Genomic DNA, 57,671 nt, shown 5'->3' on the forward strand with positions numbered 1-57,671 from the left:
TGGTTGGTTAAGTGTGCTGACTAAATTTATAGGCTAGGTTTGTGGAAGAAGCGCGAAGGTGGTGTTGAATAAATGGAGTAGGACAAAAAAGTTAAATAGACGCTATTTTGCATAGCGCCTATTATTGAGCTTATAGACATTAGTTAAATAGATTAATTAATACTGGGATGGAAATGACGGAGAAAATAGTCGTCAATAATACGGCGGTTGAGGCTTGATGTGGTATGGCTTTGTGCTCTTCCGCAATGACACCTAACACCGCTGCACAGGGCATCGATGCACCTAATGTGGCCGCTACTACCCAAGTGGAGTCGACATTCAACATGCTCATAAATACAAACACTACAAATGGCATAATAAGTAGTTTTATCGCTGAAATATATAATGCCGCCATTGGCTTTTGACTGACTTTTCTACCGAACAGTGCCGTACCAACAATAAACATAGCACACGGACCCGCTGCACTGCCTAGCCATCCAAGTCCGCTCAATAGATCATTAGGTAATTGAACCTCCAAGACAGACAACAGCAAACCTAACGCTATAGATAAAATAAGAGGGTTTAACAAAGAGCGTTTTAGGGCTTTAAGTGGAGTGGATTGGCTGTTTTCTGATGTATTGGTAAGTTGCAATAAAAAGGTCGCGAGAGGCAGCAGAATTAATAAGTCCAATGTCAGCATTAGGGCGAGAGGCACAGAAACCCATTCACCTACCGTGGTGGTGAGTACTGGAATAGCAAGGAACCCGATATTGCCATAAACACCGCCTAATCCCAGCATAATACTGTTTTTCTTATTTTTCTCAAAAACAAGATACCCTATTGCGCCAGCTATTAAAATCACGCTTGCAAGAGATAAAAGGTAAGCAATTAAAAAAGGAATGTCGATGAGTGTTGCAAAATCGGTTGTGGACAACTTCCCTAGAAGCACGGCGGGTAACGACAAATACATCACAAAATGCGTTAAGTATTTTAGCCCCTGTGCATTGATAATGGTTTTACTTTTACAAAAGTAGCCGATCGCTACCAAGGCAAACAATGGCATGATTTTTAACAGAATATCTAGCATAGAAGGTCTTATTTGTTGTTATGAGTGATCGATGATGTTCCTTGCATTAAATAAAGAATACATTATCTAATTTTTTATTTGAAGAGAAATTTTATTTTATGATCCCATGCTCTTTTAATTTCATGGCAATTTTATTGTGAGATACGTTTAAGCGGTGAGCCAATTTTCTTGTACTAGGAAAAAGTGGATAAAGCGTCTGCAGTAATTCTTTTTCAAAAGTAGCCTGTGCACTTTGCCAATCTTGAACACCTTCGCTCGAAGTTTCTCTTATTTTTTGTGCTTCTCCAGATGAATTGAGAGCGGGTGTTTCTTCCTGATTTATAAGAGGTACGGTATTCACTGTGGGAGTGCTTTCCTGTGATCGCTGTAAATTCTGCTTGATATGGGAGTCGTTTATGACCTCTCCCGTATTTAATGCAACCACTCTAAATAAGGTATTTTGCAATTGTCTAATGTTGCCAGGCCACCTGTGATCTTGTAGTAAATTTAATGCAGCTTCAGTTATTAATGGCGTTTTTTGATTTACTTGATAAGCCGCGGTTTGAATAAAATGCTGAGTTAATAAAGGTATGTCATCCTGCCGCTCCCTCAAAGGAGGTAATGCAAGGCTTAAGACGTTGAGCCGATAATATAAATCCTCCCGAAAGCGTTTTTGCTCAATTAATGATGGCAAATCTTGATGTGTGGCACTGATGATACGAACTTTTACCGTCACCTCACGATTACCGCCCACTCGACGGAAAGTAAAATCTTGTAAGAAACGTAAAAGCTTCGCTTGTAAATACACTGACATCTCTGCGACTTCATCTAGAAATAATGTCCCTCCGTCAGCTAATTCAAATAATCCAGGTTTACCGCCTTTTTGGGCTCCAGTGAATGCGCCTGCGGCATAACCGAACAGTTCACTTTCTAACAAGTGCTCCGGAAGGGTTGCGCAGTTAATGGCTAGAAAAGCGGCTTTATTGTGTTGGCTTGATTGATGTAAAGCACGGGCAATTAATTCTTTTCCTGTTCCTGTTTCGCCATTAATAAAAACAGGCAAATCCAGCTCAGCAAAGCGGAGGGTTTGTTGTTTTAATAATTGAATTTTTTCACATTGACCAATGATGTTGTCGATACCTTGGTTTTTTTTAGATTGCAGGATTGACAGCTCTCTTCCTAAGCTCCCCATGCTTCTTAGGGTAATCACTACACCTTTAGTGAGCCCATTCGCCACGACCGGATGGATTTCGGCTAGATGAGCTTGATGGTGGAACAGTAAACTGCAGCTTGTGACTTTATCCGTTAACAGTGTTTTTACGTCTTGATCAATGAAGCGATTAATGGATTGCCCTTCAATTTTATCTGTAACATCGGCTAATAGACGTTTGGTGGCGTTATTTATGGCTAAGATAGAGCCAGATTCATCAATATCAATAATGGGGTTAGGAATGCGATCCAATAAGGTTTGGAGATGGTTTTCTCGGCTTTCAGAAGGCATCAAGTCAATTTCGTGACATCGAATAATACCCTCGATAGCTTGTAGACTTTGCTTTATATCATCAAACTTTAAAGATTCATCTTCTATATGAACGTAAGTAAAGCCGATGGTGACTTCTGTCGAACGAATGTTCCAAGCTCGTTGAGAAAAAATATGTAGAATTTCTTGGCTAATGCCAATACGGTCGTTTGATTCGATGATAATACGCATAATAAAGGCTTATTTTTATTGGGTTATACGATATTGTAATAAATTAATGACATGTAACTAAAATATTACATTTAGTTGTAGATAGCGAATTTTTACTCAATTAGGATAAATTTGTTGATATTAGCGGTTAAAATCCTACTTTCATGTTTACTATCCGATCTTTATAAAAAATAAATATTGAATACGATTGAGTCTTTTGTAATAAAAATATGACGGTTTTGTTTGTGTTTTTATCTACTTTCCCTTTTTTTATCATAACTCTATGATTTAAAAGAAAAATAAAAAATTGGCTAGTAAATTGCTCTCCTAATAATCGTTAATCATCAAATAATAATAACTCAGGCATAAGTATCATTCCTCAATAGCTCCTATTGTTTCTGAGCTAAGTGGCTAAAGCCTATGTCTAATTTGAATTAAGGATTACTACCATGGAACACAGCAAGCATATTGAGACACAAGCGATTCACGCTGGTCGTATTAACGATGAGCAATTTGGTTCTCTTGCAACACCACTTTATCAAACATCTACTTTTATGTTTGATAATGCTCAACAAGGTGCAGATCGTTTTGCTGGAGACGCTGAAGGCTACATTTACAGTCGTTTGGGTAACCCAACAACACGACAATTAGAAATGAGAGTAGCGGCATTGGAGCAAATGGAAGATGCTGCCGCCACCGCTACGGGTATGGGAGCGGTATCGGGCGCGTTATTGAGTAATTTACAATGCGGTGATCATATGATTGCTTCTAAAGCCATATATGGCTGTTCTTACGCTTTAATTAGTCATATGTTGACCCGTTTTGGTATTGAGGTGAGCTTTGTTGATATGACAGAGCCGAGTAATATTGAATCTTGTATTCAAGAGAATACCAAGCTGATTTTTTTAGAGACACCGGTTAATCCAAATTTAGTGGTTTTAGATTTAGAAGCGATTGGGACAGTTGCTAAGAAACATCACTTAATATCTGTTGTGGATAACACATTTTTAACACCGGTACTGCAACAGCCAGGGAAGTACGGTATTGATATTGTGGTTCATAGTGCAACAAAATACCTAAATGGCCATGGAGATGTTGTAGCTGGTATTATTTGCGGTACTTCAGAAATGATCAACAAGATTAAAATGACGGTGTTAAAAGACATTGGTGCAACGATGAGCCCACATGATGCTTGGTTGATTATTCGTGGTATCAAAACACTGCCTGTACGTATGGAAAGGCATTGTAAAAATGCTCAAGCGATTGCCGAATTTTTAGAGCAAAGCCCTCAAGTCGCTAAAGTGTATTACCCCGGTCTAAAAAGCCATGAAGGAAATCGCTTTATTGGTACACAAATGCAAGCGGCTGGTGGTGTGATTGCGTTTGAATTAAATACCGACCTAGCGGGTGGCGCTGAGTTTATTAACCGTATGCAACTGTTTTCAATTGCGGTAAGCCTAGGTGATGCGGAATCATTAATACAGCACCCGGCGAGTATGACTCATTCTCCATATACTCAAGAAGAACGACTGGATGCCGGTATCAGTGATAGTCTAATTCGTATTTCAGTAGGGCTTGAAAATTTTGAAGATTTGATTGCTGATTTAGAACAGTCATTAACACAAATACAGGCTTCAGATAGCGCATTATTGACCACTAAACCTCAGCAAGTGGCCTAATTTTTTTCTTTATGGGCGTTTTCTGCCAAGAAAATATGACAGTAAAATGCCCGTAACGAATCCCCAAAAATGGGCAGACCAAGAAATGTATGGTAAAAAGCTTACCAGCGAGAAGAGTGCACCACCATAAGCAAAGAAAGAGAGAATAGCGAATAACCAACTGCGTAAACTGGGATTAAATAACGCATCCGCAAAAAGATAGCCTAAAAACGCAAATACCATTCCTGATGCACCAACCACTAGGCCGTTTGCCGCGAATAACCAAACTCCCACACCTGAGCCAATCGCTCCGAGAATCATAACAAGTCGTAATTTACTGGGACCAATAGAGGTTTTCAGTAAGCTTCCTAATATCAAAATAGCAATTGAGTTTGATAACAAATGATAAAGACCAGCGTGTAAAAAGGGAGATAATAGAATGCCGACTAAACCATCGACATTTCTAGGTCGAATACCAAGGTAATTAAAATTAATACCAATAAGAAGGGTGTCTATTAGGAAAACTGCCCATATGGTAATAACAAACCAAAGTATTTCTGTAGGGACAAATCGCTTAAACATTATGGGTCTGCTTTAAAATATCTCTCAAAGCGTCTTCTTCAAGTGAAAGGACATCAATAATTGCGGCAAATAGATCCGCTGAAAACATGCCTTTGTGGGTTTTACTCCGAAGATTCTCTGGTGTCATTATTATGCCTCTTTTATTGAGTGCATCACTTAGGTCGTCATATTTAAGGCCTTTTAAGGCTAATGAAGACCGGATATAACGAGTGATAGCCAATTTATAAGGGGAAAGTGCTTGGCGGTTTTTTATACTTTGATCTTGGTTCATACTTCTGTCCATACGATGCTACTATTTGATAAGAATTTGGTTGAAATCGTATTCTTTTAAAACGTGCTGTTCATATTACCTATCCATATCAAATATGGCAACGTATATGAATTATGTTTGACATAGTTGCTTATAGTGCTATATTTGTGACTTATGTTACACGCTCATATGTTATTTTAAATAAGGAAAACAATATGTCTTGGAACAAAGATACTTTATTAACGCTGATTGAAGCTCAATCTAACTGGGTTGTAGAGTCAGAAGGTGAATGCCTAACTATTTCCAATGATGAAGGTGTTGACGTCTTTGTATATGTGGGTAATCAACAAATGATCGTTGAGACGGCGTTGTTCTCAGCCGCGAGTGTAAAAGATAAGAATACCTTAAATGAGTTGATTCTTCGTAGTCATCAACTTGTTCCTCTAACCACTATCGGTATCAATAAGATAGGTGATGATGAGTATTATGTGGCTTTCGGTGCGTTATCAACCGACAGTAAAGACAGTGTTGTATTAGAAGAAATAGAAACTCTTTTTGATAATGTGCCTGAGTTTCTGGATCTATACAGTGATTATTTGAATGTGGAGATGGCAGTATGAGTCTAAAAAAATTATGGACAGCACTTCGTGGTGCTGCAAATGAGGGTGTAGAAGCCGTCGCTGATACCCAAGCTATTCGTATCTTGGATCAAGAGATGCGCGAAGCTAAAAAAGAATTACAAGCCTGTGACGAAAGTCTGACAAGAATAATGGCTAAGCGGAAGCTGGCTCAAGGTAAAGTCGATTCTCTTAATGCGGATATCGAAACCTATACTAATCATGCCATTGCCGCCAGTGAAAAAGGTGATGATGCTCTAGCATTAGAGTGTGCAGACAAAGTAGGCGAGTTGGAAGCGACGTTAGAAACAGAGCAAAGTATTCTTGAAAGTTTTCAATCGTCTGAGAAAACACTGAAATCCAATATCTCGAAAGCGAAAACAAATGTTCGTCGTATGGAACAGCAAATTGAGCAGGTAAAGGCGACAGAGTCGGTGCAGAAAGCCCAAGTAGCGGTTTCAACTCGTCATATGGGTGCAAACAGTAAAGTGAAAACGGCGTTAAGCAGTCTTGACCGTATCAAAGAGAAACAACAACAGCGCAGTGCTGAGCTGGAAGTGGCGGAAGAGTTAGCTAATGAAGAGAACGGTTCTGATCTTGATGCTAAGTTGAAAGCGGCAGGAATTAAGCCTGGTAGCAGTCAAAAAAGTGGTAGCGATAAGTTGGCACAAATTCTGGCGGCGAAAAAAGCCAAGTAATCGGCTTTTAAAGTGTTATTAAGATGAGATAGGTTAAGATGGCTGCTTTAATAAAGTGGCCATTTTTATTTCGCTCTTAGCTGACTATCGTATATCTATTGCTGAAAGCGTTACTAACGAATTGAATCCACTCATAATATCGATAAATTAAGAACCAAAAGTAGGGATAATATGTTTTCTTCATTTTTTAATAAAAAAAAGCCGAAAGATTTAAAAGCCTCAGCGCCTACTATTATGGGACTTCGCTTGGGCGGTAGCTTCGAAATAGATTCCCTGTTGATGCGTATGATAGAAGATCAGTTGACGACGAAAGGTGCCGCATCAACCTATATTATTAAAGCCGTTGGTATCGCTGAACTGGATGGTACCTGGATGTTCCGTTTCTATACGGATGACGACGCTTTTTTACAAGTGATCTCCGAAGGTGGAAAAGCGGATGAAAATGTTGTGGATGTGAAATTATTCCACTTCTACGATACTCAAGACGTACCGAATCAATTTGTGTGGGATAATTTACTGAATAAAAAAATGGGCACGGCTCTTTACGATCTAGACGGGCAGACTTACCGCCGGGTGTGGACATCGGCCAGTGATTATCACAACCCTGTATACATACAAGAAAAAACCTACGATGATGAAGGAGAAACATCGACAACAGACCAATTTACTATGTTGTTTGAACGAGATATTGCGGATGAGAGAACGGAGTCTCTATTCTTATCGGCGGAGGAAAGTGAAGACGAAAGTGGTTTAAGTCGTTGTTTTGTTCTGAGTACAGGTATTACACTAACCCCATCTCAACTGACTATTCACGGTTAGTGTTGTTTTTTGGCATGACATTGGTAAAACAGGCGACTTAATGAGTTTGCTCGAATAAGTTGGCTACTCATGGTTTGATACATTTCTAATTTAAATAAGGATTTCCTATGGATCAGCAAGATCTTTTTTCCAGCGTAATTAATTTCAGTGTTTACTTCGGTTTGGCGTTGTTGTTTGTCATTATTTTCAAAGTGATTTATAGCTTTTTAACGCCTCATGATGAATGGAAACTGATAAAAGAAGATAAGAATACCGCGGCCGCCATTGGTTTTGGTGGTGCCATTATTGGTTTCTCTATTGCCTTGGCTGGCGCGGCCAGTAACTCGGTTTCTTTATTAGATTTTGCTATTTGGGGCGTAGTGGCATTGATTGCTCAATCTCTCGCTTTCTTTGTTGTACGCTTTATCTTTATGCCAAAAATTGTTTCTCGTATTATTGCTAATGAAGTCAGTGCCGGCATTATGCTCGCCGCAACCAGTATTTCTGTTGGTTTGCTTAACGCGGCTTGTATGGCTTATTAAGGAGTATACTGTGAAAAGAAGTAAATCCATTAATCTCGACAGTATGCGGAAGGTTAAATCAGCCTCCCCATTAATGCGTCCGCTTACCTTAGCTATTGCGTCCGTCACCTTGGCCGCGTGTGGTTCATCTGAAGAAGAAGTGCAAGTCGTTTCTTCCATTGAAGACTGTAAAGTGAGTACCACTTTGACTCAAGCTCAGTGTGAAGTCGCCTATCAGCAAGCCTTGCAAGAAGCGGAACGTACCGGGCCAAAATACAGTTCTCAAGCGGCTTGTGAAGCGGAGTTTGGCTATGATCAGTGTAATCGATCTAGTCAAGGCAGCTTCTTCACGCCGTTTATGGCGGGTTTCTTAGTAAGTAACTTATTAGACAGTGGTCGGAGCAATCGCTATAACCCAGTCTATCGCTACCCTAAAAGCGGATCATCTGATCGTATTATGACAGCCGATGGGCGCGTTATCGGTAATGCGGGCCAACGATCCTATAAAGTCGATAAATCTAATTTACAGTCTAAGCCTACCGTAACTCGTACCGTTTCTCGTGGTGGTTTTGGATCGGTAGCGTCTGCCAAATCAAGCTGGGGTGGTGGAAAAAAATCAAGTTGGGGCGGCTAACATGTTGCGTATCCCGATTGCAGAAAGGCCTGGTTGGCAAAAACGAGCACAAGAGTTCGGTTTTGAATTTCATACCATGTATGGTGAAAAGTACTGGGATGAAAGTGCCTATTATCAATTCTCTTTAGAGCAAATTGAAAGAGACATTGAATCGCCCACAGAAGAAATCCATCAGATGTGCCTGGGGGTTGTTGATAAGGTCATCAATGACGATGTATTGATGCGACGTTTTTGTTTACCAGAAGCTCAATGGGATTTTATACGTCAGTCGTGGCTCAATGGTGATCCAAGTTTGTATTCTCGCTTAGACTTTGCTTATTCTGGAAAAGGCCATGCTAAGTTATATGAGAATAATGCTGATACGCCAACCAGCATCTATGAAACCGGTTTTTGGCAATGGTTATGGTTACAGGATAATGTGGATGCGGGAGTATTATTACCGCATTCTGATCAATTTAATATTCTGCAAGAAAAGTTAGTTAATCGCTTTAAGGACATTCGATATTTAACGCCAGATAGAGTGCTGCATTTTGCTTGTTGTAAAGGCACACCAGAAGACAGAGGAACCGTACAATATTTAGAAGATTGCGCCAACGAAGCGGGTCTAAGTACGGAATTTGTGTATATAGAAGACATTGGGCGTGATGCGAAAGGTAATTTTACTGATACCAAAGATCAGATTATTCGCTTTATGTTTAAGCTTTATCCATGGGAGTTTATGTTTCAAGAGGAATTTTCCGCCCAGCTCGGGCACAATAATATCCGTTGGATTGAACCTCCTTGGAAAAGCATTCTATCGAATAAAGCCTTATTACCAATGTTGTGGAAAATGTTTCCAGACCATCCAAATTTATTGCCTGCTTTCTTTGAAGATGAGCTTCATCTTGCCTCTGGAATCGATTCTCTTGTTAAAAAGCCTATTTTCTCCCGCGAAGGGTCAAACATCTCTTTTATCGGTGATGAAAAAGGGGTTGAAGCGTCATCTGGTCCGTATGGCGAAGAAGGCTTTATTTATCAAGCGACTCATATGCTGCCTAAGTTCGGTGACAGTTATACTTTAATTGGTAGCTGGTTAGTGGACGATCAAGCGGCGGGCATCTCTATTCGAGAAGATCGAAATCCCATCACCCAAGATATGAGCCGGTTTTTGCCTCATATAATAGTTTAATATTGTTGTACTTACCCTCTCTTTAGCCTTTGCCTAATTCGGCTTAATGCAACGGGGGTAATACTGAGGTAAGAGGCGATCTGCTGTTGTGGCAGTTTATCTTTTAACTCAGGGTAATCTGTACAAAAATCAAGATAGCGCTTTTCCGCCGAGTCTTTTGCAAAGGCGCTTTCTTTTTCTTCTTTGATAATAAATATATGTTCAAGAAAGTGACAGTAGCACTCTAAGAAAGCCTTATCTTGACGCATTTGTTGGAAAAAATCGGCCCAAGAATACGATAAAACAATACTATCTTCCAAGGCTTGGATGCTGAACAGAACAGGCGTTTGACTGACCATAGCTCGTGTGGAACCGACAATTCTCGGACCTTTGGCAAAAGTTTGTGTATATTCTTTACCTTCTTTAGAAACGCTAACATAGCGAACTAATCCTGTATGTAAAAAGAAAAATCGATCAACCTTATCTCCTTGCTGGAAAAGGTAGTTACCTTTTAAAACGGAGTGAATTTCCATAGGAGTGGAGAGTCTGTCCCATTGAACCCCATCCCCCATATTATCGAAATAGTTCTGAAAACTGAGTTGTAATTGTTCCTTATCCATTGCGTTCTACCTATAGGGTGTTATCCAGCAGTATGACGGTTCAATACCTCGCATTTTAAGTGGCTAGATCCCCCTTTTCTGTAGAGGACCTATTGAGCGTGGTACTTTGTCGATCAATTAGGTACAGGGAGGTTACTAAGCAGGCTAAGCCTAGAATAAAACCAGTATTCAGTAAACTAGAAAGTTGTGATTGTGAAAATGCTGTATAGCAGGCAACCCAAACCGGTATTGTATAAGAAAACGCCAATAAACGGTTCGCTCCAACCGTATGTACTAAGCGCTGCTGTAATACAAAGGTGAAAATGGTGGTGAAAATGGTGAGATAAAGCGCATTAATCCAAAACCCTGTGGCCTCCCATCGAACATCCCCCAGCTCACCCCAAATTAAGGTAATTGGGAGCAACCAAAGAGTACCAAATAACATAATCATAAATGCCCCCGAGAATGGCTTATTACCACGTCCCCACTTTTGAACAGAAACCACATGAAATGCTAATAGAACACAGGCACCGACATACAATGCATCACCTTGATTCCATTGGAAGGATTGGATCTCCTCTAGGCTGTGCATTTGAGTACTAAAAAGCACGCCTGTTGCTCCCATTGAGCCAATGATAAAACCACTTACCTTGAGCCAAGGCGTCGAAATGTTCAGCCAAAGCTTACTAATAATGACCCCCATTAATGGTATTAAGGTGTATAAAACCGAAGTATTTAATGGTGTTGTGGTTTCCAAGGAGACAAACAGTCCAATGAAGAAACCAACAAGAGAACCGCTAATCAATAAATAGTGAAAGGCTTGTCTTGGAGAGTGGAACAAGGCTTGCAATTGTTGTCGAATATTGAGTTTCTCTCGATACCAAGTAACCATCAGAACTAAGAACATAATGATCAGTGCTAAAAAAAGCGGAATCCAGACGTCGCGATTGGGCTTGCGTAGGTCACCATATGGCCGGAAATAATGAAAGACGATGCCATTAACCAAGCCCATATTAATAAGGTCATAAATCCATTCATAATAAGGCCTTTTGAGCATTCGAATGTTCTGATAGCTTTGGGGCTAGGAAACGTTCAAATAAATGTTCAGCGATGGCGAAATCAATATTTAATAGAAAATCCCGGGTGAGTCTATTATGTAAATCATTAGGAGTAGTGACGAGTCGTGTTTCCTCTTTTCCATCAATACGTACCATAAAGGTATGGTTTTTTAAGGCGATGACACAATCGTTATTTTTGAGGCTAACGACCAAGTTGTTAACAAAGCCTGCCGCGGGAAATTTATGAGAGTAAAAGTGTCCTAATTGGCAGTCTGCGTCAGAATAATCCGCTAAATCAAAGCGATACAAGGTAAAGAAGCTCCCATCCTTCCAGATTTGTAGATCGTACTCCATGGTTGCGATTTGCATTTCTGTTGATAGAGAAACGATGCGATAAGTTTCTCCTCCTATTTTTTGTTCTTTATTGATCTCAAGCAATAATGGCGTATTTGGCCCATAACCGCCAAAGCCTGTATCGATCAAATAGGTGTTATTCTGATGATGCAATAAGGTGATTCTATGGGTTCTGGGGGCTTTTTTGTTTTGGTCTTCTTTTTGGGAAATATACAGTACCCGGGCCAGTTTTAACTCTACTTCGTAACCAAGGGCATAAAGCAACTCAAATGTGAGTTTATTGTGCTCAAAGCAATAACCTCCTAGTCCACGAGTGACAATTTTGTGGCTTAGGTCATCTGTTTCCAGAGACATGGTTTCTCCCAATACGACTGACAGACTGTTGAAGCTGTATTTTGCTATGTGTTTATTTTGTAGCTCAGACACAAAACGCAGTGATAATTCATTGGGTGTCTCGAGTTTCAGGTCGGCTAAGTAGTTTTGTAAACTAGCGGATAAGGTCATTTTGTGTACTCCTGTCACTTTTTTATAGTAAGCGTTATAAGGCAATGGTGAATAAGATAACGAGTTAATGTCGCTAGAGTAGAAGAGAAGACAAAGGAAGGAATTAACCTAGGTTAACTTTCTTAAATAAAAAATACTCGTTCAGTTTTCGGTTGAGCATATTTTGTGAATACGAGTATGATCAATGGATATTTCAATAGGTATTTTCAATATGCGAATCACAGACATAAAAACCATGGAATCCTATTATAAAGCCTTAGTGAACCGGGAAGCGGATCACGTTGGTATCTTTTATGTGGGAGTAAAAACCACCTCAGTGTTTTGCATTGCGACTTGTCGAGCCAGAAAACCTAAATTTGAAAATGTGGAGTTTTATACTGAGTTTAAAGACGCTTTGGCGGCAGGCTACCGACCTTGTAAAGTGTGCAAGCCAACAGAAAATGCGAATGAAGCACCGGAGCAAGTCCTTAAGGCCATGGAAATGGTACGAGACAATCCCAAGCAAAGAATTGCAGACTGGAAACTTCGTGAATTGGGTATTGGCCCTGAACTCGTCCGGCGCTGGTTTAACAAGCATTATGGGATGACATTTCAGGCTTACCAACGTATGTACCGCATTAATAATGCGTTTAAAGAGCTTAAGGACGGTAAAAAAACCACCGATGCTGCGTTTGATACCGGTTATGATTCATTAAGCGGCTTTGGCTATACTTATAAAAAACTTATCGGGAAGTCTCCAACAAAAAGTATGGATAATCAGATTATTTTAATCAGTCGTTTTACTACCCCTCTAGGTCCCATGTTCGTTTGTGCTACCGATGACGGGGTGTGTTTACTCGAATTCGTAGAACGAAAAATGCTGGAAACAGAGTTTAAAGATCTACAAAAGCGCCTTAATGCTACTATTGTTACCGGTGAAAATGATTTTATAAAACAAGCGAAAGAGCAAGTAGCAGAGTATTTTGATGGGACTCGAATGGAATTTGATTTGCCCTTGATTACCCCAGGGACAGAATTCCAAAACGAAGTTTGGCTATGTTTACAAGGGATACCTTATGGCGAAACTCGCTCCTATCAGCAGCAGGCTGAAAACATTGAACGACCCAAAGCGGTTCGGGCGGTGGCCTCGGCAAATGGTAATAATCGCATTGCCATTGTCATTCCTTGTCATCGAGTCATAGGTAAAGATGGATCATTGACGGGATACGCTGGCGGCTTGGAACGTAAGCGCTGGTTACTGGAGCATGAGAAAAAGCACAGTCATGCTTGACGCGAGCTATTGTTGAACTGTAGCTGAACTGTAGATGTCCTCCAAGCCATTGAATTATAAAAATAGCTCAATTGTCAGACGCGCATATTGGTCGTTCATATTGCTAAAGTGGTGTAGAATCGCTGTTTATTCTCGATTGTTTTTCTTTAGCTCCTTACCTTTGGAAACAGTATGAACGCGATACCTCCAGCTATTCAGCAACGACTAAGAACGTTAAATGAACGCCAGTTAGATGCGGTAAAACGCATTGAAGGGCCTTTGTTAGTATTAGCCGGAGCGGGCAGTGGTAAAACCAGTGTAATTACCACTAAAATCGCCTATCTCATACAAGCCTGTCATTTTAAAGCCAATTCCATCATTGCTGTTACCTTTACCAATAAGGCCGCGCGTGAAATGAAAGAACGTGTGCAAAGTATGCTAAGTAAAGCCGAAAGCCGAGGCTTGCAGATCTCTACGTTTCACACCTTAGGTTTAAATATATTACGCAAGGAATACCATAAAGCGGGACTGAAACCTGGCTTTACCTTATTTGATTCGCAAGATTCTTTGGCATTAGTGAAAGAGATTTTAGATAAGGAATTTAATCAACAAACTGACGAAGCCGCCTATTGTCAACATACGATTTCTTCTTGGAAAAATGACATGACAGCACCGAATCAAGCGGTGACGAATGCGGATACAGAAGAGCTGTTGTTAGCCGCACAAGTGTATACTCAATATCAGCGTTATCTTAAAGCTTACAACGCGGTGGATTTTGATGACCTTATCTTGATGCCAGTGCAGTTATTACAAGAACAAGCGGAACTAAAAGAGAAGTGGCAGAAAAAGGTACGTTATCTCTTAGTGGACGAGTGCCAAGACACTAATACCAGTCAATATGAGCTAATCCGTATCTTGGCTGGCTATCGAAAAAACTTCACCTTAGTAGGGGATGACGATCAATCCATTTACGCTTGGCGTGGTGCTCGTCCTGAGAATTTAGAACAGCTGCAACGGGATTATCCCAATTTAAAACTGGTTAAGCTGGAGCAAAATTATCGTTCGACAAAAACCATTCTTAAAGCCGCCAACACATTGATTGCTAATAATCCCCATGTGTATGAAAAAGCATTATGGAGCGATCTAGGGGTCGGTGATCCGATTCGAGTCATGGTCACCCGTAATGAAGAAGCGGAATCGGAACGGGTTGCGGCCGAAATTCAATCTCGGCACCTAAGGCATGACATCCCCTATAAGGACTTTGCGGTTTTGTATCGAGGAAACCATCAAGCCAGACTTCTGGAAATCAAGCTTCAAGCCTATCGTATCCCTTATAAGATTAATGGCGGCACTTCGTTTTTTGCCCGCGCTGAAATTAAAGATTTGATGAGTTATTTACGCTTATTGGTTAATACGGATGACGACAATGCATTTCTAAGAATCATCAACTTACCTCGTCGTGATATTGGTCCAGCCACTTTAGAGAAAGTGGGTAATTTAGCCACTGAGCATAACTTGAGCTTATTTGAAGCCAGTGGTCTTGCTGAATTAGAAGAGAGAGTAACCGGCAAATCCTTGCGCAGCTTACAAGAGTTTGAGCGCTGGTTACGGCATTTAAGAGAGCGGTTAAAAGGCGCTTCTCCAGTCCCTGTTATCGAACAAATGATTCATGATATTGATTACTTTGGTTGGTTACAGGAACAAGCGAGCACACCCACTGCGGCTGAGAGACGTATTGAAAATGTTCGTTTTTTACTGGATTCCATTCAGCGCATGATGGAAAGCGCTTGGGAAGAAGATCCAAATGCGGAATTGGACCAAGCAATCAGTAAGTTATTGCTGATTGATATGTTGGAACGTCAAGAGGAAGAAGAAGACGAAGACAAGGTTCAACTATTAACCTTGCATGCATCGAAGGGATTGGAATACCCGCATGTCTTCTTACTCGGCTGTGAAGAAGAGTTACTGCCTCACCGAAATAGTATAGAGAATGACGACATAGAAGAAGAACGTCGGTTAGCGTATGTTGGAATTACCCGCGCAAAACGTACCCTATGTATCACCTTAGCTTCAAAGCGTCGTCAGTATGGTCAAGAAATCGATTGCTTACCCAGTCGCTTCCTAGATGAGCTCCCTCAAGAAGACCTGCAATGGGAAGGTCGAGGGGATGAATCTGAAGCGGTTAAAAAAGAGCAAGGCAAAGCGTCTTTGTCCGCATTAAAAGCCATGCTAAATTCCTAAAAAGGGTTATGGAACTAAAAGTGAGCGCTTGCAACGTGCTTGTATTCATTCAGATCACTCTGATGACGGTTTGAATCAGGTGATCTGAATAAAGCGTGTAGTATAAGGTAAGACTATTGTTTACAGAAAACACGAGCTTGTCTTGGTGTATAAATACCAAAGGTAATTATACCTAATAGGCCATTTACAAATGTTTGCTCTGTCTGTACTTTGACGACGTTATCCGCTCCGTGACAAATTTCAGCGGCATTGATTTGTTTTTCTTGGCCAATACCGCTAATAAAAAAGGATTGTTGGTTGTCGGCACCAGTATGTGGCGCATTGCTGTTTTCAAGGTTAAATGTCTGAGTGGCACAACCAAATAATAAACTGGATGTCATGGTAATTAGTAATAACTGCTTTTTCATATTATTTCTCCAAAAAACACAATAATTGAGCAAGGTTCGATTTTTACGAAAAGATATTAGCATTAAAAAACATCACTTTTCTAATAATACTCTCACTAATGCTGTTACATTTTGAAATAGATTAATGTTCAAAAATCAGGTAGGTTTTTAGGTGGTTATATTTAAATTTAATAAAATCAATTGCTTAAATTTAAGGCTATCGACGCTAAATTCTGTTCTGCTTTATTAACTAAGATTGATTTGTTTTCAATAAGATGTTTTTTTCATAAACAAAAAAACACGTCTTTTTAAAATGAGTTAAAGGGTTATAATAATGCCCGATTATTCCCCCTTTAAAAATACTCACTAGTTAGGCCTATCGATGAACGCTTGGTATCTCATTTGTTTTCTCTCGGCATTAGCGGTGTTAATCGCTTTTACCAATCAATTTATCCTTAAAATGCAAACGACGATTGCGATAACAACGGGCTCAGTGGTGATCTCATTACTATTGATTATTGCCGTTAAAATGCTGGGCGATGAAACGGCGTTATTTATTACTCAGGTCGTATCTGATATCGACTTTAATCAGTTGTTGTTGGAAGGTATGTTGGGTTTTTTATTGTTTGCTGGCGCGTTAGAGATTGATTTAAATGCCTTAAAAAAACAAAAGTGGGAAATCACCATACTGGTGTTGTTTTCTACCTTAACATCGACCTTTATTGTTGGATTATTAAGTTATTACACCTTTCAATTATTTGGATTCCCCGTCGACTTTATTTATTGCCTCCTCTTCGGAGCGTTGATCAGCCCAACAGACCCGATTGCGGTACTCGCTATCATTAAACAGATGAATGCCCCACAAGGCATATCGATTCAAGTTGAAGGTGAATCTCTATTCAATGATGGGGTCGGTTTGGTTATTTTTACGACTATTTTTTCCGTGGCCTTTTATGGTACAGAGGCTAATTTTGAAGGTATTGCAGAGCTTTTCTTAGTTGATGCGATCGGTGGGATCCTCTTTGGTCTTGGTATTGCTGTCTTTGGGCATTTCGTAATTATTAATTGCCGAGACATGAATATTCGTTTATTGGTAACACTGACGATCCCTTCGGCTGGTTTTGCTCTAGCCAATATTTGGGGGATTTCTGGTGCTTTGGCTATGGTTACTTGTGGCATCTTAATGGGCAATATAACGCGTCCAAAAGCATCAAAAAGGAGAGGTCCAGATGGCACACGCTATGTAAAAGATTTCTGGCATGCAACTGACAGTTTCTTAAATGCACTGTTATTTTTGATCATAGGGATGCTCATTGTTACCATTCCACTGACCTGGGAAATACTTGGGTTAGGCTTACTGATGATACCGATTGTATTGATTGCTCGTTTTATCAGCGTTGGTAGCCCTTATTTAGTTTTTAAGCGTTATCGTGACTATGATAAGCATTCAGTGAAAATATTAACCTGGGGCGGTCTTCGAGGAGGATTAGCCTTAGCTATGGCGGCGGCAATCCCATCAGGCCAAATCCATATTCTGACCTATGATTTGCATGATTTAATGGTCGTCATTACTTATACCGTAGTAATTTTCTCTATTATTGTTCAAGGTCTCACTATCTCTCCTTTAATAGAAAAAAGCATCCAAGCGGCCGAGGAAAAAGCAAAACGCTAATAACGATCCTAATACTAATTCAAACACTTATAACCGCTCTTAACTTTATACGTTAGCGAAAGTTAACCGCCACAACAAGTTATAAAGATAAGGCTCATCTTCGGGTGAACCTTATCTTCTCAAAAACCTTTATCTCGTTGAAACACAATTTTTAGTCAATCGGTGTTTAAAAAACAGAGTAAAGAAATAAACACTCCCGCCCCGCTTTATTCAATTAAGATAGATAATAGGTTGGTAAGGATTTTTCTTATTATTAGAAGGCGCTTATATTATGTTATCTAAATTGTTTTCGCCCTTAAAAGCACGTTCATCTAAAAAACTTCCTGAAACTTTGCCTGAAAAAGAGTTCATTGCATTGTTTGCTCTTATGATCTCGTTAAGTGCTTTAAGTGTGGATTCAATGCTGCCAGCTTTTCCTCATATTGCTGAGTCTCTTGCGGTTGATGACTATCAAAAGACGCAATGGATAGTGTCCGTAATGATCTTTGGAATGGCGTTTGGAGAAATCTTGTTTGGGCCATTATCGGATGCGATTGGGCGCAAAAAGAGCATTCTTATCGGTGTTGGTATCTATATTGTAGGGACGTTAATTGCTGTGTTTGCTACCTCTTTGAGTGTCTTTCTGGTTGGTCGTTTTATCCAAGGCCTGGGTGTGTCTGGGCCGAAAATTGCCTCTAGAGCATTAATTAGAGACCTTTATACTGGGTCGGCAATGGCTCGAATTATGTCTTTTATCACCATGTTCTTCATTTTAGTCCCTTTGCTTGCACCTTCAATAGGACAGCTTGTCATTGAGGTGGCCAATTGGCGCTGGATTTTTACCTTGTTGATTGTTCAGGCTCTCATTGCCGCTTTATGGTTAATCATTAGACAGCCGGAAACGTTATCGATATCGAACCGTACTCCTTTAAATCGAAAGCGCCTTTTGATCGCTGCAAAAACCATTGTTATGCGTCGTGACGTCATGGCTTTAACTCTGTTGTTAGGCAGTATTTTTGCGGGGATGATGCTTTATATCAGTACCGCACAATCTATTTTTCAGGACGTCTACCAAACAGGAGATAAGTTTCCATTGTATTTTGCTATGTTGGCAGCTGGCATTGCGATAGTGAGTTTTTCTAACGGAAAAATGGTTCAGCGAGTAGGGATGTTTCGTTGTGTGTTAACGGTATTGACTGTCTTGTTTATCGCCTCTTCTAGCTTGCTTATCTGTGCGCTTTTTTATAATGGTGTTCCGCCGTTCCCTCTTTTTATGGCGCTGGGTATGGTTATGATTTCCTGTGTTGGTATGGTGTTCGGTAATGTCAACGCAATGGCTATGGAACCTTTAGGGAAAACCGCAGGTCTCGGCGCCTCTATTATTTCTTCTCTATCCAGCTTGTTCGCGATCATACTGTCGGTAGTTGTAGGGCAACTTTATCACTTCACCATCACCCCTTTTGCGGGTGGTTTTATGGTATTTTCAATGATGGCTTTAGGAATGTTATTTATTTCAAGGAAAAGTAAGAAAATACGGTGATAGGCTCTGTTTGTGCCTTCTTCGATAAATAATAAATATGATAAAAGAAGATTACGATTAATCAGAGGTATTGAGAAATGATCCAGTAATACGGTCACTTTACACGAGAGGGCTGGTGATGCTAGTTTTAATCAAAAAAATATAAACGTTCTGTTTAATTTGTAGTATGGATAATAGGAATAATTTCAGTACTCTAAAAAGAGTAGAAGGAGCATGGAATAAATGGAGCTAGCATCGTATTTTCTTTACTGGGGTAAAGCTCAAAAAAATGAGCTTGAATCTAAAGGTGATCCATACCATTTATTACCCTACCATAGCTTGGATGTAGCAGCGGTGGGAGCTAGGTTATTAGGGCCAGAAACCGAACTTGCTAAAAATATTGCCGAGTTTCTTGGTTTAGAACCGCAAGATCTCACTACATTGTTTGCTTTCTTTCTGGCATTGCATGACCTAGGGAAGTTTTCTTCCGCCTTTCAGGCTCTTTTTAAAGACGAGCTAGGCTATTTATTCGCAGCAAACCCGAACCGACAGTATGATGGTCGAGAATTTCGTCACGACCGCTTAGGGCTATATTTTTGGAATACAATAAGGGATTGTGACGAACTTTACTCTAGGGCGCTAAACATTGATGAAGAAGTAGAGTGTTCGCAAACCTTAATGGTCTTTATGAACTGCGTGCTAGGTCATCATGGTAAGCCTATAAATACAGATAACCTTAGAGCACTGACTCCTTATATAGAGCGGAAACAAAATATTTTCGCAGCAGAGCAGTTTGCTCTTGATGCGTTTCATCTTATCCAGCCTCGCCTTCCCATTGAAAAATTAGTTGATCGTGGATGGCGTCAACGACTCAAACAAGTCAGTTGGACATTAGCGGGTGTCGCGGTTTTAGCTGATTGGGTCGGATCAGATCAAACTTACTTCCATTATTGCTCTACTCCTATGGGATTAGATCAATATTGGCCTATCGCCCAACAACGCGCAAAACAAGCGTTAAACGCGACAGATTTAAGTGAACACTACGAAAAATCCCCTTTTGAATCCATTGAAAAGCACTTTGGCTTTACACCAACCCCATTACAGCAATGGGCGCAAGACGTTGAAATAGACGATAGCCCACAGCTTTTCATACTCGAAGATGTGACTGGAGCAGGAAAAACCGAAGCCGCCTTAGCCTTAACCCATAGGCTATTAGCAGCCAATGCTGCGGATGGCTTTTATTTTGGCTTACCTACCATGGCAACCTCGAACGCCATGTATAAACGCGTGTTTGACAGCTATCAAATGATGTTTAAGGCGGATGAAGTCAAGCCAAGTATTGTGCTAGCACATGGCGCAAGAGAAATGAACGAGTTGTTTCAGTCGAGTCTTTTATCTTCATCAAAAGATGATAGCGATTATTCATCAAGTGACCAAACCGCAACAGCACAGTGTAATCAATGGTTAAGTGACTCTCGTAAAAAAGCGCTGCTGGCGCCTGTTGGCGTGGGCACCATTGACCAAGCGTTACTTGCTGTTTTGCCTCGTCGTCATCAGTCATTGCGTTTATTAGGTTTGCATCGAAAAGTGCTGGTTTTTGATGAAGTTCACGCCGCCGATGAATATATGTTCGAGCTGCTAGAAAGTTTATTGTCATTGCACCTTCATCAGGGTGGCAGTGCGATATTGCTAACGGCGACGTTATCTATGGAGCAAAGGCAACGTTTGGCGCATATTTATTTGAAAGAGAGTGGTTTAAAAGAAAGCCAGTACTCCCATTTGATACCAACAAATTATCATTTCCCTCTTGCGACAAAGGTGTCCCTTACATCCGAAATACCATTAATGGAACATGAGCTTGAAAGTCGTGCCGATGTGAGCCGCTTTGTTGAAGTAGCTTATTTAGAAAGTGAAGAAGCTGTTTTTAGCAAAGTGTTAGAATCGGTCGAAAAAGGCGAGATTGTCGTGTGGATACGTAACTCAGTAGACGATGCCCTAAAAGCTTACCAAGCCATCCATTCACGTATGGCGAACCCAGAGAATGCTTTGTTATTCCATAGTCGCTTTATGCTGGATGACCGTCAGTTGATTGAGAAACAAGTTTTAGCTTGCTTTGGTAAAGACAGCAATGCAAAAGACCGCGTAGGCAAGGTGCTTATCGCTACACAAGTTTTTCAAGAAAGCTTAGACGCCGATGCCGATGTGATGATTTCAGATATTTGCCCAATTGATGATTTGATACAACGGGCTGGTCGTCTTCATCGTCATACACGCAACGAACACAGAACCTACCAATCCGGTATTACCGATACTCGTCCTAGTCCTGTTTTGTATCTGCATGCACCAGTTTGGTCAGATGAGCCAGCTGTTGACTGGTTATCGCAAGATTTTATTAATACGCAATACGTTTATCGTTCCCCGGGCCGCTTATGGTTGGGAATGAAAAAGTTGAAAGAATTAGGCGGCATCAAAATGCCAGAACAGGTAAGGGATCTTATTGAAGCGGTTTATTCAAGCGCGGCATTTGATCAAATACCGAAGACGCTATTGAAGCTTGAACAAGACACCCAAGGCGATGAACTGGCAAAAGCCAATAAAGCTAAATCAAACCGACTGAAATGGCAGGACTATGGTTACAGTGATCACAGTAATCAATATTGGTTTGATGATGACTCGGACATTAGCACTCGTCATAGCGATATAGAAACCGTTAATGTGTTGTTACTAAAAAGAAATGGGGATGGTCAATTAGAGCCAAGAGTCAGCCACCCTAAATTTGCTGTTCAGCTTAGTACACTCAAAATATCAAAAAATAAATACGCCGCGAAACTCACTCAACTATCAGAAGATGAAGGTGATGATCTGGCGCAACGCTATCCCAGCAGCAAATATTTACAATCTTGGCTACCGGAAGGCGATACAGAATTTGAATATAACAACAGGTTTGGGTTTAAAGAAACGAACAATAAGGACATGTTATGAATCTAGTAAAAGATCCTTGGTTGCCGATGCGGTTAGAAGATGGCTCGGAGCAGGTGTTGCCGATGAGCCAGATCAGCCGATCTGACGTGGTGGATTTCGCGTTGCCACGGGCCGATTTTCAAGGCGCAGCTTATCAGTTTGTTATTGGTTTATTGCAAACCGTGCTCGCGCCGAAAGACCAAAGTGAATGGGTTAGTCTGTTTGAAACACCACCTTCACAAGAAACCTTAGAAAACGCTTTTCAAAAGGTTGAGCATGCTTTTCATGGTGAAGGAGATGGCTCTTTGTTTATGCAGGATTTCGATCTATTGGAAAAGCAAAAGCCAACGACGGTTTCCGGTTTGCTTATAGAAGCGCCCGGTGAAAATGGCGTAAAGAACAACACTGACCACTTTATTAAGCGTGGGATTGGCGAACAGATGACGTTAGAAATGGCTCTGTTAGCGCTTTTTACTCTGCAAATTAATGCACCGGCTGGTGGTGCCGGGCATCGGGTCGGACTTCGTGGTGGTGGGCCGTTAACTACCTTGATACAACCGTCCACAGAAGGAGCAACACTGTGGCAAAAGCTTTGGTTCAACGTGATTAATCGTGAAAACTGGGTTTATGATGACCCTGATTTTACCGATGGTTCAGTGTTTCCTTGGTTAGCTCCAACTAGGTTGAGTGATAAAAAAGGCACTGAGATCTATGAAAGTAGCGTTCATCCTTTGCACATGTTTTGGGCCATGCCACGCCGTATTCGCCTTGAAGTGCAAGACAAAAGCGGCACGTGCCAGATTTCAGGCAAAACCACCTCAAAATTGGTTACTGAGTACCGTACACAAAACTACGGTCACAACTATTCTGGTAATTGGTCGCATCCGTTTACACCTTATAAAGGTGACCCTAAAAAGCCAGAAGCCGAATGGCTATCTATTAAAGGTCAACCAGGCGGTATTCATTACAAAATTTGGGATGTTTTAACTTTTTCGAGTAGTGAGTCGGCGCAAAAGTGTGCGAAAGCTATTTCTCATTTTGAAAGCATCGCCTTTAATACTAAAACCTTCAAGCAGGTCAGACCTCGTGTTTGGGCATTTGGTTACGATATGGACAACATGAAAGCCCGTTGTTGGTATAGCTCCAGTATGCCTCTGTTTCAGTTTGGTCCAGAGCAGCAAGATGAATTATTGGTTGAGGTAAAATGCCTACAAAAGCTTTCGTCTGATGCCTTATGGCACTTACGGTCTGAGGTCAAAGCGGCTTGGTTTGAGAGCCCAAGTGACGCCAAGGGAGATATGTCTTTTATTGATCTTGAATTCTGGCAACGTACAGAGAATCTATTCTTTGATGCCATTGCCAAGTTAATGAAAGAAGTAGAAAACGATAGACAACAGCTTTCTTCCGAGGCTGCTAAAAAATGGCTGACGAAACTGCAATCTGTTGTGCTGGATTTGTTTGATGAATACGCCTTGTCTGAACTGGGTTCCGAGCGAACCATGATAAAGCGTATTGAAGCAAGGCGGTCGTTATCGGGCTGGTTATATGGCGGTAAAGACATTAAAGCGTTTAAAACCAATCATAAAATTGAAACGAAGCAGGAGGTGAGTTAATGGATGATCAAGAGTTCAAAGTGATAAGTCGCTGGTGGCAAAGTATGTTTCTAGATGTCTCAGCATTGAAAGAAAAGCATATCCAACCAGCACCAACGGCGCATAAAGCCGAATTGAAACGTTGCGACACGGCGGACGATGTTATGTTGCTAGAAGGCTTTCGAGCTTTATGGATGGCATTGTTGGATAACGGGCTTGAGGAAACTTTGCTGCAGATGACTAAAGAACGACAAACCCAAAAGCTTGAATCCTGGGCAACCGTCGCGGCTGTTTTGGTTCATATCAAGCAAGATAATGGCGAAAAATTGGCAGTTCAAGCGGGGAAGAAACTGGATAAACAGAATAAACCAACGGATAAATCCATTGTCAGTGAGTTGCGCTTTGCCAAGTTGCAAAATACGCCAACGCCAGATGATTTTTTAAAACGCTTGCGTCGTATTATTCAACAACTAGATGGCAAAGTGTCTCCAACCAAAGTGGCTGCCGACATATTGCAATGGTTTGACGAGCATTACGACAGACAACCGCGCAAAGCGGATAAGCGAATTACCGTGCAATGGGCGATGGATTATTACCTATCTGCCAATCAAAAAGCGTCTAAATCTACTACAACCAATTAATCTAAAAGGGAATTCACATGAGCCAATTTATTCAACTTCATATCCTAACGTCTTACGCACCGTCTAATTTAAACCGTGATGATCTTGGTCGTCCGAAAACCGCGAAAATGGGGGGCTTTGATCGCTTGCGCGTCAGCTCACAAAGTTTAAAGCGTAACTGGCGCTGTTCTGAGGTTTTTGAATCGTCACTAGCGGACAATATAGGCAAACGCACTAAGCGTTTTGGTCAGCAAGTGTTTGATTTGATGATTACGAAAGGTGCTTCTGAAAAGAACGCCAAAGCATGGGCTGCGGATATAGCAGGTTTATTTGGTAAAATCAAAAAAGACTCTTTAGAAATTGAACAACTAGCACACATCAGTCCAGAAGAACAAACAGCGGCGTTTGAGTTAGCAGCAGTTTTAGTAGAAGAAAATCGATCGCCAAAAGACGAAGAAAAAAGTTTATTACGTCAAAATCAAAGCGCTGTTGATATTGCTTTATTTGGTCGTATGTTAGCCTCTAGTCCTCGTTTTAATGTGGAAGCAGCTTGCCAAGTGGCCCACGCACTGAGTGTTCACAGCGTAGTTGTGGAAGACGATTACTTTACCGCAGTAGATGACCTGAACGACGGCAAAGAAGACTCTGGCTCTTCCCATATTGGCGAATCGGGCTTTGCAGCGGCGTTATTCTATAACTACATTTGTATCAATAAATCCCAGTTAATTGACAACCTAAATGGCGATGAAGCCTTAGCTAATAAAGCCATTCAAGCGCTGACGGAAGCCGCTGTAAAAGTATCGCCAAAAGGCAAGCAAAACAGCTTCGCTTCTCGTGCTTACGCCAGCTATGTGTTAGCCGAAAAAGGTGAATATCAGCCACGTTCCTTGTCGGCGGCTTTTTTAAAACCGATTGCGGGTGGCGACCAAGCGGGTGATGCAATTAAAGCGCTTAATAAACAGGCCGAGAATTTCGATAAAGTCTATGGTGAATGCGCGGAAGTGCGTTATGCCATTGATGCAGTAAATGGCGAAGGCTCATTTGAAGAATTAAAAGCCTTTGTTGCTCAGTAGGGAGCCCGAATCATGAAGGATTATTTAGTATTTCGGCTCTATGGCCCCATGGCAAGTTGGGGACAACCCGCTGTCGGTGGAGACCGAGCGACAGCGATTGCGCCAACTCGTTCCGCCATTCTCGGTTTGCTGGGAGCAGCCCTAGGTATTAAGCGTGATGATGCGCAGCAACTAGACGCCTTGCACACTAGCGTTCAAGTGGCGACTAAACAGGTAACGTCAACCAGTTTATTGCGGGATTTTCATACAGCTGAAGTTCCTAGTCAAAGTTCAAAAAATCGGTATAAAAAGGAGATTGTTACTCGAAAAGATGAGCTTGAAGCAATTACTCCAAAAGATAACCCGGTTCTTTCTAAACGAGACTATCGGTGTGATGGTATTTGGATTGTGGCTATTTCATTAACGCAAGACAGCCATTTTGGGCTAGAACAACTAAAGCAAGCGCTTATTAAGCCTGTTTATGTGCTGTCGTTAGGCAGAAAGTCTTGTCCTCTGGCTGCACCTTTAATGCCCGTGTTGTTGGCATCTGTCAGCTTAAGAGAGGCACTAGATCACTCGTTCCCAAGCATTATAGACAGTGATAAGCCGCGTTTAGATGATATTTGGTTACCGCCTAATACGTTATCAACTTACACATGGGAAGGAAACGTTGACGAGTTCCCCGGTGAAACTGCACTGACCACTCACCCTTGGGATGATCCAATTAACCGCGACCGTTGGCAGTTTAAGCAGCGCACTATGCATCAAATAATGGTGCAGCAAATAACCCAGCATCAAGCCAAAATAGAGGAGGCCTAAATGTATTTGTCTAAAGTATCGTTTCAAGCCTCGCAGCAAGCTCGGCAGCTACTGCTTGGTTTTGGAGGCAAAGGTGTTTATTCCACCCATCAAATGTTATGGCAGCTATTTACGGAAGAAGACAAGCGGTCTTTTTTGTTTCGTGAAGAACAAAGTGCAGATGGGTCTAAAGCATTTTTTGTTTTGTCATCAGTAAAACCAGAATCAGACGAAAGTGCTTTTAGTGTTCAAACAAAAGTATTAACGCCAAAACTGCAAAGTGGTCAGCGATTGAGCTTTACCTTACGGGCGAACCCTACTGTTTGCACTACGGATGAAAAGGGGAAGTCAAAGCGCCATGATGTCATGATGCATGCGAAAAAAGCGGCGAAAGAGAGTGGCGTTTCAGACAATGAAGAAATTCGTTTACTCATGGAGCGGGCGGCTCAAGAATGGATTGCCAATCCAAAACGCCTAGATAATTGGGGGGTCACTCTCGATTTTTTACCAGAGGTGCAAACTTATGTGCAGCACCGTAGTGATAAAAATAGAGAAGATAAAATTCGCTTTTCCAGTGTGGATTATCAAGGCGTGCTGACTGTGCAAGATCCTGAGAAATTTCTTGCGCAGTTAGAGAAAGGCTTCGGAAGAGCTAAATCACTGGGCTGTGGTTTGATGTTAATAAAGTCTATTTAGCTTCGTTGAAAGAGCCAAGTAATTTGGTTCTTTCTGTTTGACTTAAGGAGAAGAAAAATGAAGCCAAAGCTACAGGTGCTTGAACAAGATATTTCGACTATGACTAAGGATGGTATTGAATATATTTGCATAACCGACATAGCGCGATTTAAGAATAAAGATCAAACCGATGATCTAATACGAAATTGGCTGCGTAACCGCAATACGATTGAGTTTTTAGGGATTTGGGAGCAACTGAACAACTCGGATTTTAAACCCGTCGAATTCGACGGGTTTAAAAAGGAAGCAGGATTAAACAGCTTCGCATTAACGCCAAAACAGTGGATTAGTAAGACATCGGCTATTGGTATTATTTCTAAGCCGGGTCGCTATGGCGGAACTTATGCACAAAAAGACATTGCCTTTGAGTTCGCAAGTTGGATATCGGTCGAGTTTAAGCTTTATCTTATTAAAGAGTTCCAACGTCTTAAAGAACAGGAATTTCAGCATATTGGTTGGGATATACGACGCAATTTAGCAAAAGTTAACTACCTTATTCATACCGACGCCATTAAAGAAAACCTTATTCCAGATACGCTAACACCACAACAAATCCAGTTTGTCTATGCCAGTGAAGCAGACGTATTAAATGTGGCTCTGTTTGGCGTCACTGCAAAGCAATGGAAAGAGATCAATCCATCATTAAACGGTAATCTTCGTGATCACGCCAATGTCCACCAATTAGTCTGTCTTGCGAACCTCGAATCACTTAACGCGCATTTTATAGCACAGGGCATTCATCAATCAGAGCGAGTTGTTAAATTAAATGAGTTAGCCATTCGTCAAATGGGTATATTAACCAAAAACGAATTGTCGATGCGACTTCAGCAAGAGGGAAAATAATGGCAGGCTTTATTCCTTTAAAGCCCATTCCAATAAAAGACCGAAATTCCATGATCTTTGTTGGTATGGGGAGAATTGATGTACGAGATGGTGCTTTTGTTGTTATTGATGATGTTAATGGCGAGAGAATGCATATCCCCGTTGGATCAATCGCATGCTTAATGCTAGAACCTGGAACCCGCATTAGTCACGCCGCAATAAAACTTGCTTCAACCACAGGAACCTTAGTGATTTGGGTTGGGGAAGCGGGTGTTCGTCTTTATTCAGCGGGTCAGCCTGGTGGGGCTAGATCAGACAAGCTTCTCTACCAAGCACAACTTGCCTTAGATGAATCATTACGGCTTAAAGTCGTCCGAAAAATGTTTGAAATTCGCTTTGGTGAAGCACCACAGCGCAGAAGTGTCGATCAACTTCGTGGTATTGAAGGCGCAAGGGTTCGACAAATTTATCAAATGCTAGCCAAGCAATATAGCGTCCAGTGGAATGGTCGTCGTTACGACCCAAAAGACTGGGAGGCAGGCGACAAAGTAAACCAATGCCTTAGTGCTGCAACCTCATGCTTATACGGTGTGACTGAAGCGGCCATACTTGCCGCAGGTTATGCGCCAGCCATTGGTTTTCTGCATACTGGAAAACCACTTTCTTTTGTGTATGACATCGCAGATTTAATCAAATTTGAAACCGTTGTGCCTATAGCATTCAGAATCGCTGCCAAATCCCCTTATCAACCCGATAAAGAAGTCCGTATAGCCTGTCGAGAAGTTTTTCGTTCTGAAAAAGTGCTAAAAAGATTGATACCACTGATTGAAGAAGTTCTCTCTGCCGGGGAAATAGAACCACCAAAAGCACCGGAAGATTCTCAGCCACCTGCGATACCTGAGCCTGAATCCATTGGCGATACTGGGCATAGGAATAAGTAGCCATGGCAATGATTACCGTTGTGACGGAAACCGTTCCGCCTCGTTTAAGAGGACGATTAGCTGTTTGGTTATTAGAAGTTCGAGCTGGCGTTTATGTCGGTGATGTAACAAGACGTGTCAGAGAAATGATTTGGGAGCAAGTAGAAGAGTTAGCGGAAGAGGGCAATGTGGTAATGGTGTGGGCAACAAATACAGAATCCGGTTTTGATTTTATTACCTACGGCAAAAATCGAAGAATGCCCATTGATTTAGATGGGTTAAGGCTTGTTACATTTACGCCAGATAACGAATAAATATAGAAAGATTGCTCTTTAAAAAGTTGGTAGAAATTTAAAGAGATTATTTCTCTTTATAGAACAATAGTATACATTTAGAGAGTTCCCCGAGCACACGGGGATAAACCGTCTCCACAGATATAAAATTCGGATCGATTTTCGAGTTCCCCGAGCACACGGGGATAAACCGCTTAAACAACTATGTTTGTTAATGCAACAACCGAGTTCCCCGAGCACACGGGGATAAACCGCGCCTAACTGTGTAGAGTCCATTTGATTTACTGAGTTCCCCGAGCACACGGGGATAAACCGAGGTTAAGGGCTTAAAGCGCAATCAGCAGAAAGAGTTCCCCGAGCACACGGGGATAAACCGTAATTAAAACGCTAAGCGAGAAATATCCTCGAGAGTTCCCCGAGCACACGGGGATAAACCGCAAAAGAAATAGCGGACAATCTGCTATCACTCGAGTTCCCCGAGCACACGGGGATAAACCGTCACAAACATAGAAAAATCAGACGCAACATATGAGTTCCCCGAGCACACGGGGATAAACCGATAATTAATTCAACTTTTGGCGCAAAGTCACCGAGTTCCCCGAGCACACGGGGATAAACCGTCTCCACAGATATTAAATTTGGTTCAATCTTTGAGTTCCCCGAGCACACGGGGATAAACCGCACGTTTACCCGCGTCCGTGTCACTGCGACGCGAGTTCCCCGAGCACACGGGGATAAACCGGTTTTTCTTTAGGTTTCCTTGACTTAATTTAAGAGTTCCCCGAGCACACGGGGATAAACCGATGATACGATTTATCTAACGGAAGATGACGGAGAGTTCCCCGAGCACACGGGGATAAACCGCAAAGCGCGACCACGGCGGTGTTGGTGCTATCGAGTTCCCCGAGCACACGGGGATAAACCGAGTCGATTGTTCGTGGCGTATATCCCCAGGGCGAGTTCCCCGAGCACACGGGGATAAACCGTGCATTAACTAGCTCATTGGGTGCAGCAACAGGAGTTCCCCGAGCACACGGGGATAAACCGGATAATTAATGACAACAAACAGATTTGAGCCGGAGTTCCCCGAGCACACGGGGATAAACCGTTTTCCAGAGTCGAATTGACCCATTCGGTGCTGAGTTCCCCGAGCACACGGGGATAAACCGTGATGTCATTCGCTAGCACAGGCGGTGGCCCAGAGTTCCCCGAGCACACGGGGATAAACCGTTGGTGGCTTTAGCCCAAAGCCGTTGAACGACGAGTTCCCCGAGCACACGGGGATAAACCGAAATTGATTACCCAGTTTCAACGTATTTCACTGAGTTCCCCGAGCACACGGGGATAAACCGTTTACAATGAAGATTCGCCGTATAAAGGTGTTGAGTTCCCCGAGCACACGGGGATAAACCGACGCTGAAATAGCGTTCAATAATTCTGCCGACGAGTTCCCCGAGCACACGGGGATAAACCGAAAATGTCGGCGGAATTAAGTGATGAAAACAAGAGTTCCCCGAGCACACGGGGATAAACCGGCGAGAGAGGGAAAAGACAATGATTAAATTAAGAGTTCCCCGAGCACACGGGGATAAACCGCGGGTACAAGCGCATTCACAGCAACAGAAATAGAGTTCCCCGAGCACACGGGGATAAACCGTTTTGTCCGATAGCGGCTCGTTGACTCCTGCAGAGTTCCCCGAGCACACGGGGATAAACCGCAAATACATACTGACAGACGCGAACGCGACTTGAGTTCCCCGAGCACACGGGGATAAACCGTTTTTAACGCTTTCGGGAAAGCTTGCAGTAATGAGTTCCCCGAGCACACGGGGATAAACCGGTATAAATTTACAATTTCTTGACAAAAAAGCCGAGTTCCCCGAGCACACGGGGATAAACCGCTTGTCTTGCTCGGACTTTATACGCTCGTCGAGAGTTCCCCGAGCACACGGGGATAAACCGTTACCTACTGCTCTACTTGATGACACATCACAGAGTTCCCCGAGCACACGGGGATAAACCGCGAATTGCGCCACCCATTAAATAAACAGATACGAGTTCCCCGAGCACACGGGGATAAACCGATTTTTATTGGTAATCGGGTAAAAAAAACACAGAGTTCCCCGAGCACACGGGGATAAACCGCGTACCTGTCGTAATAGCGTACAAAAACTTATGAGTTCCCCGAGCACACGGGGATAAACCGGACGGGAAATACCGAGGCAATCTTGGTGTTCTGAGTTCCCCGAGCACACGGGGATAAACCGCGACAAGGCTACGACATGGAGACGACGATAAAGAGTTCCCCGAGCACACGGGGATAAACCGTTCCGCTTTATTACAGTTCACACATGGCATACGAGTTCCCCGAGCACACGGGGATAAACCGTTCATTACTTATAGGAATGGTTCTATTTTTACGAGTTCCCCGAGCACACGGGGATAAACCGTTAGGATATGTTTATCGAAATGATGAAACCCCGAGTTCCCCGAGCACACGGGGATAAACCGGGTGTGTCGAATTTAGCTGCATTTTTTACGATGAGTTCCCCGAGCACACGGGGATAAACCGCAGTAATCCAAGATTATTCAGCAATGCTCGACGAGTTCCCCGAGCACACGGGGATAAACCGGTCTGATTTAATTATTGATATTCCATGGGATAGAGTTCCCCGAGCACACGGGGATAAACCGGGTTGTTTCTTTGCTAGCATTTGGTTGGCAAAGAGTTCCCCGAGCACACGGGGATAAACCGATAGAGGAAGGGGCAAAGGCGCTTGTGCCGCTGAGTTCCCCGAGCACACGGGGATAAACCGAAACACAAAACTATGTTTCTGATATATGGGGAGAGTTCCCCGAGCACACGGGGATAAACCGGGCGGCATTATCGTGAATAAAGCCTATTTTTAGAGTTCCCCGAGCACACGGGGATAAACCGATTTATCGGTTGAATTTTCATGCCAATGCGGTGAGTTCCCCGAGCACACGGGGATAAATCGAACTGGATGCGGCATTTGCTGCTAACAACGCGGAGTTCCCCGAGCACACGGGGATAAACCGGAGGATCGATGCAGCGCGACCGGAGCGGAACGGAGTTCCCCGAGCACACGGGGATAAACCGGTGGGGTCAGTGGTAGCAATGAGGTTTTATGTGAGTTCCCCGAGCACACGGGGATAAACCGGTCAATGGCTTTCTCCCTCTAATGGTGACGGCGAGTTCCCCGAGCACACGGGGATAAACCGCTAATACTATGATGACAGGTCAGGCAGTAATCGAGTTCCCCGAGCACACGGGGATAAACCGGTTACTTTCTTGGCTTGTTGTAGTGCGGTTTGGAGTTCCCCGAGCACACGGGGATAAACCGGTTGATGCTGATACGACTGGCATTGATAAAGCGAGTTCCCCGAGCACACGGGGATAAACCGAGTTGTATCAAGATTATCATAACAAATATGCGGAGTTCCCCGAGCACACGGGGATAAACCGGCAACAACTGTTGCCGCTACGAGATATGAAGAGAGTTCCCCGAGCACACGGGGATAAACCGGAGGTGAGGCTGAACTGGCAGACGCGATTATTGAGTTCCCCGAGCACACGGGGATAAACCGTTGTGAGTGCTTTATTGTGACCGGACATAGTAGAGTTCCCCGAGCACACGGGGATAAACCGATCTGGCAACCAATCTATTTAAAAACTGATCAGAGTTCCCCGAGCACACGGGGATAAACCGCGTCACATGTATTACGTCACACGTTCGCAAGCGAGTTCCCCGAGCACACGGGGATAAACCGATATCAACTTTTGATAATCGTCGTTAGGAGAAGAGTTCCCCGAGCACACGGTGATAAACCGTGTAGGCGTGGAGGAGTTTCAAAAACTCACATGAGTTCCCCGAGCACACGGGGATAAACCGCAACGAGCGACATGATTACAGCTGCAAAAAGTGAGTTCCCCGAGCACACGGGGATAAACCGCCTTTAGAAAAATGATAAAAAACTACTTGCAAGAGTTCCCCGAGCACACGGGGATAAACCGAGCCTGAGAAATTTATGAATTTTTATGTAGGTGAGTTCCCCGAGCACACGGGGATAAACCGTCAAACTTTTCGATAAACCGATGGATTTCTTCGAGTTCCCCGAGCACACGGTGATAAACCGTGTAGGCGTGGAGGAGTTTCAAAAACTCACATGAGTTCCCCGAGCACACGGGGATAAACCGCAACGAGCGACATGATTACAGCTGCAAAAAGTGAGTTCCCCGAGCACACGGGGATAAACCGCCTTTAGAAAAATGATAAAAAACTACTTGCAAGAGTTCCCCGAGCACACGGGGATAAACCGAGCCTGAGAAATTTATGAATTTTTATGTAGGTGAGTTCCCCGAGCACACGGGGATAAACCGCCAGAAATCTATCTAAGAAGCTATTGTTGTTTGAGTTCCCCGAGCACACGGGGATAAACCGCCAGCTTGAGCTAAGAATCTTTGAGCGTTCGCGAGTTCCCCGAGCACACGGGGATAAACCGCGTTGACGAATTGAAGGCGACAATACAGGGTAGAGTTCCCCGAGCACACGGGGATAAACCGCGCGAAAGAACAAAACCCTAACGATGATATTCGAGTTCCCCGAGCACACGGGGATAAACCGGGTTGTCGGGACCTGATGCGCTCATTAAATTTGAGTTCCCCGAGCACACGGGGATAAACCGGGCAAGACAAGACTTGAGTGTGGTATTCACACGAGTTCCCCGAGCACACGGGGATAAACCGTCAGTTCAAAAAGGACAGAGCATTTCAGAAAGGAGTTCCCCGAGCACACGGGGATAAACCGCACAGTAAATTGTTTCCAATCGCTGTTTTTGGCGAGTTCCCCGAGCACACGGGGATAAACCGTACAAACTTTCGTAAACGTAACCATTGCCAAGGAGTTCCCCGAGCTCACGGGGATAAACCGATTTGCTGTTTGATTGCTTTTGTTAGTCTCATGAGTTCCCCGAGCACACGGGGATAAACCGCAATGACACACATTTGACACACCGCGCAAATTGAGTTCCCCGAGCACACGGGGATAAACCGCTAATCCAGTAATCTGGTTAAAATTATCAATAGAGTTCCCCGAGCACACGGGGATAAACCGCGTTTACAGCGTCAATTTAACATTGAAAAAGTGAGTTCCCCGAGCACACGGGGATAAACCGGCCAACCCGAAAAAGCCCGCGTTTACGCCTTGGAGTTCCCCGAGCACACGGGGATAAACCGGTCAGGAAAAACGCAGCTCGCAAGGCGTGTCAGAGTTCCCCGAGCACACGGGGATAAACCGTGCAAACGGTACCAGGGCAGGCTATACATTGAGAGTTCCCCGAGCACACGGGGATAAACCGGCTAAAGATATTCACAAGACAATAGTTGGCGAGAGTTCCCCGAGCACACGGGGATAAACCGTTGATTGATAAAGGCCGCCTGTTCACTTGGTAGAGTTCCCCGAGCACACGGGGATAAACCGCGACCTGAGTTAAAAGCATCAAAGTTAATGTTGAGTTCCCCGAGCACACGGGGATAAACCGTAATCATCAGAGCCGTTTGTCACACTGATTTTGAGTTCCCCGAGCACACGGGGATAAACCGTAATCATCAGAGCCGTTTGTCACACTGATTTTGAGTTCCCCGAGCACACGGGGATAAACCGATGAAAGCATTTTTAGATAAAATAGTAACATAGAGTTCCCCGAGCACACGGGGATAAACCGCTAAAACTCTTTAAATACAAACAGGAATAATTGAGTTCCCCGAGCACACGGGGATAAACCGTCGTGATTAGTCCTAACATCCGATTTGATTCGGAGTTCCCCGAGCACACGGGGATAAACCGATGCCCTAGTCAGGCTTGCCACTCAGATTATTAAATGTTGTAGCAGTTCTTAGAGTTCTAAAGTGAAAACTTAGTCCTAGAGTTGTAATTATTACAATCGAGCGAACAATATTTTTTCAGTGTGGATTACTAAGGTGTATTTACCGTACTAGATTCAGATATTCTAATTGAGCTATTTTAAAAAGGCTTTGGTTTTCCTAGTGATCAAAGAAGAAGGAGGTAGGATCCAACATTACAGGCATTAGAGTAAGCTATTGTAGCTATGACGAAGATTGCATAGAGTGTATTTGTATCATTAATATTAAGCGTTTTTAGGATGCGGATAATACAGAACGCTCGGTTGACGGTTGATTACAAAATCTTAACTTCATTGCGTTTTTGGGGATCTGGAAAAATTAAATAATAAGGGTTTTATGTCATAGAATATAGATGATATTTATTAATAGATTATATGTCCCCACTTATTTTAAAACAGAGACTTATGGCGTTTGAGGTAGTATAGAGGTTGATAGGTTAGCGACCTTTCGGGTATTGAGGTCGCTAAATAGAGCTTAGAACAAAGCGTCGATTCTTTGGGCCAGTTGAATGTCCTTTTCGGTTAAGGTGTTGCCTTCGTCATGGGTGGTGATGTGGATAACACAGCGGCTGAAGCTGACTTCCATGTCTGGGTGATGCATGATGAGATTGGCTTCCCAGGCAACGGCGTTGACAAAGGACATGGTTTTTAAAAATCCTTTAAATTCAAATGTTTTGGTTAATTTTTTACCGTTTTCTATCGTCCAGCTATCATCCAGTTGAGCGAGTGCGTTGTTTAAATCAGTCATAAGTCATTTCCTATTGAGTCAAAGTGTTTGTGATTCGTCTTTACTATGATGCTTGCTTTTCCTTGGGAGGATAAAAAGGAGAATGATTACCTAAGGTTTTTGAAGTGGATAACAGGCCTAAAATATCCTGATCAAGAATAGAGAACAGATCACTAAAGTCATTTATTGCAAAGTATAAAGGTTGAATGATATCAATGCGATAAGGCGTGCGTAGGACGGTGAGTACATCAAACGGTTGAACGGTGGGTTTGTCGGATAAGCAAAATTGCGTCTCCCCAATGGATGATAAGATACCTCCGCCATAGGCTCGTAATCCGGATTCAGTATTCAATAGGCCGAATTCAATAGTGAACCAGAATAGGCGGAATAAGCGTGAACGGTCTTTGGGGTCCGCTTGTAATGCGAGTTTTCCGAACTTTTCCATAAAATCAGCGTAATTTTGATTACTTAATAATGGGGTATGTCCATAAATTTCATGGAAAATATCCGGCTCTTCTATGTAATCAATTTCTTCTGGAATTCGGATAAAAGTGGCTGCAGGGAAGCGTTTATTGGCTAATAAAGTGAAAAATTCTTTAGGTTGGATAATGGCTGGTACCGGTTCGACCCCCCATCCCGTGGCTTTACTAAGAATACGATTGATGTCGGGGATCTGAGGAATACGATCGGTAGGGAAGTCTAGTAGCGCCAATCCGTCGAAGAAAGCGTCACAGGCTTTACCTTCGATGATCTTGCTTTGTCTTTCAACCAAAATTGACCATGTTTTATTTTCTTCATCAGACCATTGAACGTATCCGTGCTGATCAACAGGTCTTGAAATATAAGTATGACCTTTCATTTTGAGACTCTCCGTAACGTGTTATGACCTAGGGCCAACAATCACTTTTTGTTTATTTTTGTTTTTTTAACTATATTACGAGATCGATAAAAAAATGAACTGAAGGCGTTGATTGCCACAGTCGTCGCGTTAAAAAAGTGTATATAAAATTGTACAGTCAATTCTACTTTGTGAAAGAATAGGTCTAGCTCAGTTTGTTTTTATTCTTCTTCTCCTGCGTTTGATTTCTTCCTGTATTTTTATGTGAAAATATTTTAAGTTATTGATTATAAATATGAAAAATTGTTCGCGATCAGTTTTTATTGTGTGTTTTTTGAGACTCCAACTACAATGAAAATGATGGGAATGGTTCGTAGAGTATGGTTCAAAGGAGTGGCAATATTGTCATGATCTCCTTTCTAGAAAGGACGACAAGTGAAGAGGGCGATTAAGGCGATAGTGGCTGAGGAAAATAATATGGGTAGAAATATTTGATTTATGAGTGACCAATAAGGGCGAAAAGAGAGTCCTTACTTGATAGAGTCTTCCCATTGAAAGAGAGAGGTGCAGTGCAGGCATTTTTTCTAGGAAAAAACACAAGGTCGTGACTTATCCCTACAAAAGTACCATTGTCGATGGTGAGGTTGTCGGCCTGAAGACCGACCTACTTTGATTTGCTTTACCCTCGGCAATACGCTCATTATCCCGACAACAGTGAGGTTAAGTGATTGCTGTTTTTGGCAATCACTTAACAGCGAGATTAAGAAGTAATTATTTATTTCTTCTTAATGGCTTTTGGATTAGGTAGGTCCGTAATGGTTCCGTTTGCCAATTCCGCTGCGAGACCAACGGTTTCATTTAATGTAGGGTGTGCATGGATGGTTAAAGCAAGGTCTTCAACTTCGGCACCAAACTCTATGCCTAAGCTTAACTCGCCTAATAATTCACCTGCATTCTTGCCGACAATACCGCCACCAAGAAGAGCCCCATTGTCTTTGTTATAGATCAATTTTGTTTTACCTTCACTCCGGTTTGCTCCTAATGCACGGCCACTTGCTGCCCATGGGAAAACGGCCGTAGAGAAGTTTAAGCCTTTTTCTTTTGCTTCCTTCTCTGTTAAACCTGTCCAAGCGACTTCTGGATTCGTGTAAGCAATGGATGGGATTGTTAATGGTGCAAAGTAAGCCTTATGTCCAGCAATAACCTCCGCCGCAACATGGGCTTCATGAGTCGCTTTATGGGCTAGCATTGGGTTGCCTACGATGTCACCGATACCAAAAATATGAGGAACATTTGTACGTTGTTGGTCATCTACTGGGATGAATCCTCGTTCATCTACTTTTATACCTGCGGCTTCGGCATTAATTGAATCACCGTTTGGTTTACGGCCAACGGCAACAAGAGCGGCATCAAACTTCTCTGTCCAGGTGTTGCCTTTAGCGTCTTCAGCGGTCACGTAGAGCGCATCTTCTTTCGCTTCTATACCGGTTACTTTGGTACTCAAACGTACATCAAAACGTCCTTTGTTATAGTTTTGATACACTTTTACAAGGTCTTTATCGGCGGCTGGAATCAATTGATCCGCAAACTCAACCACACAAATTTCACTGCCTAATTTTTGGTAAATGGTTGCCATCTCTAGACCAATGATACCGCCACCTAGAATTAATAAACGAGGTGGGATTGCGCTCAATGTCAGCGCGTCTGTGGAATTCCAGATACGAGGATCTTCAGGGATAAAAGGTAAGGAGACTGGTCGAGATCCAGCGGCGATAATGGCATTCTTGAAGTGGATACGTGTTTCTTCTCCATCCTTTATCACGCTTAATTCATTGGCACCAACAAACGAACCGTTGCCATGAATGGTGCGGACTTTACGGCCTTTTGCCATGCCTGCCACGCCTTGAGTTAATTTGCCAACGGTTTTGTCTTTAAATGCGCGGACCTTGTCTAGGTCAACCTCAGGCTTGCTGAATGTAATACCGATGTCTTCGGAGTGCTCTGCTTCAGTCAGGACTTCAGCAACGTGCAGTAAGGCTTTGGAGGGGATACAACCAACGTTTAAACAAACGCCGCCTAAGGTGTCATGACGTTCTACCATCGTGACGTCCATTCCTAAGTCAGCGGCTCGAAACGCAGCAGAATAGCCACCAGGACCTGAACCCAATACTAAAACGTCTGTTTCAATTTTTGTCATCAATTTTCCCCTTACTGTTTGTTGAGTTTGTCCTATAGGACATAACGATCGTAAGTCATAATAACACGCTCTTTAAGGAAAAAAGAAACCTCCTTTTATAAACGCTGAGTATCAAAGGATATTCAATATTTTTGGGAAAAGGTAAAGAATGAGGATGTTAATAGGTTACTTATAGATAAACTCATTAACGTAACAGACGCCTTCTCTTTCGTGGATTCCAACGATCATAAAGACTTCATTTTTGTCAAAAATACCTTTCCAAATATATCTTTTACCGTTGGGGTGCCTTTCTGGATGATCAGGATCGCTTATTCCTTTTATTTCTCCTAGAAACGCCCTATCTTGATAGTGACCTAAATCTTCACGTATTAAATGCATGTCTTTCTTAAACTTGGAGGCGCCAAAGTTGATAACATCTCTTTCTTCAAATCTGTGGATAAATAAGTCGTAATTAAGAGTGGCTTCTGCTTCGAGCATTTCATCAAGGTATTGTTCGGCTATGTTCTTAGAATTCATATTGAGTTCCTTTCTTATATGACAGTGTAAATTTTTCTTTGACGTTCGTATCTAATATAGGTGGGATTTGGGTGTTAAACAAAAAAATAGCCAATAAAAAAGGTGCCTTGTTAGCACCTTTTTTGGAATGGATTATCTTTATTTTACTTACTGGCTGTTATCAACCATATAAGTAACGGCACTTTCAATTTCTTCGTCTGAACAGGTTGAACAAGTACCACGGGCAGGCATTGCATTAAGGCCATTTAGGGCATGGCTTAATAATGTGTCCATACCTTGAGCAACACGAGGGGCCCAATCATCAGCATTACCAAATTTAGGTGCGCCAGCGACACCGATGGAGTGACAAGCCGTACAAAATGCACCGTATACGTCTTCACCAGAACGTGGGCCATCTGATGTTGCTACAGCGGCTGAAGCGACTTCACATTCTTCTCCAGCGATACAAACATTACCAATAGGTGCAATACGCGCCGCTATTTCTTCAGGGCTTTGACCGTAGGCATTAACAGTCGAGCTAAGTAGGGCAGAAAAAGACGCAACAGCAAAAAGTGCTAATACTTTGCGGCTAATAATTTGGGTTAGCAAACTCACAATGAATTACCTCGATCAAAAATATATCTAGTTAGAATTTAAACCGCGTCAGTATAGCGATAAATGCATTTTGGGGAAACCTTGGAAGTTGGATTTTAAGATTAAAATACTGTGATATATCAAAGAAAGTCTTAGTTATCACGACGAAATAGTTGACTTATGTCTAGATAGACGCCTTTTAAACGTAGAATTATCTTTCTTTTTTACGCATTTAAACGTAAAAATACTTGTGATTTTATTTATATCATCTAGATTTAAGGTGTTATTTTTAATAGAAAATTCATGGTTAAGAGGAGCTATCTTTGAACCTAAAAATCAGTCAACGGATTATGATTGTTGTGATCTTGTGCGTTGCACCTAGCCTTTTTCTAGCTGTTTTTAATGCTTATAAAAGCTACCATGATTTTTTAGATCAATTGAATAGTGATGCAGAAAATTTTGCAGAGCAGCTGACTGAGCAACATATTAATCAAATACAGGCTGGAAAGGAGATTCTTGCCGTTTTGTCGACGTTTTCTGAAATTCAAAATCCTATTTTTTCAGGTTGTCAAACGTCAGTAAAGAGACAAGTAGACCTTTTTCCTGCATTTTCGAATATAGGGGTTCCATTGAGAAATGGGGACTTGCTTTGTAACGCCACCCCCTTGTCTCAGCCAGTCAATGTGGCTGATCGTCCTTATATCAAGCAGGCCATTCGAACCAAATCGGTATCCATTAGTAATTTATTATTAGATCGAACCCAAGGCCAATATTCTATTAATATGGCGCATCCAATTATCAATACACAAGGAGAGGTAACGGCTTTGGTCGTTGGTGTAATGCCGTTAACCTGGTGGAAAAAGAGTTTAGAAAAAATCAATGATAATGGCGTTAGTTTGGTTTCTTTTATTACCGATATTGATAATCGAGTTATTTCGAGTTATGGGGTCAATGCCCCTAATGTGGGCGAAATTTTTGTTTGGAACGAGCATTCTCATAGTCACAGTGTAGAAGACAAAACTCATCATTATAGAACCAATAGTTCAGAGAACTTTGACGATTTTATTCTTTCTAAGAGACAGGTAACATTAGGAGAGGGAACTGGGAGTGATTATTTAACCTATTGGATTGCATTACCTAAAAAGTCAGGGTATGAAAATGCGGTCTCTAAGCTAATCAACGACAGTGTGCTTGTTCTAATTGTTCTCATTGTCACTTTACTATTGATTTGGATAGCGGCAAGAATGCTATTTTTAGATCCATTACGTCGTTTTGCATCACAACTTTTCCCTTCAAATAGTCATGATCATCGAAAAAAATCAAAGCTTTCTATGATGGAGTTAGATGAAAGTATTAAAGATGTGATTAAACGTCAAAAAGTGACTTCAGCCACCTTATCTGATACTGAGCATCAGCTTCTAAATGCTTATAAAAAGCAAGATCTGTTATTGAATAGTTCTCCCATTGGCTTTGTTGAAATTGATTCTCAGGAGCGTATTTTGACATGGTCAGATCGCTGTGAATCTTTATTTCATATCTCAGAGAAAGAGGCTCGGAATCTTTATTTGTATGACTTACAGAGTATTGTTGCAGACCGACAATATAATGACTTATCCGAATTGATTAGTGCCGTAAAAAGCCATAAAAACAAAGGAGAAATCATCACTAGCAGTAGTTGTTTTCTTGAAAAGCAACCAACAAAACTCTATTTCCAATGGCATCTTTCTAAATTAGATGCCGAGTCTTCAGGCGTGTCTACCATATTAACGGTAGAGAATGTCACTCAACAGCAGGTCCAGAAACAAGTACTGTCAGAAAGAGCAAGTAATGATTGGTTAACAAAATTACCGAATCGTTATTCTATTATCGAATCGATAGAGGACCTTATTTTATCACCTGACACCGATCGTTTTGCATTGGTGTTATTTGATCTCAATGGATTTAAATATATCAATGATAATTTTGGTCATGATGTCGGTGATGATTTGTTAGTTAATCTGTCTATTAGAATGAAAAATTTATTATTGGATAACGAAGTGATTGCTCGTTTAGGCGGTGATGAGTTTCTATTATTATTAAATGTTGGGTTAACGGCTACTCCGATACTCGAAAGAGCAAATGCTCTCCACAACGCGTTTTTTCAGCCAATAAAGGTAAAAGAGAGAACATTTCGGTTTTCAGCAAGTGCGGGCGTTGCTATTTATCCTCAGGATGGCGTGGAAGCGAAGTTATTGATAAAACGCGCCGATATGGCTATGTATCAAGCGAAAGAAGCTAAGCGTTCCGCTTGTGTGCTTTACAGCCTTGAAATGGAGAAAGACGGTAGAGTGCGTTATGAGCTAGAGACCGAACTTAGACGTGCGATTGAAATGGATGATTTCATGGTTTATTACCAAGCCATCGTTGATTCTAAAACGCATAAGGTGACTAGCTTTGAAGCTCTGATTCGCTGGCAACACAGAGACCAAGGATTTATTCCCCCGAGTGTTTTTATACCTATTGCAGAGGATGTGGGTCTTATTAATGAAATAGGGCTTTTTGTTCTAAAAAGAGTCATTAATGACCTTGATTATTTAAAGGAGACGTTTGGTTCTTCTATTCAAGTAAGTGTCAATTTATCACCTAACCAACTGAAAGATTCGGAACTAACAGATTACCTTTCAGCACTGGTTGCCTCTGAACCTTCCATTACTCAATATATGGTGTTGGAGATCATTGAAAGTGTCTTTGTGGATGATGCATCTGTCCATAGGATAGAGCGTCTGAGAGCCATGGGGTTCTTAATCTCTTTGGATGATTTTGGGACTGGCTTCTCTAGCTTAAGTCACATTTCCAGAATGCCGATTGATATTTTAAAAATTGATCAAAGCTTTGTCAGTAAGATGTTTGATACTGAAAGGGATCAAAAATTATTGAAAAATATAGTTACCATTGCAAAAGATTTAGATTTAAAAACGATTGCTGAAGGTGTTGAAACAGAAGGTCAACAAGCTCTGTTATCTGCAATTGGTTGTAGTTCTTTGCAGGGATACTTGTTTGCTCGTCCAGTACCAATAGAATCATTGGATGTTTCGCTTCTAAGTTCGAAAGTCAGTGAACAATCTTAACTTCTATATTATGAATTTTAATAAAAGCTACACCGTTTATAAGGAATAACTTTTATTAAAATCATCATGAAAAAATGTCTAATAATGTGCTTCTAGCTTGCTATCTATTGATTACTAATTTTGATTAAAATCTTCTAATATTTTTTGATAAACCCCATTAGACTGAATCGTAATTAACCCCTGATTAAATGCATCTCTTAATGCGTCACTATTGGGAATGCTTTTTGATATGAGGAGATATAAGTCATTTTGCTCTAATGGTGGCTGCACTAACTCTAGGGACATTGGGTCGATGCCAAGTCCTTGAGCGACGGCTCTAGAGGCGGATAAATTATCCGCATATAAATCTATTTCACCTTGACTTAGTGCTATAACGGCGGCTTTTGTCGTGTCGAATCCGGTTAAACTATTGAATTGAAAAGAGTCGTACTCTTTACTTACAACACCGCCGGCAACTTTACCCATTTTGTAACTGTTTAGTTGGTCGAAAGAGGTAAATAAGTCTAAATCTAAATTTTTAGTCTTTACTAGGCCACTGAGGACAGTGTAAATAGGAATAGAGTAGTTATACACTTTTTGTCTTTCTTCTGAAAAGTAGCCGCCGACAATAGCGTCTTTTGTTCCTGCTTCAACGGTTTTTAATGCCGTATTCCATTCCGTAAATTCTATCTCGCTGTCATAGCCTGAGGCCGCTAGCGATTCTTGAACAATAGCTGTTACAAAACCATTTCTATCGAGCTCTTCAGCATAAAATGGTGCCCAGTTCATGGTGGTTAATTTTATTGTTTCCGCATGACTGACGGCAGATAGAGAGCAGCATAATGAGATAACGCAACCAAGAGTTTTTTTCATAAAATAATCCTAATCAAGTTTTTTAGTATGTTTAAACAAATAGGAATATTTAAAAAACATGCTTTTATATCATTAATCAAGTACCTAATTTTATGAATTTCAATAGATAACTAAAACTACTATTTATTGATTACCTACTGTTTTTATTGGGTCTTATTTTATATTTTTAATTCCATTTCGTTATATTATATATCGATTTATTATATTGGTTGCTCCATATCAATGGTGTTAAATGCTCAGCGCTTTAGAGACATTAACGTTTATAAAATGAGATATAAGACGCCGATAATGAAAGAATAAGAGAAACACAAAAAGTGATTTGTACAACCAAAAGTAACAAGGGGTAATTCTCAGGTTGAATGGCGACATCTCCTAGAATCAGAGACATCATCATTAAGACAAAGGCGGTGCTGAACATATTTCCCATGGTACGGGAAAGGTTCATGATGGAAGAAACGATACTAAGCTTATCTTTAGATACGGAACCTAAAGCAGAGCTATTATTGGGAGTAGAGAAGAGTCCAAAGCCAGTACCAAGTAAGGCAAGCCCTATAATGATAAAAGCCATTGACGTATCCATGTCTACCCACACTAATACCATAAAGCCTGATGAGAACACCAATCCTCCTGCCGTCGTGATGACTCTAGGGCCATAGATATCAGATAAGCGCCCTGTAATGGGAGACAGAATCATCATGATAACGGTTTCAATGAGAATCATACTACCTGCTTCACTAGGGGATAAATTGTGTATGTATTGCAAATATAAACTTAATAAAAAGACGATAGGAAAATTGGCTGAATACATCAATAGACTAGAATAAATAGAGCCAACAAGCGCTTTATTGGCTTGTAACGCCTGGATTCGAATTAAAGGGGCTTTAGCTTGATTTTGATGTTTAATAAAGACAATAAATAATAAAATGCCAATAACAGAATAGAATATGTGTAAAGGATCAGGTAGTTCCGAAACGCCAATAAAAAAGGCGCTCACACTGAGGGCAAATATCAAACTACCGACCCAATCAATAGGATCAGATTCATCGTTTTTCCAATCACCTTTTACGTTGGTAACGATTAAAAAGAGTGCCAACATCATTAAAGGAATAGGGATCCAAAATACCCCTCTCCAATTAATGTGCTCGGTAATCCACCCCCAATGACAGGGCCGCAGCTTAACCCTAGATACACCATTGATGATGTAATACCGATGGCCGTACCTCGATTTGAATTGGCGAAAACGGCACTAATAATGGCTAATCCTGTCCCAAAAATGAGAGCCGTACTTAACCCTTGAAACACTCGTAAAATTAATAAAGCTTCAATATTTTGAACAAGAAAAACACTTAAAGAAACAAATGAGAAACCGGTACAACCAATTAGATAGAGTTTCTTACGACCTTTTTTGTCAGCTAAACGCCCTGCGGGTAATAAAATGATAATAGAGCCCCACAAAAGAGCAGAAGGAATCCAGCTTACAGAAACCGCATCGGCATTGAGGTCTCTCGCTATTGAAGGAATGGCAATGTTCGCGGCAGAAACCATCAGAGTAACAACAAATAAAGCGAGACAAACGCTGATTAACACTAACCACCGTGCTCGAGGATTGTTGTCATAATAGGTTTGTTGATGTTCCGCTGACATGTTACCTCCTTAAATAAAATGGATTAGCAGTATAGTCATAGACGTTCAAAAATTCTTTATGTTTAGGGAAAAGATCTTAATTGCTTCTTAATCGATAATGACCTGTTCTCCATTGTGTTTTTTAGGTGAGAAGAACTAAATAAAACGGATTTAGATTGCTCAATGACGGCTTTTGTCTGGGTTGTTTCTGCGGGTCTTTAGAAAAGGTTTGTTTTTATCATAAAGTAACGCGAACTGAGGCGCTTTCGTCTATATTGATTGTGATTTTATGATAAGCCCATTTTTCTTATGTTAGGAGGAAGTATGATTTCTTGTGGACAATACGATTATATAGAGATTGCGTGCATGCATCATTATCCGGTGACGTTATTCCTAAGTACCGAGGAGGTTGTCCAAGGCATTGCATTGGATACTAAGCGTAATGAAATGAAAAAAGAGTGTGTATTGGTTGATGCTGATGGAATTCACGTTTTAGTGCTTCTTGATACGATACAAAAAATGCTCATTAATATTGATAACCCTCATTTTAAAGAAGTGGTTTTTAGCGAATAGCCTATATTTGACATTACTTAGCCGCCATTTCCTCCTTTTTTACCCTATTCATTGGTGTAAAAGCATTGTCGTGCTGATTTGTAGACTCCATGATAGAGATTATCAAGATTCCCTTATTAATGGTTATATCTTTATCTATAGGAAAAGATTATGTCTACCCCTTCAACAAGTGGTTTTAATACACTTCAAAAACTGTGGCCTTTTCTGCGCCCTTACAAATGGGTATTGGCTGGTGCTTTAGCGGCTCTTGTCGTGACGGCTGGAACCACCTTAACGATGGGGAAAAGCATTCAGCTGTTGATTGATCAAGGCTTTATTGGTGAATCTTTAGAGCAGTTGAACCAAACGTTAGTCTGGATGTTTGTGGCTGTTGTATTTATTGCCGGTGGAACTTTTGCTCGTTTTTATCTAGTGACTTGGTTGGGAGAGCGAGTCACGGCAGATTTAAGGCAAGCCATTTTTAATAAGATTATCACCTTGCATCCTAGCTATTTTGAAGAGAACCGATCTGGCGAAATTATGTCTCGTTTAACAACGGATACGACCTTATTGCAATCTATTATTGGGTCCAGTTTAAGTTTTGCTTTACGTAGTTTTGTGATGATGCTGGGTGGTCTAGCCATGCTGTTTATTACTAACATCAAATTGACCTTAATCGTATTAGCGGTTGTGCCTTTAGTGTTGATACCTATTATTGTTTTTGGTCGTCGAGTGCGGACTCTTTCACGTAAAAGCCAAGATTCCATTGCGGATGTAGGAACCTATGCAGGGGAGATTATCCAGCAAATTAAAACCGTGCAAAGTTATCGGCATGAATCGTTTGAACAAGTGGCGTTTTCGGCTGAAGTAGAAAAAGCCTTCTCTGTGGCGAAACAACGAATCTTACAACGCTCTACTTTAATTTCGGTTGTTATTCTTCTTAGCTTTACTGCGATCGGAAGCATGTTATGGGTTGGTGGTTACGATGTCATGAATGGCAATATGACAGGAGGGGAGTTAGCGGCTTTTGTATTTTATGCTTTGTTGGTGGCTAGTGGTGTGGCGTCGGTTTCAGAAGTGTTAGGGGAAGTACAACGGGCCGCGGGAGCCACAGAACGTCTAATTGAATTGATGGATGAGGAAAGTTTAATACAATCACCTACCGTACCCGCGCCTTTCTTAGCGTCTCATGCTATTCATTTAACGTTGGATAAGGTGAGCTTTCAGTATCCTTCTCGCCCAGACACGGCGGCATTATTAAATGTGGATTTAGAAATAAAAACCGGTGAATCTGTGGCGATTGTTGGTCCTAGTGGTGCGGGTAAATCAACGCTCTTTGAATTGTTATTGCGTTTTTATGATCCACAACAAGGACAAATCTTATTAAATGGAACCGATTTAAAAGCGCTAAGCCTTGATGATGTTCGCCATCAAATGGCATTAGTGCCACAACAACCAACCTTATTTAGCAGTGATGTTTGGCACAACATTCGCTATGGCAAACCGGATGCCAGTGACGAAGAAGTCAAAGCGGCGGCTAAATCAGCTTATGCTCTTGAATTTATAGAAAAACTACCGCAAGGGTTTGATAGTTATTTAGGTGAAAATGGGGTGCGATTAAGCGGTGGGCAAAAACAAAGAATCATTATTGCCAGAGCCATTTTAAATGATGCCAATATCTTATTGCTAGATGAGGCGACCAGTGCGCTAGATGGAGAAAGTGAGTTTAAAGTACAACAAGCCTTAGATAAAGCGATGGAAAATCGCACTACGTTAATTATTGCTCATAGACTATCTACAGTGAAAAATGCGGACAGATTAATCGTAATGGATCATGGAGAAATAGTTGATATGGGGACTCATGCTGACTTGATGAAAACGTCCTCCTTGTATCAAAAGTTAGCAGAAAGGCAATTTTCTGAATAAGTTATAGCGTTAATAGTTCTCGCGCTAATTAAGGTGGGGGCTATGGTAGTGAACGAGTCTTGATACGTTGTTTATCATGGCTTATGCAAATCGTGAATGTAAAGCTAGCCGTATAAATAAAGCAAAGCCACTATTATGAAAGTATTAAGAAGCGTGGCTGATGAAATGTATAAAAGTGTTATTTTAGTGATTCATGATATCAATATTGCCGCTTGTTATAGTGATGAAATTATTGCTATGAAAGACGGCATGGTGGCTCACCAAGATACACCAGAGGTGATTATGAGTAGTGGGGTCTTGAGTGAACTTTATGATATGCCCTAAACAGTAGAAACGCTTAAAAATAAGCCTGTCTGTCTCTATTATTTATAGACTGAGCTTGTAGAGAGAGGAAAGCAGTCGCTTAGGCGTAATTCCTATTTAGGTCGCTACGATATATTTAGATAAGTTCATGAAAAAAAAACATGTCAAAAAATATTGCGATGCTATTTTTATTTATAAAATATAATTAAATCATATAGTTATGTTGTTAATGTTTTTTTGTTCTGATTGATTTTAAGCCTTCAAATTTTTAGCTATACCCCCATTAATAAATAACTACTTTGCCTTGCCTTTTAGACTGGATACTCTAGCTGAATTATACGAAAAGGCAGAATAATGAATCATTCACACGCACTTACTAATACCCCGATAAATTCTCATATCGTTACTGAGCAGTTGAATCAAGCCAACCTGACAGCCTTGTCAGGGGCATCTATTCGAGAATTAGTTTCATTGGTAAATAAGATTGAGCAACAATCTGGTCAGCACTATATTCGAATGGAGATGGGCGTACCAGGTCTTCCAGCCCCTATGATTGGTATTGAAGCCGAGATGGAGGCGTTAAAGCAGGGGGTTGCCTCAAAATACCCCATGATTGAAGGCATTCCTTCATTAAAAAAAGAAATGAGTCGATTTTGCTCTCAGTTTTTAGATATTCAGGTTGAGGAAGCGACTTGTTTTCCAACAGTAGGTTCTGCACAAGGAGCATTAGCGACTTTTTTAGTGGCGAATCGTATTCGTAATGAAGGTGGTACACTCTTTATCGATCCGGGATTTCCGAATCAGAAGCGCCAACTTGATATGATAGGGCAATCTTGGGGAAGTTTTGATGTATACAATCATCGGGGAAGCAAGCTGAAGCAAGCACTGGAATTGCACCTTTCAACAGGTAAGTACACCACTTTGCTTTATTCAAATCCAAATAATCCTGCATGGATTTGTTTTAACGATGAAGAGTTAGCCATTATTGCTGACGTGGCTGATCGCTATGACGTCATTGTGATTGAAGATTTAGCTTACTTTGGTATGGATTATAGAGACGATTATTCGATTCCAGGAGAGGCTCCCTATCAACCTACGATAGCAAAATATACGGATAATTATGTGTTACTGATTTCTAGCTCCAAAGTGTTTAGCTATGCTGGACAGCGTATTGGTAGCATGATTATTTCGAATATGTTGTATCACAGAGTGTTTCCTAATCTAAAAAAATATTTTGGCCATACTCAATATGGTAAAGCCATTACTTTTGGAGCCTTGCACGGATTGTCTTCAGGCGTAACGCACTCGACGCAATATGGTTTAGCTGCGATGTTGAAGGCCGCGAATGATGGTACATTGCCGTTTCTCAACTTGACTCAAGTTTATGAAAAACGTGCCGCAGTGATGAAAGCGCTGTTTACACATAATGGTTTTGAGATTGTTTATGCTGAAGATAATGGAAAACCGTTGAGTGATGGTTTCTATTTTACGGTTTCGTATCCTGATATGGATGGAGACGAGTTATTGAAGAACCTTCTCTACTTCGGAATCAGTGCTATTTCCCTTGCTAATACTGGTTCAGAGCGTATTGAAGGTGTTAGAGCCTGTGTATCTCAAGTACAGGATAATCAATTATCAATACTTGAGGAACGGTTAAACGCATTTTCTCAGCGGTTTGTACGCTAGGTTTAGACATTAAGTAAATTAAGTAAGCCCTTTAACGAAACCTATGAGTCTCCCATTGCTAGGTTTCGTTTTTTTTATAGGGTAAGAGAACTATTCATTTTTATGAGAATAGGTTTTTACAGTTGAAGAAAGTGGCGCCTTCTAACAGTCGCTCAAAAGAGTACTAGCCCCATCATTCCGAATGCCACGACCACAGCCATCATTCCTCCATATCGCCAGTTTGAACGGGCAAGCTGGAAGTTATCTACACCGTATTTTCCTGATATAGACAGATTAATCCCTGACAATGGACTAATGGCGGTTCCAACAGCCCATGAACTTAGAGAAACGAACGCCAGTAGGGTGTTGTCTGCACTGCCTGCTGGAACAAATGAACTCATTAATGAAATACCAACTATGGGATGTAGCCCTAATAAAGAGATTCCGCAAATCCCGATAAAGCAGATAAGGGCTTCACTAAAGCCAAAACTTGTAAACAGTGACCATTCGTTACCAAATGTGCTCATTAATGCCAGACTAATTGCTTTACTAAGAAAGCCAGCAGATAAAAATAATGCGATCTCATTCGCCATATTAGGTAAGCGAATATGAATATGATCTCGAATACGTGATCTTGTGTGATTTCCGCCGGTTTTTAAGGTTAAGTAAATCACGACAGATAAGGGACTAAGTAAGGTAACAATAGATAGGATTGGCGTTTGCGTCATAATAAAATAGTGAAATACGATCACTAATAATGCCAACATCACAGGAAAAAATAAGGAGTTTACGGCAATTGGGAAGCCTGAAAAAGAGGCTAGATGATCACGCCTTTTTAATTCCCAAAGAGACAGCAGACAAGAACAAATGGCCATCGGGATCCCTATCATAGCAAGATTATGAAATTCGGCATCAGGTGCAATCGATAGGGCCACAGCGACCGATGCAAAAAATGGAGACCATAGCCCCGCACTGGTTAATGCTCTTACAAGCATAGAGTATTGAGGCATGGTCATTTTTCCGGTTGGTCTTTGTAGCTTATCACCAACAAAAAACGTCGCAGACATATTAATAACAGCCCCCAGTAAGTGAACGCTGAGCCAGGTGTACAAGGCGCCTTTAATGCCTAAAACAGGGGGCGATTGTTTGGCTGTATCAGGAAGCAGAGCTAATAGAGAAACGCCTGTAAGCATGGCTACTATGCCTAAATTTCCTTCAAGTAGAGAGCTCAGATCAATGCTTTCCGCTAAATAGAGATGGTAAATAAGAGCGACTCCGCCAGCGCCAATGAGAAGTCGGATTTGACTTTTATTACGTTGGTTTAATCGCTTCCAAGAGACGATAAAAACACCCCAATAACAGAGGGCAGAGAAACCATATAACCACTCAAAATAAGGAATTAAGGACAATAAAAATAATCCACAACCAGCGACAACACCGTATCCTGAAAATGTATGGATAGAGAATGGCGAATGGTGCTTTTTTGAAAACATAATATTCCTTAATAAAATCGCGCGGGAGAAAAAGGTGATGCATCAATAAATGTTGGTTGCTGAGAGATCATTTCAGCGATTAATCGTCCTGTTGCAGGTCCTGTACTGAAGCCAATATGTTGGTGACCAAAAGCTAACCAAATATTGTCTTGATTAGGACATGGGCCAATAGCCGGTAATGAGTCAGGCAATGTTGGTCGATTACCTCTCCACTCGGTATTTTCAATAGGAGCCCCTAAATACGTACTTTGCTGAGCCGATATTGATACTTTATCAAGCTGAACAAAGGAATCCGGTGCCGTTTTGTCGTTGAGCTCGGAGCCACTAGTAAGCCGGTAACCTTGAGTTGTTGGCGTCAAAACAAATGCACTGTCTACATCATAAATGGGACGAGTTAACCTAGGCCCTTCAGGGAACTGATAGTGTCTATGATACCCACGCTCAAAACACATTGGTATGGGTTTTGATACGCATTTAAGCAGATCATTAGACCAGGGACCAGCGGCTAAAACCACTTTATCTGCTAGGTATGACTTTTGGCCATGTAGGGCAACTTGATTTCCTTCAATTGACAAGCTCTGTATGCCATCACGTATTACCTGTCCTCCAAGTTTTACAAAAAGATTAATATAGCTTTGAGTGACTTCACCTGGATGATCTACTGATACGGCATCTTTAATATGTAATGCACTGCCATAAATGTGCTTTAAAGCCGGTTCTAATATTTGAATTTGTTGTGCGTTTAATATTTCAAAGTTGATACCCAGTTTATTGTATATCGCTTGCTCATAGTCAGTGGCCATTGCACCTTCTTCAGAATGAAAGAGTTTCAACCATCCTCCTTCTCGTAGTCGTGACATCCCCGCTGATCTTGTTAACCACTTCTTATGTTCGTCTAATGACACTCGAATAATTGAATCAAGATAGCTAATGTTTCTTTCTGATTTTTTTCTAATGATTGATATAAAAATTGGCTTGACCAATTTATATTTTTTATTAAATATAAATGATTAAGTTTTACGGCTGGATTTTTGTTAAATATATATTTTTTAAGATTAGGAATTAAGTTCTTATTATTAATTAAATATGCTGAACTTCGAGTGATTACACCAGCATTTCCAAAGGATGTTTCTTTAACACTATTTTCTTTATCAATTAATGTGACCTTGAAACCTTTTTCAAGTAAATTTAAGGCACAACTTACACCAACAATACCTGCACCAATTACATAAACGTTGATCATTTGAAAAACCTTTGATTAAATTAATTAAAAACTAAACTGTGGATTCATAAAAATGAAAAAAATAAGTAAACCTTTCTCTCTTGGTGTTTTAATGCTTAATACCCATTTTCCTCGGGTGATGGGTGATATTGGCAACCCAGACTCTTTTGCATTTAATGTACTTTATGAACGAGTATCATCAGCTAAAGTAAGCGCTATCGTCACTTCAGAAGGTGTTCACTCCGATATAAAAAAAGACATTTTTGAAAGTATAAAATCTTTAGAAAACAAAGGGGTAGATTTAATAGTAACAACCTGTGGTTTCTTGGGAGAAATGCAGGATGAATTAAAAAAATCTACTAATGTACCAATATTAACCAGTTCTCTATTGACTCTTCCATTTGTTCGAACCTTTATAAATAAAGAGAATGACAAAGTAGGGGTATTAACTTTTGATGCAAAAAAACTAAACGAAAAACATTTTGGAGGACACTATAAAAATGATGTTGTCATTGGTGATATTCCTAAAGATGGAGAGTTGTATAAAACCATTAAAAATGATTATCTTAGTTTAGATGTCGTTAAATCAGAGGAAGAGGTTGTTTCTTCTGCTTTGAAATTAATTGAAAATAATAAAAATATAAAAGCAATTGTATTGGAGTGTACAAATTTATCTCCTTATATTGATGCAGTTAAAACAGCAACAAATTTACCTGTTTTTGATATCATTCAAGCCATTAACTGGTTTAGAGAGACAAAATCAATCTAAACCAGTTAATGAATAAGGGGGAGGCTAAAAGTCTACCCCATTGCATTTGGTAAGAAAGTCACTATTTCCGGAAACCAAACGAGAATAAACACAGCGGCAATCATAATGAGAAACATAGGAAATGCCGCTCTCGCTATGAATGCCATATTGTGGCCTGTCATGGATTGCAATACGAAAAGGTTAAATCCTACTGGAGGAGTGATCTGAGCCATTTCAACCACAACCATCAAATAGATACCAAACCAAATCATGTCAAATCCTGCCTGACGTACTAAAGGTTCAATAACGGCCATGGTGAGCACGATGGAAGATAGACCATCCAAAAAGCAACCGAGAACAATATAGAAAAGCGTTAAGAAGATAATCAGAGTTAAAGGAGACAGCTCAAGCGAACCAATTCCTTCAGCGAGTTGACGTGGTAAACCGGTAAACCCCATTGCAAGTGAAAGAAAATGGGATCCCATTAATATGAAGGCGATCATGCTGGAGGTTTTTACGGCCCCCATTAAAGATGCTCTAAAGTTCTCCCAATTCAAGCTTTTCTGACCGGCGGCAATAAGTAATGATCCTACGACACCCAAAACCGCGGCTTCAGTAGCGGTTGCAATGCCTGTATAAATAGACCCAATGACGCAGAGAATAAGAGTCAGGATGGGCAACAGGCTCACCAGAGCACTTATCTTTTCTTTAAAATTAAATGATAGGTCTTTGGTATCACCGCTTTTGTTGTATATGGAATTAATCGCAATAAAAGCCATGAAAAGGCCTGCTAACATGAGCCCAGGTAAAATACCGGCGACAAACAGCTTTGCAATCGATTCATTAACTGTTACAGCATAAATGATGAGGGAAATAGAAGGCGGTATTAATAGGCCGAGTGTACCAGCACCCGCTAGAGTTCCTACTATCATGCTTTCAGAGTATTTTCTTTTCTGCAGTTCGGGTATCGACATTTTACCAACGGTTGCGACGGTGGCGGCGGATGAGCCAGATATGGCCGCAAACACAGCAGAACCTGTGATATTCACATGCAACAGACCCCCTGGAAGTTTGTACATCCAAGGAGTTAACCCTTTAAACAATGATTCAGACAGCTTGGTCCTAAAGAGTATTTCTCCCATCCATATAAAGAGAGGGAGCGACGTGAGTGTCCACGAAGATATAGATCCCCAAATGGTGATCGCCATGGAGTCACCAACAGGTCGGCTCGTAAATAATTCCATCCCAATGATGGCACAACCAATTAAGCTTGCACCGACCCATACTCCAGAACCAAGTAGGAAGAAAAGGACGCTTAAAAATACGATGATGAGTACAATTTCGTTCATTTTACACCTAATAGGTCAGTTGATTCATTTGCCGTGCCTTTTTTAGCCATCACACAATATTCGATTAAGGAATGTACGAGGCTAATTGCTAAAATCACAGTACCAAAGGCAACAACACTTTGCGGAATCCATAAAGGTAGAGCAATTGATCCATCACTTAGTTCATGAAAGTCCCATGAAAAATAAGTCAGTCTAACCATGTAATAGGAAAGGTAAGCGGTTACTAAAGCGGTAACGGCGAGGGCGAAAATACTGGCAACTTTTTGTCCTATAGGCGTTAACATCTCTACAAAGAGCGTTACCTGAATATGCGCTTTGTTACGGAAGGTATAGGCAAGTGCTAAACAGTTTGACGCTCCCATGAGATAGCCTGCGATTTCGGTAAGTCCTGGGACATACAAGCTAAGCAATCGACTCACAATACTTGTAATAACGCATACTGTCATGGCAACTAAGCACAAAGCCGCTAAAGCACCTGCTGTTTTATACAGTTTATCTAAGGCGGATAATAAATGTGGGGTAAACATAAAGGAGTGATCCGTTTTTATTAATTGAATACAAAGAAGAGCCCATTTGAGCTCTTCTTTAAGCGCTTTTACATCGCCTGATAAGTATCAATAATATCTTGACCTTCAGAACCGGAGTCTTTTAACCAGTCTAGGGTCATTTTTACTCCAATTGCTTGTAGCTCATCGGTCAAGGTTGTACCCGCATGCTGGACTTTCATGCCGTTTTTCGCTAACTCTTCTTTATACCAGTTCGCTAACTCTTCTGCTTTTAACCAACCTTTTTTCTCCGCGGTAGCGGATGCGTCGAGAATAATTTTTTGGGTTTCTTCAGAAAGTGAATTCCATGAGCGTGTGTTAACGAACACCATATTTTTTGGTAGCCATGCTTTTACGTCATACCAATAGTCCACACTTTCCCATAGTTTTTGATCGTATCCTGTTGAGCCTGAGGACAGCATACTTTCTGCTACTCCCGTTGCAAAAGCTTGCGCTACTTCAGCGGCTTCTACTTTGGTTGGGATTGCCCCCATAAGCTCCGCTATAGTGGAAGTGGCTGGATTGTATGCACGGAATTTTAATCCTTGCATATCCGCGATAGAGTTAATTGGTTTGTTTGCATATAAACCTTGTGGTGGCCATGGAACAGAGTAAAGTAACTTAAGCCCATGCTCTTCAAGTGTTTCTTCTAATGCGGGTTTAGACGCTTGATAAAGATTCCAAGACGATTCATAGGTTGTTGCTAAGAATGGAATAGCATCGATTGCGTAGATGGCACTTTCATTACTGAGAGCAGAAATTAAACGTTCTCCAACTGGCGCTAAACCACGGCGTACCGCACCATAAATTTCACCACCTTTAAATAACGAGCCCGAAGGGTGTGTAATGAACTTCACTTCGTTTTGTTTACTGGTTATTTCTTCAGCGAACTCTTTTGCAATAACTGAATGATAGTTTGAAGAAGAGTAGGCTAACGGCATATCCCATGTTTCAGCTGCAAATGAAATACTTGAAAGACAAACGGTTAATCCTCCGATTAGTGTTTTTTTTGTATGTGTTAGGATCGATCTTTTCATTTTTGATTCCTTAATGTGAGTTTTTTTTAATTGCAGTTTTAATATAATCGGCTTGCCTGAACTGATGCATCATAAAAAGTGATAAATTTTTTCTTTTTTCCGGCATTATGGTAGGTAAAAAACGACATATTGATTGTTTTTTCTTTTTCCCCCTCACTTACTGTTTAGCTTTTATGACTCTAGGATTGAATAAATAAGAATAATTTTGTTTCACTTTATTTATGGGTCACCGACATCATTCATTTGTGTTTTGACCATTTCCAATACTTCTTTATATCGACGATCAAATTTACGAGAGAGAACAATTGAAGAGGTTGAGCGTTGAACGCCAGGGATGTCTCCTATGGCATCAAGTAGCTCATCAAGTTCCTCTAGAGTTGGTTGTTCAACGCTGAGGAAATAATCAAAGTTACCATTGATCGCCAAACAAACCTTAACGGCAGGAAAGCTGTTCAACCTAGCAACAACTTGCTTTCCTCGTTTTTGTTCAACGGCCAACATGACCATGGCTTGCACATTTCCCTCAGTTGGGTTTTTACTTAAAACCGCTGAATAACCTGTAATAACCCCTGTCTGTTCTAATCGATGAATGCGTTCATGAACCGTGGAGCGAGCGACGCCTAATTTTTTGGCGAGATTGCTCGTTGAGTCCCGAGCGTTAACCTGCAGTAAAGCAACTAGCTTGCGATCTAATTCATTTTTAAACCACTTTGACATTTTTATATCCTCAGAATGACGAATAACATACAAAATCCGGCATTTTGCCTACTTATATTCGACTGTATTGAATAGGAAACTGAAATAAGAGCAATCAACAACTATGCCAACTTTAGATCAGAGGTGGAAGATGGGTCTAGCCTCGGGAGGGCTAGGTTCTTTTTTAAAATCATCTTTTTTGTTTTTGAAGTCAACTATGATTATGAGAGGAATGTAATGTCAGAACAACAAAAGAAAATTACTGCGGCAGATTCATTGGTTATGATGTTAGATAAAATGGGGGTAAAACACATCTTTGGTGTTTGCGGAGACACCAGTTTACCTTTTTATGACAGCTTAACTAAAATTGACCATGGTATGACTCATATTTTAACCCGCGATGAACGCTGCGCGGCTTATATGGCGGATGTGTATGCTAGATTAACAAATCGTGTTGGCGTCGTGGAAGGTCCAAGTGGGGCTGGTGCAACCTACATGGTGCCAGGTATTGCTGAAGCGAATGGCACGACGATCCCTGTTTTGGCGATTACCTCCGATATTCCTGTCGCTGGTCGAGATAGGTTTGTGTTAACGGAATGTGATCAAGAAGCCTTATTTAAAACCTTTACTAAATACACTCGAGTGGCCGAAATCCCTGAAGCGGTACCAACGGCGGTACGTGCCGCCTTCAATGCGATGACATCCGGTACGCCGGGGGCGGCTCACATCGGTTTACCTTATGATGTATTAAAAGGGGAGCTTGAT

General features: G+C 41.3%; 49 protein-coding genes, 1 pseudogene and 1 CRISPR repeat array (2 of these 51 only partly in view). Of the genes and pseudogenes, 28 read left to right on the plus strand and 22 right to left on the minus strand.

Features of this window, described 5'->3' with window-relative positions; genetic code table 11:
* A protein-coding gene (locus O1D97_RS07205; RefSeq protein ID WP_269124237.1) for a YifB family Mg chelatase-like AAA ATPase crosses the window boundary here: on the plus strand, nucleotides 1–11 show its end. The gene continues 1,501 nt to the left of window position 1, outside the view; only the last 11 of its 1,512 coding nucleotides appear in the window; its start codon lies beyond the left edge, outside the window; it ends in the stop codon at nucleotides 9–11.
* A 128-nt stretch (nucleotides 12–139) separates the two neighbouring features.
* Here the strand turns inward: O1D97_RS07205 and O1D97_RS07210 are convergent, their stop codons facing one another.
* Nucleotides 140–1,066 (minus strand): AEC family transporter, encoded by a 927-nt coding sequence (locus O1D97_RS07210; RefSeq protein WP_269124239.1) that lies wholly within the window; start codon nucleotides 1,064–1,066, stop codon nucleotides 140–142.
* A 91-nt stretch (nucleotides 1,067–1,157) separates the two neighbouring features.
* Entirely contained in the window at nucleotides 1,158–2,756 is a 1,599-nt protein-coding gene (locus O1D97_RS07215) for a sigma 54-interacting transcriptional regulator (protein WP_269124241.1), read from the minus strand.
* Between the two features lie 428 nt (nucleotides 2,757–3,184).
* Here O1D97_RS07215 and megL point away from each other — a divergent pair, with 428 nt between their 5' ends.
* Entirely contained in the window at nucleotides 3,185–4,414 is a 1,230-nt protein-coding gene (gene megL / locus O1D97_RS07220) for a methionine gamma-lyase (protein WP_269124243.1), read from the plus strand.
* A 9-nt stretch (nucleotides 4,415–4,423) separates the two neighbouring features.
* Here megL and O1D97_RS07225 read toward each other — a convergent pair whose 3' ends face one another.
* Both O1D97_RS07225 and O1D97_RS07230 read right to left on the minus strand, forming a co-directional pair.
* Nucleotides 4,424–4,975: a rhomboid family intramembrane serine protease gene (locus O1D97_RS07225; RefSeq protein WP_269124244.1), complete on the minus strand. Its 552-nt coding sequence runs from the start codon at nucleotides 4,973–4,975 to the stop codon at nucleotides 4,424–4,426.
* Nucleotides 4,968–5,246 (minus strand): DUF6471 domain-containing protein, encoded by a 279-nt coding sequence (locus tag O1D97_RS07230; protein ID WP_269124246.1) that lies wholly within the window; start codon nucleotides 5,244–5,246, stop codon nucleotides 4,968–4,970. Before O1D97_RS07230 ends, O1D97_RS07225 begins: the two co-directional genes overlap by 8 nt.
* A gap of 194 nt (nucleotides 5,247–5,440) precedes the next feature.
* Here O1D97_RS07230 and O1D97_RS07235 point away from each other — a divergent pair, with 194 nt between their 5' ends.
* The 6 genes from O1D97_RS07235 (at nucleotide 5,441) to O1D97_RS07260 (ending at nucleotide 9,661) form a co-directional block, all read left to right on the plus strand.
* Complete coding sequence (locus O1D97_RS07235; RefSeq protein ID WP_269124248.1) at nucleotides 5,441–5,845, plus strand: DUF2170 family protein; 405 nt, start codon at nucleotides 5,441–5,443, stop codon at nucleotides 5,843–5,845.
* Entirely contained in the window at nucleotides 5,842–6,540 is a 699-nt protein-coding gene (locus O1D97_RS07240) for a PspA/IM30 family protein (protein WP_269124249.1), read from the plus strand. The genes O1D97_RS07235 and O1D97_RS07240 overlap by 4 nt, the downstream gene beginning before the upstream one ends.
* A 171-nt stretch (nucleotides 6,541–6,711) precedes the next feature.
* On the plus strand, nucleotides 6,712–7,359 hold the full coding sequence (locus tag O1D97_RS07245) for a YjfK family protein (RefSeq protein ID WP_269124250.1): 648 nt from the start codon (nucleotides 6,712–6,714) through the stop codon (nucleotides 7,357–7,359).
* A gap of 107 nt (nucleotides 7,360–7,466) precedes the next feature.
* Nucleotides 7,467–7,880, plus strand: coding sequence for a DUF350 domain-containing protein (locus O1D97_RS07250; RefSeq protein WP_269124251.1), 414 nt, complete (start codon nucleotides 7,467–7,469; stop codon nucleotides 7,878–7,880).
* Between the two features lie 10 nt (nucleotides 7,881–7,890).
* Nucleotides 7,891–8,493 (plus strand): DUF1190 domain-containing protein, encoded by a 603-nt coding sequence (locus tag O1D97_RS07255; protein ID WP_269124252.1) that lies wholly within the window; start codon nucleotides 7,891–7,893, stop codon nucleotides 8,491–8,493.
* Nucleotide 8,494: 1 nt separating this feature from the next.
* Nucleotides 8,495–9,661: a glutathionylspermidine synthase family protein gene (locus O1D97_RS07260; protein ID WP_269124254.1), complete on the plus strand. Its 1,167-nt coding sequence runs from the start codon at nucleotides 8,495–8,497 to the stop codon at nucleotides 9,659–9,661.
* An 11-nt stretch (nucleotides 9,662–9,672) separates the two neighbouring features.
* On the opposite strand, the gene O1D97_RS07265 is transcribed toward O1D97_RS07260, so the two are convergent.
* The 3 genes from O1D97_RS07265 to O1D97_RS07275 are packed head-to-tail and all read right to left on the minus strand — an operon-like array spanning nucleotide 9,673 to nucleotide 12,155.
* Nucleotides 9,673–10,260, minus strand: a complete 588-nt coding sequence (locus O1D97_RS07265; RefSeq protein WP_269124255.1) for a Crp/Fnr family transcriptional regulator — start codon at nucleotides 10,258–10,260, stop codon at nucleotides 9,673–9,675.
* 55 nt (nucleotides 10,261–10,315) lie between these two features.
* Nucleotides 10,316–11,296 carry a DMT family transporter gene (locus O1D97_RS07270; protein WP_269124257.1) on the minus strand — a complete coding sequence of 327 codons (981 nt, stop codon included), beginning with the start codon at nucleotides 11,294–11,296 and terminating at the stop codon, nucleotides 10,316–10,318.
* Nucleotides 11,274–12,155 carry an arylamine N-acetyltransferase family protein gene (locus O1D97_RS07275; protein WP_269124258.1) on the minus strand — a complete coding sequence of 294 codons (882 nt, stop codon included), beginning with the start codon at nucleotides 12,153–12,155 and terminating at the stop codon, nucleotides 11,274–11,276. Before O1D97_RS07275 ends, O1D97_RS07270 begins: the two co-directional genes overlap by 23 nt.
* A gap of 184 nt (nucleotides 12,156–12,339) precedes the next feature.
* On the opposite strand from O1D97_RS07275, the gene O1D97_RS07280 reads away from it, so the two are divergent.
* Together O1D97_RS07280 and rep are read left to right on the plus strand one after the other, a co-directional pair.
* Complete coding sequence (locus O1D97_RS07280; RefSeq protein WP_269124260.1) at nucleotides 12,340–13,425, plus strand: bifunctional transcriptional activator/DNA repair enzyme AdaA; 1,086 nt, start codon at nucleotides 12,340–12,342, stop codon at nucleotides 13,423–13,425.
* A gap of 171 nt (nucleotides 13,426–13,596) precedes the next feature.
* Complete coding sequence (rep, locus tag O1D97_RS07285; RefSeq protein WP_269124262.1) at nucleotides 13,597–15,645, plus strand: DNA helicase Rep; 2,049 nt, start codon at nucleotides 13,597–13,599, stop codon at nucleotides 15,643–15,645.
* A 113-nt stretch (nucleotides 15,646–15,758) separates the two neighbouring features.
* Here the strand turns inward: rep and O1D97_RS07290 are convergent, their stop codons facing one another.
* Nucleotides 15,759–16,052: a Bor family protein gene (locus O1D97_RS07290; protein WP_269124264.1), complete on the minus strand. Its 294-nt coding sequence runs from the start codon at nucleotides 16,050–16,052 to the stop codon at nucleotides 15,759–15,761.
* 361 nt (nucleotides 16,053–16,413) lie between these two features.
* On the opposite strand from O1D97_RS07290, the gene O1D97_RS07295 reads away from it, so the two are divergent.
* The 11 genes from O1D97_RS07295 (at nucleotide 16,414) to cas2e (ending at nucleotide 29,015) form a co-directional block, all read left to right on the plus strand.
* Complete coding sequence (locus O1D97_RS07295) at nucleotides 16,414–17,703, plus strand: cation:proton antiporter (RefSeq protein ID WP_269124266.1); 1,290 nt, start codon at nucleotides 16,414–16,416, stop codon at nucleotides 17,701–17,703.
* 271 nt (nucleotides 17,704–17,974) lie between these two features.
* Nucleotides 17,975–19,222: a multidrug effflux MFS transporter gene (locus O1D97_RS07300; RefSeq protein ID WP_269124268.1), complete on the plus strand. Its 1,248-nt coding sequence runs from the start codon at nucleotides 17,975–17,977 to the stop codon at nucleotides 19,220–19,222.
* A gap of 222 nt (nucleotides 19,223–19,444) precedes the next feature.
* Nucleotides 19,445–22,183: a CRISPR-associated helicase Cas3' gene (cas3, locus tag O1D97_RS07305; protein WP_269124270.1), complete on the plus strand. Its 2,739-nt coding sequence runs from the start codon at nucleotides 19,445–19,447 to the stop codon at nucleotides 22,181–22,183.
* On the plus strand, nucleotides 22,180–23,775 hold the full coding sequence (casA, locus tag O1D97_RS07310; protein WP_269124271.1) for a type I-E CRISPR-associated protein Cse1/CasA: 1,596 nt from the start codon (nucleotides 22,180–22,182) through the stop codon (nucleotides 23,773–23,775). Before cas3 ends, casA begins: the two co-directional genes overlap by 4 nt.
* A complete protein-coding gene (casB, locus tag O1D97_RS07315; protein ID WP_269124273.1) occupies nucleotides 23,775–24,395 on the plus strand; it encodes a type I-E CRISPR-associated protein Cse2/CasB in 621 nt (206 codons plus the stop codon). The genes casA and casB overlap by 1 nt, the downstream gene beginning before the upstream one ends.
* Nucleotides 24,396–24,412: 17 nt before the next feature.
* Nucleotides 24,413–25,447: a type I-E CRISPR-associated protein Cas7/Cse4/CasC gene (cas7e, locus tag O1D97_RS07320; RefSeq protein WP_269124275.1), complete on the plus strand. Its 1,035-nt coding sequence runs from the start codon at nucleotides 24,413–24,415 to the stop codon at nucleotides 25,445–25,447.
* 12 nt (nucleotides 25,448–25,459) lie between these two features.
* A complete protein-coding gene (gene cas5e, locus O1D97_RS07325; RefSeq protein WP_269124276.1) occupies nucleotides 25,460–26,245 on the plus strand; it encodes a type I-E CRISPR-associated protein Cas5/CasD in 786 nt (261 codons plus the stop codon).
* Nucleotides 26,246–26,920: a type I-E CRISPR-associated protein Cas6/Cse3/CasE gene (cas6e, locus tag O1D97_RS07330; RefSeq protein WP_269124278.1), complete on the plus strand. Its 675-nt coding sequence runs from the start codon at nucleotides 26,246–26,248 to the stop codon at nucleotides 26,918–26,920.
* Nucleotides 26,921–26,977: 57 nt separating this feature from the next.
* On the plus strand, nucleotides 26,978–27,802 hold the full coding sequence (locus O1D97_RS07335) for a KilA-N domain-containing protein (protein WP_269124280.1): 825 nt from the start codon (nucleotides 26,978–26,980) through the stop codon (nucleotides 27,800–27,802).
* The gene (cas1e, locus tag O1D97_RS07340) at nucleotides 27,802–28,722 is read left to right on the plus strand and encodes a type I-E CRISPR-associated endonuclease Cas1e (protein ID WP_269124282.1); all 921 of its coding nucleotides are present in this window, start codon (nucleotides 27,802–27,804) and stop codon (nucleotides 28,720–28,722) included. Before O1D97_RS07335 ends, cas1e begins: the two co-directional genes overlap by 1 nt.
* Nucleotides 28,723–28,724: 2 nt before the next feature.
* The gene (gene cas2e, locus O1D97_RS07345) at nucleotides 28,725–29,015 is read left to right on the plus strand and encodes a type I-E CRISPR-associated endoribonuclease Cas2e (protein ID WP_269124283.1); all 291 of its coding nucleotides are present in this window, start codon (nucleotides 28,725–28,727) and stop codon (nucleotides 29,013–29,015) included.
* An 82-nt stretch (nucleotides 29,016–29,097) separates the two neighbouring features.
* A CRISPR array of direct repeats spans nucleotides 29,098–34,861; the repeat unit is 29 nt; unit sequence GAGTTCCCCGAGCACACGGGGATAAACCG.
* 551 nt (nucleotides 34,862–35,412) lie between these two features.
* Here cas2e and O1D97_RS07350 read toward each other — a convergent pair.
* The 5 genes from O1D97_RS07350 to O1D97_RS07370 form a co-directional block, all read right to left on the minus strand.
* Nucleotides 35,413–35,685 (minus strand): 4a-hydroxytetrahydrobiopterin dehydratase, encoded by a 273-nt coding sequence (locus O1D97_RS07350; RefSeq protein ID WP_269124285.1) that lies wholly within the window; start codon nucleotides 35,683–35,685, stop codon nucleotides 35,413–35,415.
* A gap of 43 nt (nucleotides 35,686–35,728) precedes the next feature.
* Nucleotides 35,729–36,523 (minus strand): phenylalanine 4-monooxygenase, encoded by a 795-nt coding sequence (gene phhA, locus O1D97_RS07355; RefSeq protein ID WP_269124286.1) that lies wholly within the window; start codon nucleotides 36,521–36,523, stop codon nucleotides 35,729–35,731.
* A 754-nt stretch (nucleotides 36,524–37,277) separates the two neighbouring features.
* On the minus strand, nucleotides 37,278–38,699 hold the full coding sequence (gene lpdA / locus O1D97_RS07360) for a dihydrolipoyl dehydrogenase (RefSeq protein ID WP_346433182.1): 1,422 nt from the start codon (nucleotides 38,697–38,699) through the stop codon (nucleotides 37,278–37,280).
* 165 nt (nucleotides 38,700–38,864) lie between these two features.
* Nucleotides 38,865–39,215, minus strand: coding sequence for a hypothetical protein (locus O1D97_RS07365; protein WP_269124290.1), 351 nt, complete (start codon nucleotides 39,213–39,215; stop codon nucleotides 38,865–38,867).
* A 147-nt stretch (nucleotides 39,216–39,362) separates the two neighbouring features.
* Nucleotides 39,363–39,809 carry a c-type cytochrome gene (locus O1D97_RS07370; protein WP_269124292.1) on the minus strand — a complete coding sequence of 149 codons (447 nt, stop codon included), beginning with the start codon at nucleotides 39,807–39,809 and terminating at the stop codon, nucleotides 39,363–39,365.
* A gap of 302 nt (nucleotides 39,810–40,111) precedes the next feature.
* Between O1D97_RS07370 and O1D97_RS07375 the strand changes: the two genes are divergently transcribed.
* Nucleotides 40,112–42,895: an EAL domain-containing protein gene (locus tag O1D97_RS07375; RefSeq protein ID WP_269124293.1), complete on the plus strand. Its 2,784-nt coding sequence runs from the start codon at nucleotides 40,112–40,114 to the stop codon at nucleotides 42,893–42,895.
* A 114-nt stretch (nucleotides 42,896–43,009) separates the two neighbouring features.
* On the opposite strand, the gene O1D97_RS07380 is transcribed toward O1D97_RS07375, so the two are convergent.
* Nucleotides 43,010–43,747 carry a substrate-binding periplasmic protein gene (locus tag O1D97_RS07380; protein ID WP_269124295.1) on the minus strand — a complete coding sequence of 246 codons (738 nt, stop codon included), beginning with the start codon at nucleotides 43,745–43,747 and terminating at the stop codon, nucleotides 43,010–43,012.
* A gap of 253 nt (nucleotides 43,748–44,000) precedes the next feature.
* A pseudogene (locus O1D97_RS19860) lies at nucleotides 44,001–45,391 on the minus strand (MFS transporter).
* A 303-nt stretch (nucleotides 45,392–45,694) separates the two neighbouring features.
* Here O1D97_RS19860 and O1D97_RS07395 point away from each other — a divergent pair.
* From O1D97_RS07395 to O1D97_RS07410, 4 genes are all read left to right on the plus strand, one after another.
* Complete coding sequence (locus O1D97_RS07395; protein WP_269124300.1) at nucleotides 45,695–45,943, plus strand: Rho-binding antiterminator; 249 nt, start codon at nucleotides 45,695–45,697, stop codon at nucleotides 45,941–45,943.
* Nucleotides 45,944–46,093: 150 nt separating this feature from the next.
* The gene (locus O1D97_RS07400) at nucleotides 46,094–47,848 is read left to right on the plus strand and encodes an ABC transporter transmembrane domain-containing protein (RefSeq protein WP_269124302.1); all 1,755 of its coding nucleotides are present in this window, start codon (nucleotides 46,094–46,096) and stop codon (nucleotides 47,846–47,848) included.
* Nucleotides 47,849–47,983: 135 nt separating this feature from the next.
* Nucleotides 47,984–48,172 (plus strand): ATP-binding cassette domain-containing protein, encoded by a 189-nt coding sequence (locus O1D97_RS07405; RefSeq protein WP_269124303.1) that lies wholly within the window; start codon nucleotides 47,984–47,986, stop codon nucleotides 48,170–48,172.
* 333 nt (nucleotides 48,173–48,505) lie between these two features.
* A complete protein-coding gene (locus tag O1D97_RS07410; RefSeq protein ID WP_269124305.1) occupies nucleotides 48,506–49,837 on the plus strand; it encodes a pyridoxal phosphate-dependent aminotransferase in 1,332 nt (443 codons plus the stop codon).
* Nucleotides 49,838–49,989: 152 nt separating this feature from the next.
* Here the strand turns inward: O1D97_RS07410 and O1D97_RS07415 are convergent, their stop codons facing one another.
* From O1D97_RS07415 to O1D97_RS07425, 3 genes are read right to left on the minus strand one after another with little or no spacing between them, the layout of a single operon-like run.
* Nucleotides 49,990–51,309, minus strand: a complete 1,320-nt coding sequence (locus O1D97_RS07415; protein ID WP_269124307.1) for a hypothetical protein — start codon at nucleotides 51,307–51,309, stop codon at nucleotides 49,990–49,992.
* 8 nt (nucleotides 51,310–51,317) lie between these two features.
* Entirely contained in the window at nucleotides 51,318–52,169 is an 852-nt protein-coding gene (locus O1D97_RS07420; RefSeq protein ID WP_269124309.1) for an NAD(P)/FAD-dependent oxidoreductase, read from the minus strand.
* 35 nt (nucleotides 52,170–52,204) lie between these two features.
* Nucleotides 52,205–52,552: an FAD-binding oxidoreductase gene (locus O1D97_RS07425; protein ID WP_269124310.1), complete on the minus strand. Its 348-nt coding sequence runs from the start codon at nucleotides 52,550–52,552 to the stop codon at nucleotides 52,205–52,207.
* Between the two features lie 52 nt (nucleotides 52,553–52,604).
* Between O1D97_RS07425 and O1D97_RS07430 the strand changes: the two genes are divergently transcribed.
* Nucleotides 52,605–53,300 (plus strand): aspartate/glutamate racemase family protein, encoded by a 696-nt coding sequence (locus tag O1D97_RS07430; protein WP_269124311.1) that lies wholly within the window; start codon nucleotides 52,605–52,607, stop codon nucleotides 53,298–53,300.
* A 32-nt stretch (nucleotides 53,301–53,332) separates the two neighbouring features.
* On the opposite strand, the gene O1D97_RS07435 is transcribed toward O1D97_RS07430, so the two are convergent.
* The 4 genes from O1D97_RS07435 to O1D97_RS07450 all read right to left on the minus strand — a co-directional run bounded on the left by O1D97_RS07435 (nucleotide 53,333) and on the right by O1D97_RS07450 (nucleotide 56,927).
* A complete protein-coding gene (locus O1D97_RS07435) occupies nucleotides 53,333–54,628 on the minus strand; it encodes a TRAP transporter large permease (RefSeq protein ID WP_269124313.1) in 1,296 nt (431 codons plus the stop codon).
* Nucleotides 54,625–55,155: a TRAP transporter small permease gene (locus O1D97_RS07440; protein ID WP_269124315.1), complete on the minus strand. Its 531-nt coding sequence runs from the start codon at nucleotides 55,153–55,155 to the stop codon at nucleotides 54,625–54,627. The genes O1D97_RS07435 and O1D97_RS07440 overlap by 4 nt, the downstream gene beginning before the upstream one ends.
* A gap of 68 nt (nucleotides 55,156–55,223) precedes the next feature.
* Entirely contained in the window at nucleotides 55,224–56,210 is a 987-nt protein-coding gene (locus O1D97_RS07445) for a TRAP transporter substrate-binding protein (RefSeq protein WP_269124316.1), read from the minus strand.
* Nucleotides 56,211–56,429: 219 nt separating this feature from the next.
* On the minus strand, nucleotides 56,430–56,927 hold the full coding sequence (locus O1D97_RS07450) for an Lrp/AsnC family transcriptional regulator (RefSeq protein ID WP_269124318.1): 498 nt from the start codon (nucleotides 56,925–56,927) through the stop codon (nucleotides 56,430–56,432).
* 216 nt (nucleotides 56,928–57,143) lie between these two features.
* Between O1D97_RS07450 and O1D97_RS07455 the strand changes: the two genes are divergently transcribed.
* Nucleotides 57,144–57,671 carry the beginning of a thiamine pyrophosphate-binding protein gene (locus O1D97_RS07455; protein ID WP_269124320.1) on the plus strand. Its footprint extends 1,179 nt past the window's final position, so only the first 528 of its 1,707 coding nucleotides appear in the window; the start codon lies at nucleotides 57,144–57,146; its stop codon lies off the right edge, out of view.

It is taken from the genome of Marinomonas phaeophyticola, assembly GCF_026966905.1.
In the GTDB taxonomy this organism is placed as follows: Bacteria; Pseudomonadota; Gammaproteobacteria; order Pseudomonadales; family Marinomonadaceae; genus Marinomonas; species Marinomonas phaeophyticola.

Coding starts and splice junctions, on each gene's coding strand:
- O1D97_RS07265 (WP_269124255.1), bottom strand. CDS start 10,260: ATGGATAAGGAACAATTACAACTCAGTTTTCAGAACTATTTCGATAAT.
- O1D97_RS07275 (WP_269124258.1), bottom strand. CDS start 12,155: ATGACCTTATCCGCTAGTTTACAAAACTACTTAGCCGACCTGAAACTC.
- O1D97_RS07405 (WP_269124303.1), top strand. CDS start 47,984: ATGAAAGTATTAAGAAGCGTGGCTGATGAAATGTATAAAAGTGTTATT.
- O1D97_RS07225 (WP_269124244.1), bottom strand. CDS start 4,975: ATGTTTAAGCGATTTGTCCCTACAGAAATACTTTGGTTTGTTATTACC.
- phhA (WP_269124286.1), bottom strand. CDS start 36,523: ATGAAAGGTCATACTTATATTTCAAGACCTGTTGATCAGCACGGATAC.
- cas2e (WP_269124283.1), top strand. CDS start 28,725: ATGGCAATGATTACCGTTGTGACGGAAACCGTTCCGCCTCGTTTAAGA.
- O1D97_RS07415 (WP_269124307.1), bottom strand. CDS start 51,309: ATGTTTTCAAAAAAGCACCATTCGCCATTCTCTATCCATACATTTTCA.
- O1D97_RS07365 (WP_269124290.1), bottom strand. CDS start 39,215: ATGAATTCTAAGAACATAGCCGAACAATACCTTGATGAAATGCTCGAA.
- megL (WP_269124243.1), top strand. CDS start 3,185: ATGGAACACAGCAAGCATATTGAGACACAAGCGATTCACGCTGGTCGT.
- cas7e (WP_269124275.1), top strand. CDS start 24,413: ATGAGCCAATTTATTCAACTTCATATCCTAACGTCTTACGCACCGTCT.
- O1D97_RS07270 (WP_269124257.1), bottom strand. CDS start 11,296: ATGCTCAAAAGGCCTTATTATGAATGGATTTATGACCTTATTAATATG.
- O1D97_RS07425 (WP_269124310.1), bottom strand. CDS start 52,552: ATGATCAACGTTTATGTAATTGGTGCAGGTATTGTTGGTGTAAGTTGT.
- O1D97_RS07395 (WP_269124300.1), top strand. CDS start 45,695: ATGATTTCTTGTGGACAATACGATTATATAGAGATTGCGTGCATGCAT.
- cas5e (WP_269124276.1), top strand. CDS start 25,460: ATGAAGGATTATTTAGTATTTCGGCTCTATGGCCCCATGGCAAGTTGG.
- O1D97_RS07350 (WP_269124285.1), bottom strand. CDS start 35,685: ATGACTGATTTAAACAACGCACTCGCTCAACTGGATGATAGCTGGACG.
- O1D97_RS07260 (WP_269124254.1), top strand. CDS start 8,495: ATGTTGCGTATCCCGATTGCAGAAAGGCCTGGTTGGCAAAAACGAGCA.
- O1D97_RS07420 (WP_269124309.1), bottom strand. CDS start 52,169: ATGTCACGACTACGAGAAGGAGGATGGTTGAAACTCTTTCATTCTGAA.
- O1D97_RS07250 (WP_269124251.1), top strand. CDS start 7,467: ATGGATCAGCAAGATCTTTTTTCCAGCGTAATTAATTTCAGTGTTTAC.
- O1D97_RS07230 (WP_269124246.1), bottom strand. CDS start 5,246: ATGAACCAAGATCAAAGTATAAAAAACCGCCAAGCACTTTCCCCTTAT.
- casB (WP_269124273.1), top strand. CDS start 23,775: ATGGATGATCAAGAGTTCAAAGTGATAAGTCGCTGGTGGCAAAGTATG.
- O1D97_RS07240 (WP_269124249.1), top strand. CDS start 5,842: ATGAGTCTAAAAAAATTATGGACAGCACTTCGTGGTGCTGCAAATGAG.
- O1D97_RS07435 (WP_269124313.1), bottom strand. CDS start 54,628: ATGAACGAAATTGTACTCATCATCGTATTTTTAAGCGTCCTTTTCTTC.
- O1D97_RS07430 (WP_269124311.1), top strand. CDS start 52,605: ATGAAAAAAATAAGTAAACCTTTCTCTCTTGGTGTTTTAATGCTTAAT.
- O1D97_RS07290 (WP_269124264.1), bottom strand. CDS start 16,052: ATGAAAAAGCAGTTATTACTAATTACCATGACATCCAGTTTATTATTT.
- O1D97_RS07295 (WP_269124266.1), top strand. CDS start 16,414: ATGAACGCTTGGTATCTCATTTGTTTTCTCTCGGCATTAGCGGTGTTA.
- cas1e (WP_269124282.1), top strand. CDS start 27,802: ATGGCAGGCTTTATTCCTTTAAAGCCCATTCCAATAAAAGACCGAAAT.
- casA (WP_269124271.1), top strand. CDS start 22,180: ATGAATCTAGTAAAAGATCCTTGGTTGCCGATGCGGTTAGAAGATGGC.
- O1D97_RS07280 (WP_269124260.1), top strand. CDS start 12,340: ATGGATATTTCAATAGGTATTTTCAATATGCGAATCACAGACATAAAA.
- cas6e (WP_269124278.1), top strand. CDS start 26,246: ATGTATTTGTCTAAAGTATCGTTTCAAGCCTCGCAGCAAGCTCGGCAG.
- O1D97_RS07440 (WP_269124315.1), bottom strand. CDS start 55,155: ATGTTTACCCCACATTTATTATCCGCCTTAGATAAACTGTATAAAACA.
- lpdA (WP_346433182.1), bottom strand. CDS start 38,699: ATGACAAAAATTGAAACAGACGTTTTAGTATTGGGTTCAGGTCCTGGT.
- cas3 (WP_269124270.1), top strand. CDS start 19,445: ATGGAGCTAGCATCGTATTTTCTTTACTGGGGTAAAGCTCAAAAAAAT.
- O1D97_RS07445 (WP_269124316.1), bottom strand. CDS start 56,210: ATGAAAAGATCGATCCTAACACATACAAAAAAAACACTAATCGGAGGA.
- O1D97_RS07410 (WP_269124305.1), top strand. CDS start 48,506: ATGAATCATTCACACGCACTTACTAATACCCCGATAAATTCTCATATC.
- O1D97_RS07245 (WP_269124250.1), top strand. CDS start 6,712: ATGTTTTCTTCATTTTTTAATAAAAAAAAGCCGAAAGATTTAAAAGCC.
- O1D97_RS07335 (WP_269124280.1), top strand. CDS start 26,978: ATGAAGCCAAAGCTACAGGTGCTTGAACAAGATATTTCGACTATGACT.
- O1D97_RS07400 (WP_269124302.1), top strand. CDS start 46,094: ATGTCTACCCCTTCAACAAGTGGTTTTAATACACTTCAAAAACTGTGG.
- O1D97_RS07300 (WP_269124268.1), top strand. CDS start 17,975: ATGTTATCTAAATTGTTTTCGCCCTTAAAAGCACGTTCATCTAAAAAA.
- O1D97_RS07380 (WP_269124295.1), bottom strand. CDS start 43,747: ATGAAAAAAACTCTTGGTTGCGTTATCTCATTATGCTGCTCTCTATCT.
- rep (WP_269124262.1), top strand. CDS start 13,597: ATGAACGCGATACCTCCAGCTATTCAGCAACGACTAAGAACGTTAAAT.
- O1D97_RS07235 (WP_269124248.1), top strand. CDS start 5,441: ATGTCTTGGAACAAAGATACTTTATTAACGCTGATTGAAGCTCAATCT.
- O1D97_RS07210 (WP_269124239.1), bottom strand. CDS start 1,066: ATGCTAGATATTCTGTTAAAAATCATGCCATTGTTTGCCTTGGTAGCG.
- O1D97_RS07215 (WP_269124241.1), bottom strand. CDS start 2,756: ATGCGTATTATCATCGAATCAAACGACCGTATTGGCATTAGCCAAGAA.
- O1D97_RS07450 (WP_269124318.1), bottom strand. CDS start 56,927: ATGTCAAAGTGGTTTAAAAATGAATTAGATCGCAAGCTAGTTGCTTTA.